Origin of the sequence: Pseudomonas sp. CF161, from assembly GCF_000416215.1 — a bacterium.
Classification (GTDB): Bacteria; Pseudomonadota; Gammaproteobacteria; order Pseudomonadales; family Pseudomonadaceae; genus Aquipseudomonas.
In genome coordinates this window covers 57,672-112,584 of sequence record NZ_ATLP01000074.1, presented here as the reverse complement: position 1 = coordinate 112,584, position 54,913 = coordinate 57,672, and the positions used below count along the sequence as shown (strand labels likewise).

The window sequence follows — 54,913 nt, the reverse complement described above, 5'->3', positions numbered from 1 at the left end:
CAATTGAGGGTCATGGCCAGGCGCACCAGGCGGCGTGGCAACTCGGTCGTCGGCGCCCGGCTGGAGAACAGCACCAGCGCCGCCGGTTGGATTTTTTCACAGACCAGGGTCAACTCGTCGAAGGGCACGCCCAAGCCCAACACGCTGACGCCAATCTCGTCGTTGCCCAGTATCAGCGCCGCCACCAGCAACTCCAGCTCGTGGCAGTGCTCGCCGAGGGCCGTCAACAGCACCTGGCGCGTCTGGCTGCCGCGTTGCAGCAGCAGGCGCTGGGTCATGCGCGAACGCAGAAACCCGTCCAGAAACAGCCACTCGCTGGTGTGGCCGAAGGGCTCCTGATGCTGCAACAGCTGCTTCCAGAACGGCATCAGGATGTCCTGGAACACCACCGGCAGCGCGTAACTGGAAAAAATCTGCCCATAGAGCCGCTCCAGCTGGGCCTCGTCAAAAGCGCTGACCGCCACTTTCAGCTGGCTGCACCACTGCTTGTACTCGCCGGTCAGGCTGGTATCCGCCACCACGCTGGGCAGGGCCTGGGCCGCCTGGGTCTTGGCGAGGATCTTGCCGACCTTGCTCACCGCGACCCCGCGTTCGATCCAGCTGAGGATTTCACGCACTGTCTCGACATCGGCCGTGGAATACAGGCGGTGCCCACTTTCGGTGCGTGTCGGCTGGATCAGGCCATAACGCCGCTCCCATGCCCGCAGGGTGACCGGGTTGATACCGGTACGCCGCGAGACTTCACGAATCGGAAACAGGTCCTCCTGCGCGACTGCGCTGGCGGGCTGTGGAGCACGGGCAAGTTCAGTAGTAACGGGCATCTGGGCAGAAACACCGATCAACAAAGTGGCGGCCATTCTACCCCCCCTGAGTGCTTGCGCCTCAACAAACAGAAAATCGACCGCTGACGCTGGCGTATTTGACGCAATCAGGAATAATCCTTGCTTGTTTTTGTGAAGAGCCAGGCGCGCCCACCACCCCGGGCCGTATCTGGTGTTTGCCTTATCCAGGCAACGCATTGGTTTTACGGAGATACATAATGTCTACCTCACCCGTCACCCTCATGGTTGCGCGTCGCGTCGCCAATGGTCGTTATCAGGACCTGATCGCCTGGCTGCGCGAAGGCGAACAACTGGCCACCGACTTCCCCGGCTACCTGGGCTCCGGCGTGCTCGCCCCGCCGCCCGACGATGACGAATTCCAGATCATCTTCCGTTTCGCTGACGAACAGACCCTGCATGCCTGGGAGCACTCCGCTTCGCGTACGGCCTGGCTGGGCCGTGGCGGCGACCTGTTCGCCCACCCGTCGGAACATCGGGTCAGCGGCATCGATGGCTGGTTCGGCGCTGTCGGCCAGCGTCCGCCACGCTGGAAACAGGCCGTGGCCATCTGGCTGGCGTTCTTTCCGGTGTCGCTGCTGTTCAACTTCGTCCTCGGCCCGCTGCTTGCCGACCTGGGACTGTTGAGCCGAGTGTTCGTCAGCACCCTGGCCCTGACGCCACTGATGGTTTATCTGTTTATTCCGCTGTCGACCCACTTGCTGTCCGGCTGGCTCAACAGCAGCGCGCCGCGTCCGCTGCCTGCCGCAGCTTCGACCCAGAACCCATGAGCCCCGGCGGCCGCCGAGCGGTCGCCTGCATTGCCCGGCCGTCGCTGGTATAGTTTTGCTCCACCCGCGACGCGAGCCGTTCATGAATGCTTCCCCTGCCCCGATCCTGATCACTGGCGCCAGCCAGCGTGTCGGCTTGCATTGCGCACGGCGGCTGCTGGAAGACGGCCACCCGGTGATCGTCACCTACCGCACCGAACGCCCGGGGGTCGAGGTCCTGCGCAACCAGGGCGCGACCGTGCTGTTTGCCGACCTGTCCGACGAAGCCGGCATCCTCGCCTTCATCAACCTGCTGAAAACCCACACCGACAGCCTGCGCGCCATCGTGCACAACGCCTCCGAGTGGCTGGCAGAGAGCGCCGGCGACGAGGCCGAGGCCTTCACCCGGATGTTCGGCGTGCACATGCTGGCGCCCTACCTGATCAACCTGAATTGCGCCGAGCTGCTGCAGCGCTCGAAGGTTGCAGACATCGTGCACATCAGTGATGACGTCACGCGCAAGGGCAGCAGCAAGCACATTGCCTACTGCGCCAGCAAAGCCGGGCTGGAAAGCCTGACCCTGTCGTTCGCGGCCAAGTACGCGCCGCAGATCAAGGTCAACGGCATCGCCCCGGCCCTGTTATTGTTCAACCCCGACGACGACGCGGCGTACCGCGCCAAAGCCCTGGCCAAGTCCGCGCTGGGCATCGAGCCCGGCAGTGAAGTGATCTACCAGAGCCTGCGCTACCTGCTGGACAACCCTTACGTCACCGGCACGACCCTGACCGTCAACGGCGGACGGCATGTCAAATAAGCCTTCCTTCGAGGATGTTGTATGACTTTATCCCTGCCCCAGCACTACCGCGAAATACTCAAGGGCATCGGCGAAGACCCGGACCGCGAGGGCTTGCTGGACACCCCCAAGCGCGCGGCCAAGGCCATGCAGTATCTGTGTCATGGCTATGCCCAGTCGGTGGACGAGATCGTCAACGGCGCCCTGTTTGCCTCCGACAGCGATGAAATGGTGATCGTCGCCGACATCGAGCTGTATTCCCTGTGTGAGCATCACCTGCTGCCCTTCATCGGCAAGGCCCATGTCGCTTACATTCCGACCGGCAAGGTGCTGGGGCTGTCGAAGATCGCCCGGATCGTCGACATGTTTGCCCGACGCCTGCAGATCCAGGAAAATCTCACCCGGGAAATCGCCGACGCCGTGCAGCAGGTGACCCAGGCCGCCGGCGTCGCGGTGGTGATCGAAGCCAAGCACATGTGCATGATGATGCGCGGCGTCGAGAAACAGAATTCGACCATGCACACCTCGGTGATGCTCGGCGCGTTTCGCGAATCGAGCACCACGCGCCAGGAATTCCTGCAATTGATTGGACGGAGCAAGTAGCAATGCCACAACTTCAGCCAGGAATGGCACGCATCCGGGTCAAGGACCTGTGCCTGCGGACCTTTATCGGCATCAATGAGGAAGAGATCCTCAACAAGCAGGATGTGTTGATCAACCTGACCATCCTCTATGCCGCCCAGGACGCCGTGCGCGATAACGATATCGACCACGCCCTGAACTACCGCACCATCACCAAGGCGATCATCGCCCACGTGGAGGGCAACCGTTTCGCGCTGCTTGAGCGCCTGACCCAGGAATTGCTGGATCTGGTCATGGCCAACGAATCGGTGCTCTACGCCGAGGTCGAAGTCGACAAGCCCCACGCCCTGCGCTTTGCCGAATCGGTATCCATCACCTTGGCGGCAAGCCGCTAGCCGCAAGTTGCAAGCGGATCTTGAAGCTTGCCGCTTTCCTCCACTTCTTCAGCCAGTGAATCCCATGACTTCCCAAGAACGCCTGGAACTTGAAGCCGCCGCCTTCCGCCGCCTGGTTGCGCACCTGGACAGCCGCAAGGACGTGCAGAACATCGACCTGATGAACCTCGCCGGCTTCTGCCGCAATTGCCTGTCCAAGTGGTACAAGGCCGAGGCTGATGAACGTCAGATCGAGCTCAGCCTCGATGACGCCCGTGAAGTGGTGTATGGCATGCCCTACGCCGAGTACAAAGCCAAATACCAGAAAGAAGCCAGCGCCGAACAGCAAGCGGCGTTTGCCAAAGGAAAACAGCATGACTGACCTGAACACCCTGCGCACCAGCCTCAACAGCGGCGAACACGCCTTCGCCGACACCCTGGGCTTTATCGCCGCGCATTACGACTATCAGCCCCAGGCCTTCGACAACGGTGGCCTGGAAAGCAGCGCCGGGCAGAACGAAGGTTCGTGCAAGACCCTGGGCCTGGCGTTGCTTGAAGGCTTGAGCGATAAAGAGGCCCTGCTGGCCTTCGGTGAGCATTACCGGGCGGTGCTGGCCACCCCTGAAGGCAGCGATCACGGCAATATCCGCGCGCTGATCGCCCACGGCCTGGCCGGGGTCAAGTTCTCCGGCGCGCCGCTGGCGCGCAAAGCCTGACCCGCAACGACGACCGTTGAGTCGCCCATAAAAAAACCGGCTTGCGCCGGTTTTTTTATTGCAACTGCCTTAGAACGAAGCGTTCTGCAGGTCGTCCAGGTAACGCTCGGTATCCAGGGCCGCCATGCAGCCGGCGCCGGCCGAGGTGATCGCCTGACGGTACACGTGGTCAGCCACGTCGCCGGCCGCGAAGATGCCTTCAACGCTGGTGGCAGTGGCGTTGCCGTCACGGCCGCCCTGCACCACCAGGTAGCCATCCTTGAGTGTCAGCTGGCCTTCGAACAGCGAGGTGTTCGGGGTGTGGCCGATGGCGATGAACACACCGTCGACTTTCAGTTCGTCGAAGCTGCCGTCGTTGTTCTTCAGACGCGCACCGGTCACGCCCATGTTGTCGCCCAGCACCTCGTCGAGGTTGGCGTTGAGCTTGAGGATGATCTTGCCCTCGGCAACCCGTGCGTTGAGCTTGTCGATCAGGATCTTCTCGGCGCGGAAGGTTTCGCGACGGTGGATCAGGGTCACGGTGCTGGCGATGTTGGCCAGGTACAGGGCCTCTTCAACCGCGGTGTTGCCGCCGCCGACCACAGCCACCGGCTTGTTGCGATAGAAGAAACCGTCGCAGGTGGCGCAAGCGGAAACACCCTTGCCCATGAACGCTTCTTCCGACGGCAGGCCCAGGTAACGGGCGCTGGCGCCGGTGGCGATGATCAGCGCGTCGCAGGTGTAGGTGGCGCTGTCGCCGGTCAGGCTGTACGGCTTGGAAGCGAAGTCGACGGCATTGATGTGGTCGAAAACGATTTCAGTCTCGAAACGTTCGGCGTGCTCTTTCATCCGCTCCATCAGCGCCGGGCCGGTCAGGCCGTGGACGTCGCCCGGCCAGTTGTCGACTTCGGTGGTGGTGGTCAGCTGGCCGCCGGCCTGCATGCCGGTGATCAGCAGCGGCTTCAGGTTGGCACGGGCCGCGTAGACCGCAGCGCTGTAACCGGCAGGGCCGGAACCCAGAATAATCACACGCGAATGACGTACATCAGACATGACTCACTCCTATCAACCGGGCCGGATAACCGGGCGCGGAACGCCGGATGACCGGCTGGAATAAAAAAGGACCGCGAAAGCACTTGGGGAAGGCTTGGGCTCGCAAGTCCGAAAAATAATGGGTGAAGCGTATAGAGGGGGCGAAGATTAAGGAAATACGGATTAACAATCCAGCTCATAGGCGGTCTCTATCCGGTACCGGCGTATTTGACGGCGCCTTTGTTACAGCTGATGTCGACCTGATCGCCCCGCTTTCGCCCGCCTGGCAAAGCCGGTAAGGTCGGCGCGTTTCCACACTGCTCGGAGCTCCTTATGCCCGCCCCCGTTATGTCCGGCCCGCAATACCTGCGCGAAGGCCTGAAGCTGGTCCTAAGCCCCGGCCTGCGTTTGTTCGTCCTGCTGCCCCTGATGATCAATCTGGTGCTGCTCGTCGGATTGATCTACCTGGCCGGCCATTACTTCAGCATCTGGGTCGATGGCCTGATGCCGTCGCTGCCGGACTGGCTGAGTTTTCTCAGTTATGTCATCTGGCCGTTGTTTGTGGTGCTGGTGGCGCTGATGGTGTTTTTCAGCTTCACCATGCTCGCCAATATCATTGCCGCACCGTTCAACGGCTTTCTGGCCGAGAAGGTCGAAGTGGTGGTGCGGGGCACCGATGACTTCCCGCCTTTCAGCTGGGGCGAGCTGATCGCCATGGTGCCGCGCACCCTGTCCCGGGAAATGCGCAAACTGGGTTATTTCCTGCCGCGGGCCCTGGGCCTGTTCATCCTTTCGTTCATCCCCGTGGTCAACCTGATCGCCGCCCCGCTGTGGCTGATCTTCGGCATCTGGATGATGGCCATCCAGTACATCGACTACCCGGCGGATAACCACAAGCTGGGCTGGAACGAAATGCTCGCCTGGCTGCGGCAGAAGCGCTGGCAGAGCATGAGCTTCGGCGGCATCGTCTACCTCGCGCTGCTGATCCCGTTCGTCAATATCCTGATGATGCCGGCGGCAGTGGCCGGGGCCACGTTGTTCTGGGTTCGCGAGCGCGGCGCCGAGAACCTGGTGACCCAGAAAGGCTGAGCGGGTCACAAATCCATCATCGCAACGTCACAATGAAGACATGGCCTCAGCCGACACTGAGGTCATGACGACAGCTCTGCATATCACCCTGATCACCGAAACCTTCCCTCCGGAAATCAACGGCGTGGCCAACACCCTGGGCCGCCTGTGCGATGGTTTACGCGCGCGCGGGCATCAGGTCGATCTGATCCGCCCGCGCCAGGGCTGCGACCAGAGCCGCCTCAGCGACGATGGCCTGCTGCTCTGCCGCGGCTGGCCGCTGCCGGGTTACCCAGGGCTGCAATGGGGCCAGTCGTCGATGCACAAGCTGTTGCGGCGCTGGAAACGCCAGCGCCCGGACGTACTGTATATCGCCACCGAAGGTCCCCTGGGCTTATCGGCCTTGCGCGCCGCACGGCGCCTGGGGATCAGCGTGGTCAGCGGCTTCCACACCAACTTTCAGCAATACTCCAGCCAATACGGCCTGAGCTTGCTGACACGGCTGTTGACCCATTACCTGCGCTGGTTTCACAACCGCTCCAAGTTGACCCTGGTGCCCAGCGCCAGCCAGCGCCTGGAACTGGAGCGGCGTCATTTCGAACGCCTGGAGTTGCTGTCCCGAGGCGTCGACAGCCAACTGTTCCACCCGAGCAAGCGCCTCAACGGCCTGCGTGAAAGCTGGGGCCTGGGCCATGACGAACTCGCGGTGATTCATGTCGGGCGCCTGGCCCCGGAGAAAAACCTCGGCCTGCTCAGGCGCTGCTTCGACAGTTTGCAGACGACTTATCCACAACGGCGGATGAAATTGATCGTGGTCGGCGATGGCCCGCAACGGGCGGCCCTGGAAAAAGAGTTGCCCGAGGCCATCTTCTGCGGCGCCCAGCGCGGTGAAGCCCTGGCCAGTCACTATGCGTCCGGCGACCTGTTTCTATTCCCCAGCCTCACTGAAACCTTCGGCAACGTGGTGCTGGAGGCCCTGGCCTCGGGGCTGGGCGTGGTGGCCTACGACCAGGCGGCAGCGGCGGCCCATATCCGCCACGGCTATAACGGGGTGCTGGCGATGCCGGGCGATGAAGGGGCGTTTTGCGATGCGGCCAATTGGCTGCTGGAGGAGGCCGAGAGCCTGCGCCGGGTGCGGCTCAACGCCCGCCAGCACGCCAGCCGCCAGGGATGGCCGGCAATTATCGAGCAGTTTGAAAACCAGCTGCGTGGCGCCTGCCTTGAGGAACCGGTGGTGGTAAAGGGTTCGACCCTGACCTGAAGCTTCACCGGCCGGCCTTGCGCCGACCGGTGATCCGCGCGTCGCCTAGACCAGGGTGGTCAGGGCCTCGCGGCTGAACGGCAGGATGTCCTGCTCACGCCCTTCGCGGACTTTTTGCGCCCAATCCGGGTCGACCAGCAAAGCGCGGCCCACGGCGACCAGGTCGAATTCGTCGTTGTTCAGGCGCTCCAGCAGCTTCTCCAGGCTGGCCGGCTGCGCGACCTTGTCGGTGTTGACCATGAATTGCAGGAACTCGCCATCCAGGCCCACGCTGCCCACGGTGATGGTCGGCTTGCCGGTGAGCTTGCGAGTCCATCCGGCCAGGTTCAGTGGCGAGCCGTCGAACTCCGGCTCCCAGAAGCGCCGCGTCGAGCAGTGAAAGATATCCACACCCGCGTCCGCCAGCGGCTGCAGGAATTCACCCAGGGCCTCCGGGGTTTGCACCAGGCGAGCGCTGTAGTCCTGCTGCTTCCATTGCGAAAAGCGCAGGATGATCGGGAAGCCCGGTCCCACTGCCGCCCGCACGGCTTGAATCAATTCAATGGCAAACCGCGAGCGCTTGGCCAGGCTGCCACCGTATTCATCGGTACGCTGGTTGCTGCCCTCCCAGAAAAACTGGTCCACCAGGTAACCGTGGGCGCCGTGGATCTCCACGCCGTCCATGCCGATGCTCTGGGCATCCTTGGCGGCCTGGGCGAAGGCTGCGATCACCGCCTGGATATCCTGGTGGGTCATGCCGTGGACCACGACCTGGCCGTCCTTGAGTTTTTCCGTCGGACCATACCCCGGCACGCTGGCATCCGGCTCGGTGCCGATGCGCCGTACGCTGCCCACATGCCACAGCTGCGGGACGATTTTTCCGCCTTCGGCGTGCACCGCGTCCACGACTTTCTTCCAGCCAGCCAGCGCCGCCTCACCGTAGAAATGCGGCACATTGGGGTAACCGTTGGCGGCCTTGTGGTCGACCGTGGTGCCTTCGGTGATGATCAGGCCCACACCGGCCGCCGCGCGGCGCCGGTAGTATTCGATGACTTTCGAGTTCGGCACGCCGCCCGGGGAGAACGAACGGGTCATGGGAGCCATCACCACGCGGGTCGGCAGCTCCAGGGCGCCGAGCTGAAACGGTTTGAACAGGGCTTGAGCAGACATGCGGCACTCCATGGATAAGCGGATTCAATTCGGCGGGCAACCGTTGGCCAGAGCCAGGCAGCGGCGAGCTTATGATGGGGATAATATTCGTCGCTCAAAGCGCCGCACAGCACTATTGATCAGGGTGATTAAGGTGCAAAAGTGCGAGAGGGGATCGACGCACGACGCGTCGTTACAAGGCAGGAAACCAGCCGGGCAGCGAGGCCCGGCAGTGTCTCTCAGCTCAAGGCTTTTTCAATCGCCTGGATCACGGTGGGATCATCCGGTGCGGTGCGCGGCGAGAAACGCGCCAGGACGCGGCCGTCCTTGCCCAGCAGGAACTTCTCGAAATTCCAGGTGATATCTCCCGGAAACTCGGCCCCCTCACCCGCCAGCAGACGGTACAGTTGATGACGTTCAGGACCGTTCACCTCCAGCTTGCTGCTCAGTGGAAAGGTCACGCCATAGTTGAGGCTGCAGAACTCCTGGATTTCCTGCTCGGTGCCCGGTTCCTGGCCGGCAAACTGATTGCACGGCAGGCCCAGCACGCTGAAACCCTGGTCTTTGTATTGCTGGTAGAGGTTCTCCAGCGCCGCATACTGTGGTGTCAGACCACACTTGGAGGCGACGTTGACCACCAGCACGACGTGCCCCTTGAAGGGCGCGAGCGCTAGCTCCTGACCATCCAGGGCTTTCAATTTAAGGTCGTGAAAAGCACTCATGACGAACTCCAGATTCCCGTGTTCTTGCAGAAAAACAGCACCCGACAGTCACACTCACTCGCCGGCAACAACCGTCGCGGACTAAAAAGGCGCCCTCGGGCGCCTCTCCAGTCAACTTGAGCTTAGCGCAGAAAATCAGTGGTGATGACCACCTTCGCCATGGACGTGACCATGGGCGATTTCTTCCTGGCTGGCGTCACGGATGTCGACGATTTTGACTTGGAAGTTCAAACGCTGGCCGGCCAACGGGTGGTTGCCGTCAACGGTCACATCGTCGCCGTCCAGATCACGGATGGTCACGATCTGCATCTGGCCGTCCGGAGCGGAAGCGTGGAACTGCATGCCCACTTCCAGCTCGTCGACGCCTTCGAACATGCTGCGGCTCAGGGTGCTGACCAGTTCGGCAGCGTATTCGCCGTAGGCATCTTCAGGTTCTACGGCAACAGTCAGTTCATCACCGACTTTCTTGCCTTCCAGGGCTTTTTCCAGGCCTGGAATGATGTTGCCTGCACCTTGCAGGTAGACCAGCGGCGCGCCGCCGGCTGAGCTGTCGATGACCTCACCAGCGTCGTTGGTCAGGGTATAGTCGATGGAGACAGCCTTGTTGGCGGCGATCAGCATGGGGGCGAGACCTTTTGCATAAGAATGAAGAACGGACAAGTCTAAACAAGGATTTGCCCGAAAGCGAACAGAACCCGGACGGACGGGCTCGAACGAAGCCGCCGACGGTCACTGGTTTTCATCAGGACGAAGAGCAGCACTGGGTCGCCGAGCTTTCCTGCGGCCACACCCAGCATCTGCGCCACCAGCCACCCTGGCAATCACGGGCCTGGGTCACCGACGCCGCGCAACGGCAGAAAAAAATAGGCCAAGCCTTTGCCTGCGGCTGGTGTGCTCAGGGCCTGGATAACGATAACCTTAGCGTCTGACTATCAGGTAGGCGGCCAGACATAGACCGCCACCTTTGCCATGCACCCTTCGAGAACCCGCATGCAAACTTTTTTTATCGCACCCACCGATTTTGGTGTGGGTCTGACCTCCATCAGCCTCGGGCTGGTGCGTACGCTGGAACGGGCCGGGCTCAAAGTCGGCTTTTTCAAACCCATTGCCCAGCCCCATCCGGGCGACACCGGCCCCGAGCGCTCCACCGAACTGGTGGCCCGCACCCACGGCCTCAAGCCCCCGCAACCCCTGGGCCTGGCCCATGTCGAGCGCATGCTGGGCGACGGCCAGCTGGATGAGCTGCTCGAAGAAATCATCACCCTGTACCAGGAAGCGGCCGTCGGCAAAGACGTGCTGATCGTCGAAGGCATGGTGCCGACCCGCAGCGCCAGCTATGCGGCCCGGGTCAACCTGCACCTGGCGAAAAGCCTGGACGCCGAGGTGATCCTGGTCTCCGCCCCGGAAAACGAAGTGCTCACCGAGCTTTCCGGGCGTGTCGAGTTGCAGGCCCAACTGTTTGGCGGCCCACGCGACCCGAAAGTGCTGGGGGTGATCCTCAATAAGGTGTGTACCGACGAAAGCATGGAGGCTTTTGCCGCGCGCCTGAAGGAACACTCGCCACTCCTGCGCAGCGGTGATTTCCGCCTGCTGGGCTGCATTCCGTTTCAACCGGAGCTGAACGCCCCGCGCACCCGTGACGTGGCCGACCTGATGGGGGCCCAGGTACTCAACGCCGGCGACTATGAAACCCGGCGCATGACCAAAATCATCATTTGCGCGCGCACCATGCGCAACACCGTGGAGCTGCTCAAACCCGGCGTGCTGGTGGTCACTCCCGGCGATCGCGACGACATCATCCTCGCGGTGAGCCTTGCCGCCATCAACGGCGTGCCCCTGGCCGGCCTGCTGCTGACCAGCGATACCCTGCCCGACCCACGGATCATGGAGCTGTGCCGCGGCGCCCTCAACGCCGGCCTGCCGGTGCTGTCGGTGAGCTCCGGCTCCTACGACACCGCCAACCAGCTCAACGGGCTGAACAAGGAAATCCCCATCGACGACCGCGAGCGCGCGGAAATCATCACTGACTTCGTCGCCAGCCACCTCGATGCCCGCTGGCTGCACCAACGCTGCGGCACCCCACGGGAAATGCGCCTGTCCCCGGCGGTGTTCCGCTACCAGTTGATCCAGCGCGCCCAGGAAGCCAACAAGCGCATCGTCCTGCCCGAAGGCAGCGAACCCCTGACCGTGCAGGCCGCAGCCATCTGCCAGGCCCGTGGCATTGCGCGCTGTGTGTTGCTGGCCAAGCCGGAAGATGTCCAGGCCGTGGCCCGTGCCCACGGTATCGAACTGCCCGAAGGCCTGGAGATTCTCGACCCGGACCTGATTCGCGAACGCTACGTCGAGCCGATGGTGGCCCTGCGCAAGAGCAAAAGCCTCAACGCACCGATGGCCGAACAGCAACTGGAAGACCCAGTGGTGATCGGCACCATGATGCTGGCCCTGGATGAAGTCGATGGCCTGGTGTCCGGAGTCATTCACTCCACCGCCAACACCATTCGCCCGGCGCTGCAACTGATCAAGACCGCCCCGGGCTGCACCCTGGTGTCCTCGGTGTTCTTCATGCTGTTCCCCGAGCAGGTGCTGGTCTACGGCGACTGCGTGATGAATCCGCACCCAAGCGCCAGCGAACTGGCCGAAATCGCCCTGCAAAGCGCCGACTCGGCGGCGGCCTTCGGGATCACCCCACGGGTGGCGATGATCAGCTACTCCAGCGGCGACTCGGCCAGCGGTGAAGAAGTGGAAAAAGTCCGCGAAGCCACCCTGCTCGCCCACGAAGCCCAAAGCACTCTGCTGATCGACGGGCCGCTGCAGTACGATGCCGCGGCCAACGAAGCGGTTGCCCATCAATTGGCGCCCAACAGCCAGGTGGCGGGCAAGGCCACGGTGTTTGTGTTCCCCGACCTGAACACCGGCAACACCACCCACAAGGCGGTGCAACGCAGTGCCGACTGCGTCAGCCTGGGGCCGATGCTGCAAGGCCTGCGCAAACCGGTAAACGACCTGCCCCGTGGGGCGCAGGTGGACGACATCGTTTACACCATCGCCCTGACCGCGATTCAAGCCGCCAACCGACCTGTGGATATCTAAATGCTGGAATTCCTGCCTGCCGCCGTGCGCGGGGTGATCGCGTCGCTGTTACTGGCGTTGAACACTATCCTGCTGTGCTCGTTCCTGTTCTGCGTGGCGATCTTCAAGCTGCTGCCGTTCGCCCTCACCCAGCGCTTCACCGATTGGCTGATGAGCCATACCCACGAAGCCTGGATCAGCAACAACAATGCCTGGATGAAACTCATCTGCCGCACCCGCTGGCACCTCAGCGGGCTCGAGGGCCTGGACTACCAGCACTCCTACCTGGTCACCAGCAACCACCAGAGCTGGGTCGACATCATGGTCCTGCAATACGTGCTCAACCGGCGCATCCGCCCGCTGAAGTTCTTTCTCAAGCAGGAACTGATCTGGGTCCCGGTCATTGGCCTGGCCTGGTGGGCCCTGGGTTTCCCGTTCATGAAGCGCTACACCAAGGCCTACCTGGAAAAGCACCCGGAGAAAAAAGGCCAGGACCTGGAAACCACGCGCAAGACCTGTGCGAAGTTTCGCAACAACCCGGTGGGAATGTTCAATTTCGCCGAGGGCACGCGCTTTACCGAGGGCAAGCACGCACAGCAGCAATCGCCCTTCCGCTACCTGCTCAAGCCCAAGGCCGGCGGCATCGCCTTTGTGCTGGATGCCATGGGTGAACAACTGAAATCGATCGTCAACGTCACCATCCACTACCCCGCCGGTCGCCCGGGTTACTGGGACCTGCTGTGCGGCAGGGTGAAAGAGGTGGTCGTGCATTTCGAAGAGCTGCCGATCCCGCCCCAGTTCATTGGCAAAAACTACGAACAGGACGCCGAGTACCGCCAGCAATTCCAGAGCTGGATCAACCAGCTGTGGCTGGACAAGGACGCGCTGCTGGAAAAAATGCACCGCGACTATCCGCCCCGCCCCTAATCCCCGAGCCACAAAAAAGCCCGCAGCCGATCACTCGACTGCGGGCTTTTTCTTGCCGCTTCAAGCTTGAAGCTTGAAGCGGCTATCACGTCAAATCGCGCCGCGCTGGCGCAACAGATCCAGCACCTGCTTGACGCTTTCTTCCAGCGACAGCGCCTGGGTGTCGATCACCAGGTCGGCATTCAATGGCACATCGTACGGGAAGGACTCACCCGGGATGTTGTCGCCACCGGCAGCGTACAGACCTTGTGGATCACGCTCGGCACACACCGCTGGCGAAGCCTGCACGTAGATGGTCAGCAAACGCTCCTTGCCGATCAGCGCCTTGGCCTGCTCACGCCCTTCGGCGTCTGGAGCGACAAAGGCGGCCAGGGTCAGCAGGCCGGCTTCGTTGAACTGACGGGCAACGTGCGCCGCACGACGCCAGTTCTCGGTACGCCCGGCACGGTCCTGCGGCAAGCCCTTGTTCAGGTCATGACGCAGGTTCTGGCCATCCAGGACAAACACCGCACGGCCCATGTCGAACAGCTTGCGTTCAACCGCGTAGGCCAGGGTGCTCTTGCCGGCGCCCGACAGGCCGCTGAACAGCACGGTGGCCGGCTGCTGGCCAAAGCGCTGGGCACGTTCTTCGGTCGCTACATGGGCCAGCTTGCCATGGTGCGTGGCGCTGCCATGGGCCAGCGGCTGGGCGACAATCATGCCGGCGCCCACAGTGCCGTTGGTCAAGCGGTCGATGATGATAAAAGCGCCGGTGGTGCGGTTGCTTTCGTAGCCGTCGAGGGCGATCGGCGCGTCGAGGCTGATCTTGACCTTGCCGATCTCGTTCAGCTGCAAGGCACTGGCCGGGCCTTCTTCCAGGGTGTTGACGTCGACCTTGTTGACGATGCTGGCAATCGAGCCCGGCACGTAACTGGTGGCGCGCTTGATGTCGTACTTCTTGCCCGGCAGCATTGGTTCTTCAGCCATCCACACCAGCATGGCTTCAAAGCTGTCGGTCACCGGCGGCACGTTGTCGGCGTGTACCAGCAGGTCGCCACGGGAGATATCGATTTCGTCTTCCATGGTCAGCGTCACCGCCTGACCCGGACCTGCATGCTCCAACTCACCTTCGAAGGTGACGATGGACTTGACCCGGCTGCTCTTGCCCGACGGCAGCACGACGATCTCGTCGCCCTTGTGCACGATGCCGCTGGCCAGGGTGCCGGCAAAACCACGGAAGTTCAGGTTCGGACGATTCACGTACTGCACCGGGAAGCGCAGGTCGGTGAAGTTGCGATCGCCGGCCACTTCCACGGTTTCGAGGATTTCCATCAGCGACTGGCCGGTGTACCACGGCGAACGCTCGGACTTGTTCACCACGTTGTCGCCCTTGAGGGCCGACATCGGCACGAAATGCATGCTGGTGGGCTGCATCTTCAGGCCTTCGGCGAACTTCAGGTAGTCGGCCTTGATCGACTCAAATACACCCTGGTCGAAGCCCTTGAGGTCCATCTTGTTGATGGCCACAACGATGTGCTTGATGCCCAGCAACGAGGCGATGAAGCTGTGGCGACGGGTCTGGGTCTGCACGCCGTAACGGGCATCCACCAGGATGATCGCCAGGTCGCAGGTGGACGCGCCGGTCGCCATGTTGCGGGTGTACTGCTCATGCCCGGGGGTGTCGGCGATGATGAATTTGCGCTTGGCGGTGGAGAAGTAACGGTAAGCGACATCAATGGTGATGCCCTGCTCACGCTCGGCCTGCAGGCCGTCGACCAGCAACGCCAGGTCGATGTCGTCACCGGTGGTGCCGACTTTCTTCGAGTCGCGGGTAATGGCTTCCAGGTGATCTTCGTAGATCATCTTGGAGTCGTGCAGCAAGCGCCCGATCAGCGTGCTCTTGCCGTCGTCGACGTTACCGCAGGTCAAAAAGCGCAGCAGCTCTTTACGTTCGTGCTGGCCCAGGTAAGCGAGGATGTCCTCGCTGATCAAATCAGATTGATGGCTCATTGGGTTCAAGCTCCAAGCTGTAAGCTTCAAGCGGCAAGCTTGTCGGCGTACAGCTAGTCAGAAATTTTGTTGATCAGGCCGCTGAGCATTTTTGAAAGCTCGCGAGTTTCTGTAATCCAATTTTCAGCCAACGGCTTTGCGATGTTGGCAATCTCACTGCCGATGATGATCTGCGTGCACAACTCCCCGTTGGAAGCCTTTGCAATCCAGAGAAACAGCACTTCTCTCTGGCGCTGCGTCGCTCCATACCTTCAGCGATATTGGAGGGCACCGAGAGTGCCGAGCGAGTGATTTGACTCTTGAAAGCAAAGTCCTCGCATCGCGCAAACTCTCTATAGATATCTACCGCCAGAGACTTGCTTCTCTGCCAAACAACCAGCTTCTCGAAATCCATGACGAGTTACCCGCTGCCGGCTCACAGCAACCCGCTGCACGCATCAAACTGCAAATTACGCATCCCGCGCTTAACTTGCAGCTTGCCGCTTGTAACTCAACGCTTAAAAGTATCCTTGACGTTTTTTGTCTTCCATCGAGCCTGCGCCATCGTGGTCGATGACCCGGCCCTGGCGCTCGGAAGTTCGCGTCAGGAGCATTTCCTGGATGATGTCCGTCAGGCTTTCGGCCTCGGACTCCACCGCGCCCGTCAACGGGTAGCAACCAAGGGTACGGAAACGCACTTTCTTTTTGACGATACGGGCTTTGTCTTCATCGGACAGGTGTTCGAGGATCCGCTCGTCGTCAATCATGATCAGGGTGCCGTTCTTCTCGATCACTTCGCGTTCAGCGGCGAAGTACAGCGGCACGATCGGGATGCCTTCGAGGTAGATGTACTGCCAGATATCCAGCTCGGTCCAGTTCGACAACGGGAACACGCGGATCGATTCGCCCTTGTTGACCTTGCCGTTGTAGACGTTCCACAACTCGGGGCGCTGGTTCTTCGGGTCCCAGCGGTGCTTGCTGTCGCGGAACGAGTACACGCGCTCTTTGGCACGGGACTTCTCTTCATCGCGACGGGCACCACCGAAGGCGGCATCGAAGCCGTACTTGTCGAGGGCCTGTTTCAGGCCTTCGGTCTTCATGATGTCGGTGTGCTTGGCACTGCCGTGGGTGAAAGGGTTGATGCCCTGCGCCACACCGTCCGGGTTGACGTGGGTGATCAGGTCCAGGCCCAGTTCCTCGACCATCTTGTCGCGGAACCTGTACATCTCCTGGAATTTCCACTGGGTGTCGACGTGCATCACCGGGAACGGCAGTTTGCCGGGGAAGAACGCCTTGCGGGCCAGATGCAACATCACGGCGGAGTCTTTACCGATGGAGTACAGCATCACCGGATTATCGAACTCGGCGGCCACCTCGCGGATGATGTGGATGCTTTCCGCCTCCAGCTGTTTCAGATGCGTCAGTTTGTCGACCATGGCTACTCACGAAAGCTTTCTTATGGACGGCCATCGGGCCGTGTTCGAGCGGGGCATGCTAGCACAGCGTCATCTTCTAATCAGGCCGCCAGATAGAACGAAACGATATATGAATATATCGCCTCGTTAGGGCTCGACCGAGCCTTTCACCGCCGAGGATCAGATCGGATTCGGGCAGTCGATAAACAGATGCTCCAGGGCAAAACGCCGCGCCAAGTAGTCGCCCAGTGCCTGCACCCCGTAGCGTTCAGTGGCATGGTGGCCGGCGGCGATAAAGCTGATGTCGTTTTCCCGGGCGCTGTGGAAGGTCTGCTCCGAGGCCTCACCGCTCAGGTACAGGTCGACCCCGGCCAGCACCGCCTGGTCGATGTAACCCTGGCCACCACCGGTGCACCAGCCCACACGGCGGATCATCTCGCTGCCTTCGATCAGCAAGGGCTCGCGGCCCATGGCTTCCTGTACCCGGCGGGCAAAGTCGCGGGCGGTCATCGGCTCGCTCAGGGAACCCACCAGGCCGACGATTTTCGGGTTTTCCGGGTCCAGCGGGCCTTCGACGGTGATGTCCAGCTGTCGCGCCAGTTGCACGTTGTTGCCGACCTCGGGGTGCAGGTCCAGCGGCAGGTGATAGGCCAGCAGGCTGATGTCGTGCTTGAGCAGGGTTTTCAACCTACGCTGCTTCATGCCGGTGATGCAGGGGTTCTCGCCTTTCCAGAAATAACCGTGGTGCACCAGCACCAGGTCAGCCTTGGCCTCGACCGCGGCGTCGAGCAGCGCCTGGCTTGCGGTGACCCCGCTGACAATGCGCATCACCTGCGGCCGGCCTTCGACCTGCAGGCCGTTGGGGCAATAATCGGCGATCCGCGAACTGCCCAGATATCGGTCCGCTTCTTCTACCAGGGTGCTCAGGGCAACGGCCATAAAAGACTCCTAAATATCCCGTTCAGAGGCGCGCGTGGCCTCGTATAATGCGCGACATTATGGGCCGTGTGCGGTCCTTCGTAACCACCCAGGACTTGCTCAATGCTCAAGGCTCTGCGTTTTTTTGGCTGGCCGCTGCTGGCCGGCGTGCTTATCGCGCTGCTGATTATCCAGCGTTACCCGCAATGGGTCGGGCTGCCCAGCCTGGACGTCAACCTGCAGCAGGCGCCGCAGACCACCAGCACCCAGCAAGGCCCGGTGTCCTATGCCGATGCAGTGGTCATCGCCGCACCGGCGGTGGTCAACCTGTACACCACCAAGGTGATCAACAAAACCGCCCATCCTCTGTTTGAAGACCCCCAGTTCCGGCGCTTCTTCGGCGACAACCTGCCCAAGCAGCAGCGCATGGAGTCGAGCCTGGGTTCGGGGGTGATCATGAGCCCGGAAGGCTACCTGCTGACCAACAACCATGTGACCACCGGTGCCGAGCAGATTGTGGTGGCCCTCAAGGATGGCCGTGAAACCCTGGCCCACGTCATCGGCAGCGATCCGGAAACCGACCTCGCGGTGCTCAAGATCGACCTGAAAAACCTGCCATCGATCACCATCGGCCGCTCGGAAAACATCCGCGTCGGCGACGTCGCGCTGGCCATCGGCAACCCGTTCGGGGTCGGCCAGACGGTGACCATGGGCATCATCAGCGCCACCGGGCGCAATCAATTGGGCCTGAACAACTACGAAGATTTCATCCAGACCGACGCCGCCATCAACCCGGGCAACTCCGGCGGCGCCCTGGTGGACGCCAACGGCAACCTGACCGGCATCAACACCGCAATCTTCTCCAAGTCCGGCGGCTCCCAGGGCATCGGCTTTGCCATCCCGATCAAACTGGCCATGGAGGTGATGAAGTCGATCATCGAGCACGGCCAGGTAATCCGTGGCTGGCTGGGGATCGAGGTGCAGCCATTGACGCAGGAACTGGCGGAATCCTTTGGCCTGTCCGGACGCCCGGGGATCGTGGTCGCGGGGATCTTCCGCGATGGCCCGGCGCAGAAGGCCGGCATGCAACTGGGTGACGTCATCCTGAGCATCGATGGCGAGCCGGCAGGCGACGGTCGACGCTCGATGAACCAGGTGGCGCGGATCAAGCCCAGCGACAAGGTCAGCATCCTGGTGATGCGCAATGGCAAGGAGCTCAAGCTCACCGCCGAGATCGGCCTGCGCCCACCGCCAGCACCGGTTAAAGAACAAGAGTAAGTGCCGACCGGGGGCGACCCCGGTTAAAAGCATATATTCTCATTGGTCATGTTATATTGTTTCAATATCGCTATTGGAACGATGCCATGACGTCCCGCAAAATCGTCTCCCTGGCAGGCCTGACCCTGGGCCTGCTGGGGGATCCCGTCTTCGCCGAAGAACCGCAAACCGTTGAACTGGACGCCATCAGCGTCACCTCTGAATTTCCCTCGGCCAGCGAACCGCACAAAGGTTATCGCGCCACCTATGCCAGTGGCGCGACCAAGACCGACACCGCGCTCCGCGACATCCCGCAATCCATCAGCGTCATCCCCGCCAGCGTGCTCACCGACCTGGGCAGCAACCAGGTCGAACGGGCCCTGGAATTCGCCGGCGGTGTTTCCAAGCAGAACAACTTCGGCGGCCTGACCCTCTACGAATACAGCGTGCGCGGCTTCACCGCCTCCGAGTTCTACAAGGACGGTTTCAGCGCCAACCGCGGTTATCCCAGCACCCCGGACGCGGCCAATATCGAGCGCATTGAAGTGCTCAAGGGCCCCGCCGCCAGCCTTTACGGACGTGGCGACCCAGGGGGCACGGTTAATATCGTGACCAAGAAACCCCAGCCCGAGGCCTTCGCCACCCTGCAGACCAGCGCCGGCAGTTGGGACCGCTATCGCACCGCCCTCGACCTCAATACCCCGCTCGACGAGCAAGGCAAACTGCTGTCGCGGGTCAATCTGGCGGTGGAGGACAACCACAGCTTTCGCGATCACGTCGACAGCAAGCGGGTTTTCGTCGCGCCCTCCTTCAGCTGGCAGCTGGACCCGGACACCCGCCTGAGCCTGGAAAGCGAGTTGGTCCGCCACAGCTCCACCTTCGATCGGGGCATCGTCGCCCCCAATAATCGCTGGAGCGGCGTGTCGCGCTCGACCTTTCTTGGCGAACCCAACGACGGCGACATCGACAACCACAACAACCTGCTGCAAGCGGCCCTCGAACATCAGCTCAATGACGCCTGGTCATTGCGCCTGGCCAGCCACTACAAGCAAGGCCAGCTATGGGGCTTTGCCTCGGAAAGCCGCCCGCTGAACCCCAACGGCCACAGCGTCAACCGCCGCTATCGCGAGCGCGACACCTCGTGGCACGACAGCATCAGCCAGCTGGAACTGCGCGGGCGCGTCGACCTTGGCCATTGGCAACATGAGCTGCTGCTCGGCAGCGAGTACGAGGACTACCGCAAGAACGAACGCGTCACCACCCGCGCCGGCGGCGGCTATGCCATCGATATCTACGACCCGGTCTACGGCCAGACGAAACCAGCGGGCCTGCCCTCGGGCACCGATTTCTTCGAGCATGTGCGCAGCCAGGCGCTGAACCTGCAGGACCAGATCATCTTCAGCGAGCGCCTGCGCGGCCTGATCGGCGTACGTTTCGAGCATTTCGAGCAGGCCATCGATAACCATGTCAGCGGCAACACCAGCCGCCAGACCCACGACGCCCTGACCCAACGGGTCGGCCTGCTCTATCAGTTGACCCCGCAACTGGGCCTGTTTGCCAACGCCTCGACCTCGTTCAAGCCGAACAATGGCCTGGATGCGGCCGGCAAGTCGTTCAAACCCGAAGAAGGTGTCGGCTATGAAGCCGGACTCAAGAGCGAGCTGTTCGACGAGCGCCTGAGCGCCACCCTCGCCGTGTTCCACATCGAAAAGGAAAACGTCCTGGCGCTGGACCCAGACACCGACTCCAGCCGCGCCGTGGGCCGGGCCCGCAGCCAAGGTATCGACCTGCAACTGAGCGGGCAACTGACGGACGCGGTACGGGTGATCGGCGCCCTGGCCTACATCGATGCCGAGGTCACCAAGGGCGACCAGGCGATCCCCGCCGGCAGCCGGGTCCTGGGCGTGGCCAAGCGCAGCGCCAGCCTGCTGGGGGTCTATGAATTCCAGGATGGCTGGCTGCGCGGCTCCGACGCAGGCGCGGCCCTCACCTACGTCGGTGACCGCTCGGGTGAAGCCGGAGGCAGCTTCGAGTTGCCGGCGTACCACACGGTCGATTTGCTGGCGCACTACAAGGCCAGCGACGAACTGACCCTGGGCCTGAACCTGAACAACCTGTTCGACGAAAAATATTACGAGCGCTCCTACAGCAACTACTGGGTCAATCCCGGCGAGCCGCGCAATTTCACCGTCAGCCTGACACTCAACCTGTAACAGGAATTCGCCATGCACCCACTCCCCTCACGCGCCCTCTGCGGGCTGCTCGGTTTGCTGCTCGCGGCCCAGGCCTCGGCCCACGGCCTGTGGACCGAACAACGACGCGGCAACATCGAGGTCGTCTACGGCCACGGCGCCGAAGACAACGCCTTCAAAGCGCAAAAAATCAGTGGTGCCTGGGCCTTTGATGGCAGCGGCAAAATGATCCCGGTGACGGTCCAGCGCCTGCCGGACCACGCACGCCTGCTGCCGTTGAAACCGCCGGCAATCATGGCCGTGGCGCTGGATAACGGCATGTGGTCGCAGACCGCAGACCAGAAGTGGATCAACCAGGGACGCAGCACAGTACCCGGCGCGGTGGCATCGACCCAGACCTTCAAGTACAGCCTGACGATTTACCAGCCGGGGGCGAAGTTGCCGCCGTTGCAGCAGATCAAGCTATTGATTCGCCCCGAAGTCGACCCGCTGACCGTCGGCCCGGGCAACGCCCTGCCGGTTCGGGTGCTGCTCGACGGCAAGCCCGTGGCCGGGGTCAAGCTGATCGGTGACTATCGCAACGCGCCCAGCACCTTGAGCAGCGAAACCGATGCCGAAGGCCGGGCCCAGGTGATTGTGCGCAATGAGGGTTTGAACGTGATTGCGGCGCAGCTGGAAGTGCCGGTGAAAGACAACCCGGATGTGGCGTCACGCGGGTTGTTCAGTTCCCTGACCTTCCTCGGCGAGCCCCATCACGAATAAGCCTGCAGCCCGCATCAGCCGCCATTGCGGCGGCTGATGCCTCAGGCCAGCAGCGCGCTACAGCTCGCCCAGGCCGTCGATCAGCGCCTGGTTCTGCTCCGGGGTGCCGATGGTGATACGCAGGAACTGCGCGATGCGTTCCTGTTTGAAGTGACGCACGATCACCCCCTGTTCGCGCAGCTTGGCCGCAAGGCCGGCGGCATCGTGCTGCGGGTGACGGGCAAAGATGAAGTTGGCCGCCGACGGCAGCACTTCAAACCCCTTGGCCTGCAACTGCGCCACCACGTGCTCGCGACTGTCGATCACCTGTTTGCAGGTCTGCTCGAAGTACTCGCGATCCTCGAATGCCGCAGCGGCGCCGACAATCGCCAGGCGATCCAGCGGGTAGGAGTTGAAGCTGTTCTTGATCCGCTCCAGGGCCTCGATCAGGTCCGGATGGCCCACCGCCAGACCGACCCGCAGGCCCGCCAGGGAACGGGACTTGGACAGGGTCTGGGTCACCAGCAGGTTCGGGTAACGGTCCACCAGGCTGATCGCGGTCTGGCCGCCAAAGTCGATATAGGCCTCATCCACCACCACCACGGAGTCCGGGCTGGCCTTGAGGATCTGCTCGATCGCCTCCAGCGCCAACAGGCAACCGGTGGGCGCGTTGGGGTTGGGGAAAATGATCCCGCCATTGGCCCGGGCGTAGTCTGCCGTGCGGATCTGGAACTGCTCATCCAGCGCCACCGCTTCGAACGGGATGCCATACAAGCCGCAATACACCGGGTAGAAGCTGTAGCTGATATCGGGAAACAGCAGCGGCTGCTCGTGCTGGAACAGGCCGTGGAAGATATGCGCCAGCACCTCGTCGGAACCATTGCCAAGGAACACCTGGCTGGCCTGCACCCCGTAATACTCGGCGACGGCGTGCTTGAGCAGGTCGCTGTTGGGGTCCGGATACAGGCGCAGGTTGTCGTTCAACTCGCCGCGCATCGCCGCCAGCGCCTTGGGCGACGGGCCGTAGGGGTTTTCGTTGGTGTTGAGTTTGACCAGCTTGGCCAGTTTCGGCTGTTCGCCCGGCACATAAGGCACCAGATCCTTGACGAACGGACTCCAGAATTTGCTCATGCTCATTGCCCCTGCTCTTGATCGTCGACGATGCGGTACTCGGCGCTGCGGGCGTGGGCGGTCAGCGACTCGCCACGGGCCAGCACGGAAGCGGTCTTGCCCAGTTCGGAAGCACCCTGCTCGGAGCAGAAGATGATCGACGAACGTTTCTGGAAGTCATAAACCCCCAGCGGCGACGAGAAACGCGCGGTGCCGGAGGTCGGCAGCACGTGGTTCGGGCCCGCGCAATAGTCGCCCAGGGCCTCCGAGGTGTGGCGTCCCATGAAGATCGCGCCAGCGTGGCGAATCTGCGGCAGCCAGGCTTGCGGGTCAGCCACCGACAGCTCCAGGTGTTCCGGGGCAATGCGGTTGGCGACGTCGATCGCCTGCTGCATGTCGCGCACCTTGATCAGGGCGCCACGGCCGTTGATCGAAGTGTTGATGATTTCCGCGCGCTCCATGGTCGGCAGCAGCTTGGCGATGCTCGCCGCCACCCGGTCGAGGAACTCGGCATCCGGGCTGACCAGGATCGCCTGGGCGTCCTCGTCGTGCTCGGCCTGGGAGAACAGGTCCATGGCGATCCAGTCCGGATCGGTCTGGCCATCGCACACCACCAGAATCTCCGACGGCCCGGCGATCATGTCGATCCCCACCTGGCCAAAGACGTGGCGCTTGGCGGTGGCGACATAGATGTTGCCCGGCCCCACCACCTTGTCCACCCGAGGCACGCTTTCAGTGCCGTAGGCCAGGGCGGCTACCGCCTGGGCGCCACCGATGGTGAAGACCCGGTCGACCCCGGCGATGCAGGCCGCAGCCAGCACCAGCTCATTGAGCTCGCCACGCGGGGTGGGCACAACCATCACCACTTCGGCGACGCCGGCGACCTTGGCCGGAATCGCGTTCATCAGCACCGAAGACGGATAGGACGCCTTGCCGCCCGGCACATAGAGCCCGGCACGGTCCAGCGGGGTGACTTTCTGCCCCAGCACCGTGCCGTCGGCCTCGGTGTAGGTCCAGGAATCCTGTTTCTGTTTTTCGTGGTAGCTGCGCACCCGAGCGGCAGCCTTTTCCAGGGCTTCGCGCTGGGCCACGGTGATGCGGGTCAAGGCCAGTTCCAGGCGCTCGCGCGGCAGGATCAGGTCGGCCATGGACGCCACTTGCAGGCCATCGAACTTCTCGGTGAACTCCACCAGCGCCGCATCGCCACGCTCGCGCACGGCCTTGATGATGTCCAGCACCCGCTGATTGACCGAGTCGTCAGACACACTTTCCCAGCTCAGCAGATGATCCAGATGATGCGCGAAATCCGGGTCAGCAGCGTTGAGTCGGCGAATTGCAGTCGGTGCGGTCATAGCGAGAGCCTCATAGGATTGGCAAAAACTCAGGCGCCCGAAGCTACCATTCGATCCGCTTGGGCACCTGAGAATTCTGGCTATGAGGCGGATAGACGGGCGCAACTCAAGGTTGCGCGGGTAAATCAGCCGCGGTGTCGCGACTCCACTGCTTTGCGCAGGGTGTCGATCAACGCCTGGATACGGGCGTGTTGCATTTTCATCGAAGCCTTGTTGACGATCAGCCGGGAGCTGATGTCGGCAATGAAATCCTGGGGTTCCAGGCCATTGGCGCGCAAGGTGTTGCCGGTGTCGACCACGTCGATGATCTTGTCGGCCAGGCCAATCAGCGGCGCCAGCTCCATGGAGCCGTAGAGCTTGATGATGTCGACCTGGCGGCCCTGCTCGGCGTAGTAACGCTTGGCAACGTTGACGAACTTGGTCGCCACCCGCAGCCGGCCCTTGGGCTCGACATCGCCGACCCGGCCAGCGGTCATCAGCTTGCACAGGGCGATACGCAGGTCCAGGGGCTCATACAGGCCCTGGCCGCCGTATTCCATCAACACATCTTTACCGGCCACGCCCAGGTCTGCGGCACCATGCTCGACGTAAGTCGGCACGTCGGTGGCACGCACGATCAGCAGGCGTACATCGGCCTGGGTCGTGGGGATGATCAGCTTGCGGCTCTTGTCCGGATTCTCGGTCGGCACGATACCCGCTTCAGCCAGAAGCGGCAGGGTGTCGTCCAGAATGCGGCCCTTGGACAGTGCGATGGTCAACATGGGAAACGTCAGTCCTTATCAGGCTACTGATGGCCGGTCGCAAACGGCGCCGGACACGCATCGAGGGCATTACAGCCTCGATGAAGCAAATCAGTTAACAGCAAACTGTGGCGAGGGCGCTTGCTCCCTCACCACAATTGCAGCAGAAACTAGCCCGGTACGCGGCGGATCTTGGCGCCGAGCATCTGCAGTTTCTCTTCGATGCACTCGTAACCACGATCGATGTGGTAGATGCGGTCGATCAGGGTGTCACCTTCGGCGATCAGCGCCGAAATCACCAGGCTGGCCGAAGCGCGCAGGTCGGTGGCCATGACGGGCGCGCCCTTGAGCTTCTCGGTGCCGGTGACGATGGCCGTGTTGCCTTCAACCTGGATCTTGGCGCCCATGCGGTGCAGTTCGTAAACGTGCATGAAGCGGTTTTCGAAGATGGTCTCGATCACCGCGCCAGTGCCTTCGGCAATCGCGTTGAGGGAGATGAACTGCGCCTGCATGTCGGTCGGGAACGCCGGGTACGGAGCGGTACGCACGTTCACGGCTTTGGGCCGCTTGCCGTGCATGTTCAGTTCGATCCAGTCTTCGCCGCAGGTGATTTCAGCACCGGCTTCGCGCAGTTTTTCCAGCACGGCTTCGAGGATGGTCGGATCGGTGTCCTTGACCTTGACGCGGCCGCCGGTAACGGCTGCAGCCACCAGGTAGGTGCCGGTCTCGATACGGTCCGGCATCACCTTGTAGGTGGCCGGGTGCAGACGCTCGACGCCATCGATGGTGATGGTGTCGGTGCCGGCGCCACTGATCTTGGCGCCCATGGCGATCAGGAAGTTCGCCAGGTCGATGACTTCAGGTTCGCGAGCGGCGTTTTGCAGCACACTGCGGCCTTTGGCCAGAGCGGCCGCCATCATGATGTTCTCGGTACCGGTCACACTGACGGTGTCGAAGAAGAAGTGCGCACCGCGCAGGCCACCCTCAGGGGCCTTGGCCTTGATGTAGCCGCCTTCGACGTCAATCACCGCACCCATGGCTTCCAGGCCACGGATATGCAGGTCGACCGGACGCGAACCGATGGCGCAACCGCCAGGCAGGGCCACTTCGGCTTCGCCGAAACGGGCAACCATCGGGCCCAGTACCAGGATCGAGGCACGCATGGTTTTCACCAGTTCGTACGGTGCGATCAGGGTCTTGATGGTGCGCGGGTCGATTTCGACGCTGAGCTTCTCGTCGATCACCGGCTCGATGCCCATGCGACCGAACAGCTCGATCATGGTGGTGATGTCGTGCAAGTGCGGCAGGTTGGCCACAGTCACCGGGCCATCGCACAGCAGGGTAGCGGCCAGAATCGGCAGGGCGGAGTTCTTCGCCCCGGAGATGCGGATTTCGCCATCAAGACGAACACCGCCGGTAATAATCAATTTATCCATAAGAATCTCGACGCCCTTGGGCTCAGGTGCGCTCGGCCCAGGCCGCGCTGCTGAAAAATTTCATAGTGACCGCGTGGATGCTGCCATCGGCGATCCATGGGTTCAAATGGGCATAGATGCTCTGCTGACGCTTGACCGGGCTCAAAGCCACCAGTTCGTCACTAATCACGTTCAGCTGAAAGTTGCAGCCTTCGCCCTCAACTTCTACCTGTACTGATAAAAGAGTCTCGGACAGCTTTCCCTCAAGAAAGCTCTTCACTTCGGTGGCCTGCATGCTCAACCTCAATCGGCGCCCTGTGCGCGCGGGTCGCACATCATACAAAAAAGCCCCGCGCCTGCGAACCCCGCATAGCAGGACTCTGACGGGGGGCTTCTATAAAGGTGGGTTATTACGGATGGGTCAGGATTTCGGTGAGGCCGGAGACCTGGGCAATTTCACGCATGTCTTCGGGCAATCCGCGAACGCTGACGGCCTTGCCAGCCGCCAGCCCATCACGCATGAACGCCAGCAGCAGCGCCAGACCGACGCTGCTGGACTTGGTCACCGCCGAGCAATCGAGCACCAATGTCGCGTCCTTGCTGGCTTTGATCAACGACTGGCCCTGCTTGCGCAGGTCCGGGCCGCTGCGGTAATCCAGCACTCCGCTAAGCAGCAATTCGCCAGCATTCCCCTGGCGGACGGCCGACTCGCTCATTGCGCGGCCTTCTGCGCGGCGTCTTCGGTCACTTCCTTGGCCTTGGCCACTTCACCGGCCCAACCGTTGATGGTTTTGTCCAGGTCGTTGCCATTGCGCTGCATCGCATCAGCGAACTGATCACGGAACAGCTTGCCGATATTGATGCCGTTGATGATCACGTTGCGCACTTTCCACTCACCGTTGATTTTCTCAAGGGTGTAGGACACAGGGTAGATCGAGCCGTTGTTGCCCTTGACCTGCATGTCAACGCTGGTGCGGGTACCGCTTTCATCCTTGGCCGGAGAAACGGTGATGCCCTGGTTGTTGTACTCAAGCAACGCATTGCCATAGAACTGCATCAGGCTGCGTTTGAAGTTTTCCTGGAAGCGCGCCATCTGCTCCGGGGTGGCCTTGCGCGAGTACTTCACGGTCATGATGCTGCGCGAAATACCGTCGGCGTCCACCACCGGGCCAACGATGCCGTTGAGCGCCTGGTAGAACTCGCTTGGGCTCTGCTTGTACTTCTCTTTGTTGGCCGCCAGATCGGCGAGCAACCGGGTAGTGGTGTCCTGAACCAGTTCGTGCGCGGAAGGCGCAGCCACGGCGTTAGCCATCAACGGCAGCGCCGCGAGTAATACCAACAGGCCACGTCGCAAGGTAGAGATCATGGAAAAACTCCTCATTTGGCGTCTTTGCTAACGGTATTGAGCAGGAATTTACCGATCAGGTCCTCAAGTACCAGCGACGACTGGGTGTCATGGATGGTCCCGCCATCCTTGAGCAAGGCTTCTTCCCCACCGACGCTGATACCGATGTATTTCTCACCCAACAGGCCAGCCGTGAGAATAGATGCAGTGGAGTCAGTCGGCAGGTTATCTACGCGCTTTTCCACTTGCAGCGTCACTCGACCGGTGAAACTGTCGCGATCCAGATCGATAGCCGTGACCTTGCCGATGGTCACACCGGCCATGGTCACTTTGGCTCTGACAGTCAAACCGGCGATATTGTCGAAATAGGCATAAAGTTTATAAGTATCGGTGGCTGCGCTCGGGGACAGGCCGCTGACCCGCAGCGCCAGCAACAGCAAAGCCAGGATGCCAGCCAGCAAGAAAAGGCCGACACCGATTTCCAGGGTGCGGTTTTGCATCAGAAATCTCCAAACATCAAGGCGGTCAGAATAAAGTCCAGGCCGAGTACAGCCAATGAGGCATACACCACGGTCTTGGTAGTGGCACGACTGATCCCTTCTGAAGTGGGCTCACAGTCATAGCCTTGGAATACGGCGATCCATGTCACGACGAACGCAAAGACAATGCTTTTAATAACACCATTGAGCACGTCACCGCTGAACGTCACGCTATTTTGCATGTTCGACCAGTAGGAACCCTCATAGACTCCCAACCAATCGACGGCCACCCACGAACCACCCCAGATCCCGACCACGCTGAAAATGATCGCCAGCAACGGCAGGGAAATAAAGCCGGCCCACAGACGCGGGGCGACGATGTATTTGAGCGGGTCCACGCCAATCATTTCCAGGCTGGACAGCTGCTCGGTGGATTTCATGTTGCCGATTTCCGCCGTCAGCGCCGAACCGGCGCGCCCGGCGAACAGCAGTGCAGTCACCACCGGCCCCAGCTCGCGCAACAGCGTCAGGGCGACCATCTGCCCTACCGCCTGCTCCGAGCCGTAGCTGGACAGGATATTGAAGCCTTGCAGCGCCAACACCATGCCGATGAACACCCCGGAAACCACAATGATCACCAGCGACATCACGCCCACGGCATGCAGTTGCTTGATCAACAGGCCAAAACTGCCGCCGATGCCGCCGCGCCCCAGCAGGGCGTGAAACAGAAACAGCGTGGAACGCCCAAGCACCGAAACTACATCGATGCCAGAACGACCGAAGAGGCGAACCCTCTCCACTAAAGATATCTTGCGCATCAGCGCTTCCCCAGAAGATCTGCGCGGTAGTCCGGCGCTGGAAAGTGAAAGGGTACCGGGCCGTCTGGGTCGCCTTTCATGAACTGGCGGATGCGCGGATTATCGGACCCCATCAGCTCATCGGGCGTGCCCTGCCCCAATACCTGGCCATCGCCGACCACGTAGATGTAATCGGCAATGCTCGCGGTTTCTGCAAGATCGTGTGACACAACGATACTGGTAATGCCCAGCGCGTCGTTGAGCAGGCGAATCAGGCGCACCAGAACCCCCATGGCAATCGGGTCCTGGCCCACGAAGGGCTCGTCATACATGAGGATCTGCGGGTCCAGGGCGATCGCCCGGGCCAATGCCACACGACGCTTCATACCGCCGGACAGCTCATCCGGCATCAATTCGATGGCGCCACGCAGCCCGACCGCCTGCAGCTTGAGCAGGACAATGTCGCGGATCATTTCATCCGGCAGCTGGGTATGGACCCGCAGCGGGAATGCGACGTTCTCGAACACGTCCAGATCGGTAAACAGCGCGCCACTCTGGAACAGCACGCCCATTTGCTTGCGTGCGTCGAACAGGTCGCTGCGTGAGAGCTCCGGCAGATTCTGACCGTTGACCCACACTTCACCGGCGCTGGGGCGTAATTGCGCGCCCATCAGGCGCAACAGGGTGGTCTTTCCGCAACCGGAAGGCCCCATGATCCCGGTGACCTTGCCCCGCGGAATACGAATATCCACGTTATTGAAGATGCTGCGCGTACCGCGCTTGAAGGACAGCCCCTTCAGCTCGACCGCGTAGGCGTTATCGGCACTCATCTAAACTCCTTGCGATGCAGCCTATCACTAGGGCGCTAGGCTCCCTGCCGGGAGTTGATTCACCCGGGGCAGGCCGAACTGGCGGCGAACTATATCATTGCTGATACGGAGCCCCCAAGGCCGAAGCCTCGGCTATTCAGCCACACGACAGGCAAAAAACCAGGCCTTTCCTTAGTTACCCCCAAGAAAGGCTGACGAACTTGCGTGAGGGAATTGATCATTGCCGCTATAATCGCCGCCTTTTCATCAGGCTATACGATTTCTGACATGAGCCAATCCAGCGACCTGATTCAATCGGCACAACGCACCATCCGCCTCGAAGTTGAAGCAGTAGAAGCCCTGCTGCCCCTTATCGACGCTGATTTCGTACGCGCTTGCGAGATGATTCTGGCCAGCAAAGGCCGCGTAGTCGTGGTCGGCATGGGCAAATCCGGGCATATCGGCAACAAGATCGCCGCGACCCTGGCCAGCACCGGCACCACGGCGTTTTTTGTCCACCCGGCCGAAGCCAGCCACGGCGACATGGGCATGATTACCCGGGACGACGTGATCCTGGCCCTGTCCAACTCGGGCTCGACCAATGAAATCGTGACCCTGTTGCCGCTGATCAAGCGCCTGGGCATCCAGCTCATCAGCCTCACCGGCAACCCGGACTCACCGCTGGCCAAGGCCGCCGAGGTCAATCTCAACGTCCACGTCGAGCACGAAGCCTGCCCGCTGAACCTGGCGCCGACCTCGTCGACCACTGCCGCCCTGGTCATGGGCGACGCCCTGGCCGTGGCACTGCTGGAAGCACGCGGTTTTACCGCCGAAGACTTCGCGTTTTCCCATCCGGGCGGCGCCCTGGGGCGTCGCCTGCTGCTGAAAGTCGAGAACGTGATGCACGCCGGCAGCGAACTGCCCCTGGTGCAACGCGGCACCCTGCTCAAGGACGCGCTCATGGAAATGACCCGCAAGGGCCTGGGCATGACCGCGATCATCGAGGCCGACGGGCGCCTGGCCGGGATCTTCACGGACGGCGACCTGCGCCGCACCCTGGATCGCACCATCGATATCCACCACGCGACCATCGATGAAGTCATGACCCTTCATGGCAAGACCGCTCGTGCCGATATGCTGGCAGCCGAAGCGCTGAAAATCATGGAAGACCACCGAATCAACGCACTGGTAGTGGTGGACAAGGAGGACCGACCTATCGGCGCCTTCAACCTGTCCGACCTGCTGCGTGCCGGAGTAATGTGATGAGTGCCGACCTGCTGCAACGTGGCAAAAACATCAAGCTGGCGATTTTTGACGTCGACGGCGTACTGACCGACGGTCGCCTGTACTTCCTCGAAGACGGCAGCGAGTTCAAGACCTTCAATACCCTCGACGGCCAGGGCATCAAGATGCTGATGGCCGCCGGCGTGCAGACCGCAATCATCAGCGGGCGCAAGACCCCGGTGGTCGAGCGCCGGGCCAAGAACCTGGGAATTCCCCATCTGTACCAAGGCCGCGAAGACAAGCTGGTGGTACTCGACGAGCTACTTGGCCAACTCGGCCTAAGCTATGACCAGGTCGCCTACCTGGGTGACGATCTGCCGGACTTGCCGGTAATCCGTCGCGTCGGCCTGGGCATGGCCGTGGCCAATGCTGCAAGTTTCGTCCGCGAACACGCCCACGGCATCACCCAGGCCCGTGGCGGCGAAGGTGCCGCGCGCGAATTCTGCGAGCTGATCCTGCGCGCCCAAGGCAGCCTTGAAGCGGCCAACGCCGCCTACTTATAGAGCCTTTTATGCTGAGCAAAAAGATTCGCAACATTCTGCTGTTCGGGGTCCTTGCCGCGTTGTTCGCGGCAGTCGGCTACTGGAATATCAGCCCGGAACGCTTCCTCGACAAGCCAGTGGCACAGGTCGACGAGAGCGCCATCGACTATTACGCGGTCAACGCACGCAGCGTGCAGTACCTGCCCGACGGCAAAATGCAGTACGAAATGACGTCCGACAAGGTCGAGCACTTGAAGGCCACCGAAGTCACCCTGCTGACCAAGCCAGACCTGCAGATGTACCGCGGCACCACCTTTCCCTGGCATGTCCAGAGCGAACGCGGCGAGGTCAACCCGGACGGCACTGAAGTCGAGCTGATCGATTCGGTACGGGTCGCACGCACCGATGAGAAAAATCGCACGGTGCTGATTACCACTTCCCGCATGACAGTATTCCCGCAGAAGCAATATGCGCAGACCGAGCAAGCCGTTAGAATCGACGGCGCCGGCGGCGTGACTACGGCCAAGGGAATGAAAGCGTATTTGAAAGACGGCAGGATGAACCTGCTATCGAACGTAAGAGGACAGTATGAGGCTCGTTAAAACCCTCCCTATTTTGCTCAGTCTGGGCGCAGCACTGGGAAGCGTGAGCGCCTGGGCTCTGCCGAACGATAGCCAACAACCTATCCGCATTCAGGCCGATGACGCACAACTCGATGACCGCCAGGGCATCGCCACCTACAAGGGCGATGTGATCATCACCCAGGGCTCGATGAAGATCACTGGCAATACCGTGACCATCACCCGCACCGCGTCCGGTGAAATCGACGTGGTGACCTCGGTGGGCAACCTGGCGTATTTCGAGCAACTGCAGAAAGCCACCGATCCCAAGCCGGTACAGGCCTACGCCGTGACCATTCAGTACCACGCAGCGCAAAACCGCATCGTACTGATCGACAAGGCCAAGGTGATCAACGACGGCAACACCACCGAAGGCGAGAAAATCGTCTACGACACCGTCAAGCAGGTCGCCAACGCCGGTCGCGCCAATGGCAGCTCGGTCACCGCGCCACGTCCGCGGATCGACATGGTCATCCAGCCGAAAAAGAAAACTGACGAGCAAAAGGCCCAGTAATGGCAACTCTGAAAGCTCAGCATCTGGCCAAGAGCTACAAGAGCCGTCAGGTCGTGCGTGACGTCAGTCTGTCCATCGACAGCGGTCAGATCGTCGGCCTGCTCGGCCCCAACGGCGCCGGCAAGACCACCTGCTTCTACATGATCGTCGGCCTGGTCCAGGCCGATCAGGGGCGCGTGCTGATCGACGACCTCGACGTCAGCCACCAGCCCATGCACGGCCGCGCCCGTGCCGGCATCGGCTACCTGCCCCAGGAAGCGTCGATCTTTCGCAAGCTGTCGGTCGCTGACAACATCATGGCCATCCTCGAGACCCGCAAGGAGCTCGACAAGGCCGGTCGCCGCAAGGAACTGGAAAGCCTGCTCCAGGAATTCCACATCCACCACATTCGCGACAACCTCGGCATGAGCCTGTCCGGTGGTGAACGCCGCCGAGTGGAAATCGCCCGCGCCCTGGCCACATCGCCGAAATTCATCCTGCTCGACGAACCTTTCGCCGGCGTGGACCCGATCTCGGTCGGCGACATCAAGCAGATCATTCATCACCTCAAGGCCAAGGGCATTGGTGTACTGATCACCGACCACAATGTCCGGGAAACCCTCGATATCTGCGAAACAGCCTACATCGTCAACGACGGTCAACTGATCGCCGAGGGCACGCCCGAAACCATCCTGGCCAACGAATTGGTCAAGGAAGTGTATCTGGGCCATGAGTTCCGCCTGTAAGCACTGAGGTGTTTGGCTAGTCGCCAGAGCGCCACCTTCAATAAATCCCTACAAATTTTATTGTTACCGCGCTCTAGGCAAACACTTCAGTTTCAGGCATATAATTTGCTTATGTTTGGCGCTCACGCGCCCTGTAGTGGATGGCGCATGTGCGCCGGCGAATAAGGTGTTAAGCCCCTGCCATGAAACCATCGCTAGTCCTGAGAATGGGCCAGCAGCTGACGATGACACCGCAGCTGCAACAGGCCATCCGCCTGCTCCAATTGTCGACCCTGGACCTGCAACAGGAAATCCAGGAGGCCTTGGAGTCCAATCCGATGCTCGAACGCCAGGAAGAAGGCGACGACTTCGACAACACCGACCCTCTGGCCGACAACGCCGAGCAAAAACCCAACACCGACATCCAGGAACCCTCCTACCAGGAAACCGCCCCCACGGTGGACAACCTCGAGGACGGCGAATGGAACGAGCGCATTCCCAACGAATTGCCGGTGGATACCGCCTGGGAAGACGTCTACCAGACCAGCGCCAGCAGCCTGCCCAGCAACGATGACGACGAGTGGGACTTCACCACCCGCACCTCCGCCGGCGAAAGCCTGCAGAGCCACCTGCTGTGGCAACTGAACCTGGCGCCGATGTCCGACACCGACCGCCTGATTGCCGTGACCCTGATCGACTGCATCAACAATCAGGGCTACCTGGACGAAACCCTCGAGGAAATCCTCGAAGCCTTCGATCCGGAGCTGGACATCGAACTGGACGAGATCGAAGCCGTCCTGCACCGCATCCAGCAATTCGAGCCGGCCGGCATCGGTGCACGCACCCTGGGTGAGTGCCTGTTGCTGCAACTGCGCCAGCTGCCAGCCAAGACCCCTTGGCTGAGCGAGGCGCAGCGCCTGGTCAGCGACTACATCGACCTGCTGGGCAGCCGCGACTACAGCCAGCTGATGCGCCGCATGAAGCTCAAGGAAGACGAGCTGCGCCAGGTCATCGAACTGGTACAGAGCCTGAACCCGCGCCCCGGCTCGCAGATCGAGTCTGCCGAGGCCGAGTACGTGGTCCCTGACGTGATCGTGCGCAAGGACAACGAGCGCTGGCTGGTCGAGCTGAATCAGGAATCGGTGCCGCGCCTGCGGGTCAACCCGCAGTACGCAGGCTTCGTGCGCCGTGCCGACAGCAGCGCCGACAACACCTTCATGCGCAATCAGCTGCAAGAGGCCCGCTGGTTCATCAAGAGCCTGCAAAGCCGCAACGAAACCCTGATGAAAGTCGCGACCCAGATCGTCGAGCATCAGCGCGGCTTCCTCGAGTACGGCGACGAAGCGATGAAGCCGTTGGTCCTGCACGACATCGCCGAAGCGGTGGGCATGCACGAATCGACGATTTCCCGGGTGACCACGCAAAAATTCATGCATACCCCACGGGGTATTTATGAACTGAAATACTTTTTCTCCAGCCACGTAAGTACCTCCGAAGGCGGTGAATGCTCGTCCACGGCGATTCGCGCGATCATCAAAAAACTGGTGGCCGCGGAAAATCAGAAAAAGCCGTTGAGTGACAGCAAGATCGCTGGTTTACTGGAGGCACAAGGCATTCAGGTAGCCCGTCGTACCGTCGCCAAGTACCGCGAATCCCTCGGGATCGCGCCTTCCAGCGAACGGAAGCGGTTGATGTAACCGCCGGGCTCGCCACAGCGTTCCAGTGGCAGGCAACCCAGCCTGCCGCTTTATGCACTGGCAACGAAGGAGAAGCTGTATGCAAGTCAACATCAGTGGACACCAACTGGAAGTGACCGAGCCCCTGCGCGCTTACATCGGCGAAAAACTCGACCGACTGGAGCGGCACTTTGACAAGATTACCAATGTGCAGGTAACGATGGCTGTCGAGAAACTGAAGCAGAAAATCGAAGCCACCCTGCACATCCACGGTGGGGAGGTTGTCGCCAATGCAGAACATGACGATATGTATGCCGCGATCGACCTGCTCACGGATAAGCTGGACCGCCAACTGAAAAAGCATAAGGAAAAGCAACTCCACCTTCTCCAAGGCACGGGTCGCTAACACTCCCCTCCCATGATCCGACTTGAAAGTATCCTGACCCCCGGCCGTTCCCTCGTGAACGTGCCGGGCGGCAGTAAAAAACGCGCTCTCGAACAAATTGCCAACCTGATCAGCCGCGAAGTGCCGGATCTGGAGATGCAGGATGTCTTCGAGAGCCTGATTGCCCGTGAAAAACTCGGTTCCACCGGTTTTGGCAACGGCATCGCCATTCCACATTGCCGCCTCAAAGGCTGCGAGTCGCCCATCAGTGCGTTAATGCACCTGGACGCCCCCATAGATTTCGACGCCATCGACGGCGCGCCGGTCGACCTGCTGTTCGTACTGCTGGTCCCCGAAGCTGCTACCGATGCGCACCTGGAACTGCTGCGGCAGATCGCCAGCATGCTTGATCGCAAGGAAGTGCGTGACAGGCTGCGCAGCGCCGACAGCAACCAAGCCCTGTATCAGGTAGTCCTGGACGAGCAGAACGGTCAGTAACCATGCGCTTGATCATTGTCAGCGGCCGCTCCGGCTCCGGTAAAAGTACCGCCCTCGCTGTCCTGGAGGATAACGGTTACTACTGCATCGACAACTTGCCGGCAGGCTTGCTGCCGGAGTTGGCCGAGCGTGCATTGATCCACACCGAACTGGCGCAACCGCTGGTGGCGGTCTCGATCGATGCGCGCAACCTGCCAAGCCATCTGTCACGCTTCCCCGAGCTGTTGGAAGAAGTGCGCAGCCGGCACATCCAGTGCGATGTGCTGTACCTGGACGCCGACGAGGAGACCCTGCTCAAACGGTTCTCGGAAACCCGTCGCCGCCACCCGCTGAGCAGCGCCAATCGCTCACTGGCCGAGGCCATCCAGGACGAAACCCAGCTCCTGGGCCCGATCGTCGACCTGGCCGACCTGACCATCAACACCACCAATCTGAACCTGTATCAGCTGCGCGACACCATCAAGTTGCGCCTGCTGAACCAGCCGGAGCCGGGCACCGCGTTTCTGGTGGAGTCCTTTGGCTTCAAGCGGGGCATGCCGGTGGATGCCGACCTGGTGTTCGACGTGCGCTGCCTGCCCAACCCCTACTGGAAGCCCGAACTGCGAGACCAGTCAGGGCTGGACCAGCCTGTAGCCGATTACCTGGCCGCACAGCCCGATGTCGAAGACATGTTCCAGGACATCTCCAGCTACCTGCTCAAATGGTTGCCGCGCTTTGCCGCCAGCAACCGCGCTTACGTCACTATTGCCATTGGCTGCACGGGCGGGCATCACCGCTCGGTCTACCTGACCGAACGCCTGGGCCAGGTCCTGCAACAATCCCTAAAGAACGTCCAGGTTCGCCACCGCGACCTTAGCTGAAAGGACCACCACCGCGATGCCTGCTCTGGAAATTGAAATCATCAACAAACTGGGCTTGCATGCCCGGGCTTCTGCAAAATTTGTCGGTGTGGCCGGCCAGTTTCAGTGCCAGATCAGAGCGGGCAGGACTCCCGAGTCCATGGTCGACGGTAAAAGCATCATGGCGATGATGATGTTGGCTGCAGGCAAAGGCACCCGCATTCATCTGAAAACCGAAGGCGAGCAAGAGCAGGAAGCGCTGGATGCGCTGGTGGCATTGATCAACAATTATTTCGACGAAGGCGAGTAAGCAACGCCCTCGGCGCGTCGACTGTCCAGCCGACGCGCACCAGGCCAGGCCGCTATTTGGCTCGCTAGGCCAGCGCCGTATCCATCACCATCATCAGACAGAAACCGATGCACAGCCCAAGGCTCGCGAGCTTCTCGTGACCGTTGCGCCGCGACTCGGGAATCACCTCGTGGGTCACCACCAGCAACATGGCGCCTGCGGCCAGCGCCAGGCCCAGGGGCAACAGAATCTCGGCCAGGCTCACCAGCCAGGCGCAGAGCAAGGCAAACACCGGTTCGACCAGGCCCGAGGCGGCGCCAATCAGGAATGCCTTGACCCGCGACATTCCGGCCCCCGCCAGCACCAGCGCGATGACCAGGCCTTCCGGCACGTCCTGCAGGGCGATGCCCATGGCCAGGCTGTCGGCGTCGGGCATGCCGCCACCGGCAGACACCCCCACCGCCATGCCTTCCGGGATGTTATGGGCGATGATCGCGAACACAAACAGCCAGATACGCGGAGGAATCACCGGATGCCCCGGTGTGCCAACCAGCATTTCCGGGCTGGCCCCCGACACCTTGCGGTCCACCAGAAACAGGCCGAAGGCACCGAGCATGATGCCCAGGCTAATCAGCCCGCTGGCGCCCCAGGGCGACAAGCCGAGGCTCGTGGCGGCGGCAATTCCCGGCACAATCAGGGAAAACGCCGTCGCCGCAAGCATCACCCCGGCACCGAAACCCAGCAGCGTGTCATTGAGGGCCTGGGGCATCTTGCGGATGACCAGCACCGGGACCGCCCCCAGTGCCGTACCCAGGGCGCAGAGCGCCCCGCCTTCCAGAGCCCGCAACAGTTTCGGTTCCAGATCCAGCCAGCTCAGGCCCTTGGCCACCAGCAATGCGGTACCCGCCAACAGCAACAACGAACCAAACGCATAACGAAACATTCGCACGCTGCTGATCGCCAGTGTTTCAGTGCCCATAGTCGGCCTTAGGTCTTTTTATAGTGAGGGTTCAAACCAGCGCGGCCTGGTAGCGCTGGGCGACTTCCGGCCAATGGACGACGTTGTAGAACGCGTTGATGTATTCCGGACGACGGTTCTGATAGCGCAGGTAGTAGGCGTGCTCCCACACGTCCAGGCCGAGGATCGGCGTGTTGCCGTTCATCAGCGGGCTGTCCTGGTTACCGCTGCTCTCTACCACCAGGGTCTTTTGCGGCGTCACGCTGAGCCAGGCCCAACCGCTGCCGAAGCGGGTCAGTGCGGCTTTGGTGAAGGCTTCCTTGAAACTCTCGAAGCCACCCAACTGCTCGTCGATTGCACGCCCCAGGTCGCCCTCCGGCTTGCCACCGCCATTGGGCGCCATGACCGCCCAGAACAACGAGTGGTTGGCATGCCCGCCGCCCTGGTTGATCACCGCGGCGCGCAGTTTTTCCGGCAACTGCTGAACGCTGGCCACCAGCTTTTCTACCGACCAGTCGGCCCACTCGGTGCCTTCGACAGCCGCGTTGAGGTTGTTGATGTAGGTCTGGTGGTGCTTGGTGTAGTGGATTTCCATGGTCTGCGCATCGATATGCGGTTCCAGGGCGTCATAGGCGTAGGGCAAGGCAGGCAAGGTAAAAGACATATCAATGTACTCCGTAATAAGGGCCGTTCGAGGTCGCGGGGCCAGAAGCCAATTGCGCGACGTTGCTCTCCAGCAAGCGGTGGGTGCGCGGGTATTCGCCGTGCTCGCTGATGAAATTGAGCAGCTCGACATAGGTCTTGCTGCTCTGGCGCAATGCCGCCTCGCGCAAGGCCGGGGCCAGGCGAGCATCCTGCATGGTCTGCAACAGCCGCTGATGAATGGCGCACAGGTACTCCGCGCTCTCCTCCGGCTGGTTCAGGCGCAGGTGCAGATCCGCCAGGTTGTGATGGGAAATGACGCAGGCCGCCACCGCTTCGTCGGCATTCGACCAACGCTCGAACAACACCTGGGCCAGGGCCAGCGCCTGCAGGTAATACTCGCGAGCGTCCACCAGATCGCCTTGGGTGAAGAAGCGATTGGCCCTTTCGATCGTGCGTTTCCAGTGCTCCATGGTGAGCCTCCAAAGCAGTGACGGGGGGAGTTAAACGCCGCCCGCGGTGAGCTTTTCCGGATCCAGCAGAACTTCCAGTTGGCTGCGCGACAGGTCGGTGTGTTCAAGCGCCACGTCGATGACCGGGCGCCCTTGCTTGTAAGCGGTCTTGGCGATCTCGGCGGCCTTCTGGTAACCGATGATCGGGTTCAGCGCAGTGACCAGGATCGGGTTGCGCGCCAACGCCTCTTTGATTTTGGCCTCGTTGACCTTGAAGCTGGCGATGGCCTTGTCCGCCAGCAAGCGGCTGGCATTGGCCATCAACTCGATGCTGCTCAGCAGGTTTTGCGCAATGATCGGCAGCATCACGTTCAACTCGAAGTTGCCCGACTGGCCGGCGACGGTAATCACCGAGTCGTTGCCGATTACTTGCGCCGCCACCATGGCCGTGGCTTCAGGAATCACCGGATTGACCTTGCCCGGCATGATCGAACTGCCCGGCTGCAAGGCTTCCAGCTCGATCTCACCGAGGCCGGCCAGGGGGCCCGAGTTCATCCAACGCAGGTCGTTGGCAATTTTCATCAGGGACACGGCAACCGCCTTGAGCTGACCGGAAACCGCAACGGCGGTGTCCTGGGAGCCGATCAGGGCGAACAGGTTCTTACCCGGAGTGAATTGCACCTGGGTCAGCTTGCTCAGTTGCTGGCTGAAGCGCGCGGCAAATTGCGGATGGGCGTTGATCCCGGTGCCGACGGCAGTGCCGCCCTGGGCCAGGGCTTGCAGGCTTGGCAGCAAGTCCTGCAGGTGGCCGATATTGGCCTTGAGTTGCTGCGCCCACCCTTCCAGGACCTGGCTCATGCGCACCGGCATGGCGTCCATCAGGTGGGTGCGGCCAGTCTTGATGAACGGGTGCACCTCCACGGCCTTACGCTCGATGACCTGCACCAGGTGCAGCAGCGCCGGCAGCAGTTGCTCATGCAGGGTCAGTGCCGCGCTGACATGGATGGTGGTGGGGATGATGTCGTTGCTGCTCTGCCCGCAGTTCACGTGGTCATTGGGGTTGACCGGCTCACCCAGCAGGCGGCTGGCCAGCGTCGCGATCACTTCGTTGGCGTTCATGTTGGAACTGGTGCCGGAGCCGGTCTGGAAGATATCCACCGGGAAATGCTGCATGTAATCGCCTTCCAGCAAGCCTTGGGCGGCGTCGACGATGGCCTTGCCCTGGGCTGGGCTGATTTGCTCGAGCTCGACGTTGGCCTGGGCCGCTGCGGCCTTGGCCAGGATCAGGGCGCGAATGAACTGCGCCGGCATGCGTTGGTGGCTGATCGGAAAGTTATCCACCGCGCGCTGGGTCTGGGCGCCATACAGCGCCTGCTCCGGGACCTGCAACTCGCCCATGCTGTCGCGTTCGATACGGGTATTACTCATCGGGAAATCCTTGCACCAGTTCATTCAGAGGGATGGAAGGCTGCAGCGAGCAGGTCGCCAACTGCCAGGCATAGCTTTGCCAGCGCTTGAGCCGGCATTTGCACAGGGACAGGCGCTCCAGGTCGCGCAACGGCCGCCAGGCCTGGTCCATACACTGGCTGCGCCAGTGCCAGGGCAAGGCCGTATCGGCGGCGGTGTCGAGCAGGAGCCGCAAAGAAGTTTCGGCCACGGTCCAGGGCGAGGTAGCCGTGCAACAGGCCAGATAGCGCCCTTCGGCCAGGTAATGCTCGATCAGACGCGGCTCGTCCGGATCGAGGGCGCAACGGATCTGGCGGCTCATCCAGCGCCAGCTTTCGAGGTAAGGCTGCTCATGCAAGGCAGAACTCATGACCTGGGCTCATTCAGAAATGAGATTTATTATTAAATGATATTGAGAATCAAAACAAGCGCGGTCGCTTCGGCCATTGCAGAATCCGCCGCGATGGGTGGCAGCCACATGCCGCAATTCACAGCGCAGGTCACCGGCAAATCCCGAGCAAAAAAAACGCGCCATCCCGTAAAGGAAGGCGCGTTTCGGTTACAGCAGGAGCGTTTAGCTGCCGGCGACGGTCATGCGTTCGATCAATACCGAGCCGGTGCGGATGTTGCTGCGCAGCTCCAGATCGTTACCTACGGCGACGATCTGCTTGAACATGTCACGCATGTTGCCGGCAATGGTCACTTCCTGGACCGCGAACTGGATCTCGCCGTTCTCGACCCAGAACCCGGCCGCGCCACGGGAGTAGTCGCCGGTGACCATGTTCAGGCCGTGCCCCATCAGTTCGGTCACCAACAACCCACGCCCCATGCGCCGCAGCAGCGCCGCCTGGTCTTCATCGCCATGGGTGATGAAGAGGTTGTGCACGCCGCCGGCGTTGGCGGTGCTGGGCAGGCCGAGCTTGCGACCGGAATAGGTGCCGAGGATGTAGGACACCAGTTCGCCGTCCTGAACGAACGGCTTGGCATAGGTGGCCAGGCCATCGCCGTCGAACGCCGAGCTGCCCATGGCGCGCATCAGGTGCGGCCGCTCATCGATGGTCAGCCACTGCGGGAACAGCTGCTGGCCCAGGGCACCTTCGAGGAACGACGACTTGCGGTACAGATTGCCCCCGGAAATCGCCCCCAGGAAACTGCCGAACAGGCCGCCGGCCAGCTCCGCGGAGAACAGCACCGGCACTTCACAGGTCGGGACCGGGCGCGCACCCAGGCGGCTCGCGGCCCGTTGCGCTGCGCGCTGGCCGATGCTGACTGGGTCAGCCAGCAATTCGCCCTGGCGGCTCACGTCGTACCAGTAGTCGCGCTGCATCTGGCCATCGGCTTCAGCGATCATCACGCAGCTCAAGCTGTGACGGGTCGAGGCGTAACCGCCGACAAACCCATGGCTGTTGCCATACACGCGGCAGCCTTGATGGGTACTCAAGGTGGTGCCATCGGCATTCTTGATCCGGCTGTCGGCAGCAAAGGCCGCCGCTTCACAGGCCAGGGCCTGTTCAATGGCTTGTTCGGGCGTGATGTCCCAGGCGTGGAACAGGTCGAAATCCTGCAAGTTGGTGGCCATCAAGGACGCATCGGCCAGGCCTGAGGCCTCGTCTTCCGAGGTGTGCTTGGCGATGGCCAGCGCGGCGGCAACGGTCTCGCGGATCGCATCCGGGCCACTGGCCGAGGTGCTGGCCGAGCCCTTTCGCTGCCCCACGTAGAGGGTGATGCCAAAACCCTGGTCGCGGTTGAACTCCACGGTCTCCACTTCGCGCTGGCGCACCGAGGTCGACAGGCCCTGCTCCAGGGACACCGCCACTTCACAGGCACTGGCGCCCTGGCGCTTGGCCTCGGCAATGATCTGCTCGACTTGTTCCTGCAGTGCCGGCAAAGCTTGTGGGCCGACGCTTTCTGCTGCACTCATGGTGTTCTCCACTCAAATTCTGCTTTCGGTTAAGGCCTTCGAGCGACCGGGCCGGACAAGCGGCCCCCGACTGGTTATCATGGCGGCGTTTCTTTGCGGACTGCCACCATGGTTGATTCTTACGACGACTCCCTCGATGGGGAGAAAAGCAAATCCCAGGTCAAACGCGAGCTGCATGCTCTGGTTGACCTCGGCGAGCGCCTTACAACACTCAAGCCTGACTTGCTGGCAAAACTGCCTTTGACCGACGCCATGCGCCGGGCCTTGGCCGATGCGCCCAAGCACACCGCGAATATCGCGCGTAAACGGCACCTCATGTTCATCGGCAAGCTGATGCGCGATCAGGACACTGCCGCCATTCTGGTCTTGCTCGATCAACTCGATGCCTCCACCCGGCAGTACAACGAACGCTTCCATGGCCTGGAACGCTGGCGCGATCGCTTGATCGCAGGCGATGACGGCGTGCTGGAAAAGTTTGTCATCGACTACCCCGAGGCTGATCGCCAGCAATTGCGCTCCCTGATCCGTCAGGCCCAGCACGAACTGGCGCATAACAAGCCACCGGCGTCGAGCCGTAAAATCTTCAAGTACATCCGCGAGCTGGACGAGACTCAACGCGGTCTGCGCTGAAGCCTTGGCCAGGTGGGTTGCCTTGCAGCCCACCCGCAGCTCGCAGGTTTTCAAGCGTCGCGATCAGGACCCCGTGCCACCCACGGTGATTGCGTCGATTTTCAAGGTGGGCTGGCCGACACCTACCGGTACCGACTGCCCATCCTTGCCACAGGTCCCTACCCCGCTGTCCAGTGACAGGTCATTACCGACCATCGACACCTTGCTCATGGCTTCCGGGCCATTGCCGATCAGGGTCGCGCCTTTGACCGGTGCGGTGATCTTGCCGTCTTCGATCAGGTACGCCTCGCTGGTGGAGAACACAAACTTGCCGCTGGTGATATCCACCTGGCCGCCGCCCAAGTTGGCGCAGTAGATACCGCGCTTGACCGAGGCGATGATTTCCTCGGGGTCGCTTTCGCCCGCCAGCATGTAGGTGTTGGTCATGCGTGGCATCGGCAGGTGCGCGTAAGACTCGCGGCGACCGTTGCCGGTGCGGGCCACACCCATCAACCGGGCATTGAGTTTGTCTTGCATGTAGCCCTTGAGGACGCCGTTTTCGATCAGGGTCGTGCACTCGGTCGGCGTGCCTTCGTCATCCACGGTCAGCGAACCGCGACGCCCGGCCAGGGTGCCGTCGTCGACGATGGTGCAAAGCTTGGAAGCAACCATTTCGCCCATGCGCCCGCTGTAGGCCGAACTGCCCTTGCGGTTGAAGTCGCCTTCCAGGCCATGGCCGACCGCTTCGTGCAGCAGCACGCCCGACCAGCCTGAACCCAGGACCACCGGCAAGGTGCCGGCCGGAGCCGGGATGGCTTCCAGGTTGACCAGGGCCTGGCGCAGTGCTTCACGGGCGTAGCCCATGGCACGGTCTTCGGCGAGGAAATAACGGTAGTCGGTACGCCCGCCACCGCCGTGGCCACCGCGCTCGCGACGGCCGTTCTGTTCGACGATCACGCTGACGTTGAAGCGCACCAGCGGGCGCACATCCGCCGCCAGGCTGCCGTCGGTGGACGCAACAAGAATGCGTTCCCAGACCCCGGCCATGCTCACGCTGACCTGCTGGATCCGTGGGTCCAGGGCCCGGGTCGCCACATCGATGCGCTTGAGCAGCTCGACCTTCTCGGCGCGGCTGATGACTTCCAGGGGGTTATCCGGCGCGTACAACTGGGCCACGTCCTGGGTGCTGAACGCCTGCACGCTGCCGTTTTGTCCGGCACGGGAAATCGAACGCGCGGCGCGGGCGGCCAGGCCCAGGGCTTCCAGGGTGATGGCATTGCTGTAGGCAAAGCCGGTTTTTTCACCGGACTGGGCCCGCACACCAACGCCCTGATCGAGATTGAAACTGCCTTCCTTGACGATGCCGTCTTCCAGGGACCAGGACTCGGAGATCTGACCCTGGAAATACAGGTCTGCCGCATCGATGCCCGGGCCGGCCAGATCGCCAAGCACGCCTTGCAGGCTTTCGATGGTCACGCCGCCGGGGGCTAAAAGGTGTTCACTGACTGAGGACAACAACCCGCTCATATGCTTTGGCCTTAAATTCGTCGTTCTTATGCAAGTCGCTGCGCGCCTTGCGAGAAAAAGCGCCGGTGACTGGCCACCGGCATCCGCGCCCGTATGGACGCCTGTTCGCTGCTATCGCGTTCGGCCAGCAGCACGGCCTCGCCTTGATCCTGCTGTGCCAGCACTCGTCCCCAAGGGTCGACAATGGCGGCATGACCATGGGTCTCCCGAGGCCCAGGATGAGTACCACCCTGGGCGGCCGCCAGCAGGTAGCACTGGGTTTCAATGGCCCGGGCCCGTATCAGCACCTCCCAATGCGCGGCCCCGGTGACCGCGGTAAAGGCCGACGGCGCGGTAATCAGCTCGGCCCCGGCCGCACGCAGTTCGCTGTACAGCTCGGGGAAACGCAGGTCGTAACACACCGACAGGCCTACACGACCGACCGGGGTATCGGCCACCACCACTCGCTCTCCATGAGCATAGTCATCCGATTCTCGGTAACGCCCACGATTGTCGGCCACGTCGACATCGAACAGGTGCAGCTTGTCGTAGCGCGCCACCGTCTCACCGTGCTCATCCACCAGCAGCGAGCAGGCATTGGCCTTGCCCAGCGGCTGATCCACCGGCGGCAGGGGCAAGGTGCCGGCGACTATCCATAACTTGAGGTCGCAAGCGGTCTGTTTCAACCAGGGCAGGATCGGGCCTTCGCCCAAGGCTTCGGCGCGCCCGATGGCCGCGGCGTCGCGGCGGCCCATGGCGGCGAAGTTTTCCGGCAGCACTGCCAGCTTTGCGCCACCGGCGGCGGCTTGTTCGAGCAGGCGGCGAGCCGTCTGCAGATTGGCCAGCACATCGCTCTGGCTGACCATTTGAATCACCGCAAGAGACATGGCGCACTCCGAATGGGGGATGCGGCCATGCTACTCCATGGGCCTGGGCCGTGGTTTCTCAAAAGGGCTTGTCGAAGGTGATTTTCGGCTCTTTCCATGGCCCCTTGACGTTGTATTTGACGCTGGCGAAGCGCGCCACACGGTCACCGATCAGCTTGTCGATCAGAAACAGCGCACCACCGATCGCCGGCGCGCCGACGATCAGCGCCGCAATCGGCAGGTTGTTGGTCACCGGCAAGGTCACCAGCAGCTTGGCATCCACCTGGTCAGCCACCATGTCCAGGGTGCCATTGAGCTCCAGGTTGCTCGAAGGCCCGGCCAGGGTGATGGGTTCGCGGGTCACATAGACACCATTGCTCGCCACCAGCAGCCCCTTCACCCGGTCGTAGCTCAAGCCCTTGCCGAACAGGTCGGAGAAGTCCAGGCGCAAGCGCCGGCCGATGGAGTTGAAGTTGAGCAGGCCAAATACCCGCAGCGCCTGCGCGCCCCCTTCGACTTCCACGAACTGGCCCTTGCGCAAGGTCGCGTCGAGGGTGCCGGAGAAGCGCTTGAGGCCGACCCAGGCCGGCGAACCCGGCCAGCGACCGTCGACATCCAGATGGAAATCCTCACTGGTCACCGTCGGTGCAAAGCCCCAGCCCTTGAGCACGTCCGCCAGGTTCTTGCCCCCCAGGCGCCCTTTGATCCAGCTGTTGCTGGCGCCGGCCTGGCCTTCCCAGCCGCCGTCGCCCTGCAACACCATGCCCTTGAGGCCCAGGTCCAGGCTGTTGAAGGCCATGCCCTTGGGCGTTGGCCGCACCTTAAGCGCCCAGGCGCCGATCAGGTCGGGGCCCTGGAACAGCTGAGCGATGGCAATATCCAGCGCCGGGACTTGCTTGGGATCGACCGAGGCCAGCGGGTCCGGGGCGTTTTCGTCGGCCTGCGCCGTCGGGTCCGCCGCCGGCAGCCGCACATACTGCATGTTGATCGCCATCGGCGCGGACTTGGCATCGGGAATCCCGACATTGCCCTTGGCCTGCTGGCTGTCGATCTGCAAGGCCCAGGCCGCCGGCTTGCGCTGCAACTGCAGGCTGACCTGATCCAGGGTGGTACCGAAAGCGCTAAGTTTGCCGACCTTGAACTCGGCTCCGCTCAGCAGCTGCTTGGCGCTGCCGCCGGGGTCCTGTCCGGCGTAACGATCGACCAGGGCCTTCCACGGTTCCACGTCCAGCTCGGACAACACCCCGCGAATCCGCAGACCTTTGGCGACCGGCAGGATCGCCTCGCCACTGCCCAGGAACAGCTCGCCACGACCGGCGGCGAAATTGCTGCCAGGCGCGGCAAAGGTAAAGTCGGCCAGCTCGCCGTATTTGAACCAGTAACGCCGTTCAGCCCCCTGCAAGGTCATGCGGAACACACTGTCGCGGCCCATGCTGGCAGGCATGCCGAAGGGTGCCGGCAGATCCACCGCCAGCCCTTTGAGACTGGAACTGACCATCATCTGGCTGTCGGCGCCATCCAGGGTCAATTGCAGTTGATAGGGCACGTCACCGGACACCGGCAGCGGCTGGCCGACCTTCAGCCAGTCAGTGAGTTTTTTGACCGCGACCTGGCCTTTGGCGACCACCCGTGTACTGAGTTTGCCGCCCTTGCCGTCCGCGAAAATCTGCGCCGTCACCGGGCGCTCGAACGCCTGGGCACTGATGTCCTGGCCGCTCAGGCCCTTGCTGCTATCAAAGCGAAAATCGCCCTTGAGCTGGGTCAGTTCCAGCTCCGGCTCACTGAGTTTCAAGCGGGATTTATCGGTCTTGAAGTCCACCAGGATCTTCGGCTCGTCACCCTTGGCCAGGGGAATATCCAGCTTCAGCTTGCCCTTGAGCTCGCCCTCGCCTTGCCAGCCGGCAAAGGTCGAGCCGGTGCCGATCGGTGCGTCCTGGAGAATTTTCAGGCCGTCGCCCAGCCCACCGGCAAACTCGCCATCGAGGTACATATGGCTGATCTGGCCGCTGGGCACGTGGGGGATGTTGACGTAGACATCACGCACCTGGGTGTCGAGCAACTGCCCCTTGCTGGCCAGGATCCGCACACCGCTGTCTTCGATAAACACATCGCCACTGACTTTGCCGACATGGGGCCAGCCCGGCTGGAACGCCAGTTCGGCGTCATGCACCTTGAAGAACAGGCTGATGCTGCGGGCGGTATCCAGGGCGCCGTGATTCAGCGAGCCCTGGTACTGGAAGAAGCCTTCGTCGACCGCGCCCTTGAGGATCGCGGTGCGCAACCACTCGTCCAGCGCCGGGCTCAACACCTGCGGCAGGTACTTGGCGGTGTAGCGCCCATCACCCTCCAGCAGGCCGACCCGCAGGTCCATGTAGTCTTCCTGGGTGTGGTCGAAATGCAGGCGGATCAGGAAGTCGCCAGCGATCTTGCCCTCCTCGCCCAGCACCTTGAGGTACGGCGCAACCAGGGTGAAACCTTGTTTGTCGAGTTTCCAGGTCAGCCGGGCATTGGCCTGAATGTACTGCCAGGGCTTGGCGAAGATGGGATAGAGGTGCAGGGAAAAATCCTTGCTGTCCATGCGCAGCTCACCCTGGCCCAGGTCGCCGCTGATGCTGCCGCTGACGTTACGCGCTGCCGGTGCACCGTAGTAGGCATCGAACCCCACCCGCTCCAGGTTGGCGGCAAAGCTCAGGCGCTGATCGCCGGTTTCTTGCGGACGGTAGTCGAGCAGCACATTGCGCATCACACCCGTGACCTTCAGCGCATCGACCGCCTTGGCCACCCCTTCCGGCAATGGCGCCAGGGCATCGATGAGCGGGGTCAGCGGGGTCAGGTCCAGGCGATCGGCCTGCAGGTGCCAAAGCTCCTGCACCTGCTCCGCCGCATGGCTCTGTTGCAACTGGATACGCGACTGCCAGCGCGTCTCGCCCAGGTTCAGGGCCAGGGAATCGAGCACTACGCTGAAACCTTTATCACTGCGCTGGAAGTAGGCATTGAGCGCCAGGTTTTTCAGGGTGACCGGCTTGCGCTCGGCGTAGGCGCCGCTGACCTGAGGAGCATTGAGGCGCACCACCGCACTTTGCACGGTGCCCTCGCCCCAGCTCAGCCAGAACTCGCCGCCAGCCTTGAGCTCGGACAGCTTCCACTGTTGCGCCAAGCGGGCCGGCAACCAGCGCGCCCAGTCACTTTGCGGCAGGCTCAAGTAGGCATCGGCCTGCCCTTCGCGCCACTGGCTGGCCTTGATCCGGGTTTGCAGGTTGAGCGCCACCGGCTGGCCGTCAGGCAGGGTCAGGCGCGCCTCCAGGCGTTGACGGCTGGCGCCGGTCTTCAGCTCAAGGCCGACATAGGTCAGGCTGATCGGCCCATGATCGAGCGGCTGCAGGGTCACCTGGCTGTCGAGCACCGACAGCCGGGCGACCATTTGCATACGATTGAGCAACTGTTCGGGGTCCAGCGGCTGGTCCTGCTGCGTTGGCAAGCCTTCCAGCTGCCAATGGCCGTCGGGGTTTTCCTTGAGGCTCAGGTTCAGACCGTTGAGCTCGAGGCGGCCAATGCGCACCTCCCACGCCAGCAGGCTGGCCAGCACGTCCGGCGCGACCCGCACCTGGTCCAGGCGCAAGGCATTGGCACTTTCGCCAACCATCACGTCACGGGCCACCAGCACCGGTGACAAACCGTTCCAGCTGCCTTCCAGGGCACCGATGTGCACGGGCAGGCCCAGCGCCTGCTGCGCCTTGTCCTCGACTTCGGCACGGTATTCGGCGACCAGCGGGGTCAGCTCGCGGCCGAGACTGACGTACAGCGCAGTCAGCACCAGCAGCACCGCGCAAAGCCCAAGCCCCCAGCGAATCAGTGCGGTGAACAGGCGGATCAACCGCTCCATGTCAGTGGGCTCCCAAGGCAATAGTCATGCAAAAAGCTGAAGCCAGCCGTTGCCAATAAGTTGAAACACGCGGACTCAGAGCAGCACCACGTCGTATTGTTCCTGGGAATACATGGTTTCGACCTGAAAACGAATGGTCCGACCGATAAACCCCTCGAGCTCGGCCACGTTGCCCGACTCCTCGTCGAGCAAGCGATCCACCACTTTCTGGTTGGCCAGTACTCGATAACCTTCAGCCTGATAGGCCCGCGCTTCACGCAGGATCTCGCGGAAAATCTCGTAACAGACGGTTTCCGGAGTCTTCAACTTGCCCCGGCCCTGGCAACTGCTGCAGGGCTCGCACAGGACCTGCTCCAGGCTTTCACGGGTGCGCTTGCGCGTCATCTGCACCAGGCCCAGCTCGGTGATGCCGATGATGTTGGTCTTGGCGTGGTCGCGCTCCAGCTGTTTCTCCAGGGTCCGCAATACCTGGCGCTGGTGTTCTTCATCTTCCATGTCGATGAAGTCGATGATGATGATCCCGCCCAGGTTGCGCAGGCGCAGTTGACGCGCAATGGCGGTCGCGGCTTCAAGGTTAGTCTTGAAGATGGTTTCTTCAAGGTTGCGATGGCCGACGAAGGCCCCGGTGTTGACGTCGATGGTGGTCATCGCCTCGGCCGGATCGACCACCAGGTAGCCGCCGGACTTGAGCGGCACCTTGCGCTCCAGGGCTTTCTGGATCTCGTCTTCGACCCCGTACAGATCGAAAATCGGCCGTTCCCCCGGGTAGTGCTCCAGGCGGTCGGCGATTTCCGGCATCAGTTCGGCCACGAACTGCGTGGTCTTCTGGAAGGTTTCCCGGGAGTCGATGCGGATCTTCTCGATCTTCGGGCTGACCAGGTCGCGCAAGGTACGCAACGCCAGGCCCAGGTCTTCATAGATCACGCTCGGCGCGCCGATGGTCTTGATCTGGGTTGCGATCTGATCCCACAACCGGCGCAGGTAGCGGATGTCCATCATGATTTCGTCGGCACCCGCGCCTTCGGCAGCGGTGCGCAGGATAAACCCGCCGGCTTCCTTGATGCCTTCCTGGGCCACACAGTCGCTGACCACCTTTTTCAGGCGCTCGCGCTCGGCTTCGTCTTCGATCTTCAGGGAAATACCGACATGGGCCGTGCGCGGCATGTACACCAGGTAGCGCGACGGGATCGACAGCTGGGTGGTCAGGCGTGCGCCCTTGGAACCGATGGGGTCCTTGGTGACTTGCACCACCAGGCTCTGCCCTTCATGCACCAGGGCGCTGATGCTTTCGACCGTCGAGCCTTCGCGCAGGGAGATTTCCGAGGCGTGGATAAACGCCGCGCGGTCCAGGCCGATGTCGACAAAGGCGGCCTGCATGCCCGGCAATACCCGGACCACCTTGCCTTTATAGATGTTGCCGACGATGCCGCGGCGCTGGGTGCGCTCGACATGCACTTCTTGCAGAACACCGTTTTCGACCACCGCCACGCGCGACTCCATCGGCGTGATGTTGATCAGAATCTCTTCGCTCATGGCAGGGTCTCGTTCAGGCATGTTCACTATAGATGGCCGCATCAGTCAGGTACGGCGCTTAGCGCACTGTAAGGTTTTGCCAACAGGGTATGCCGAAATGGCCCAGCAGTTCTGCGGTTTCGCAAACAGGCAGGCCCACCACGGCGGAATAACTGCCATTGAGCCCGGCGACAAACACCGCCGCAAGCCCCTGGATCGCATAGCCGCCGGCTTTGTCCTGGGGCTCGCCACTGTGCCAGTAGGCCGTGGCTTCATCGCCGCCAATCTCCCGAAAGCACACCAGGCTGCGCACTACCCGCGACTCGCAGCGCTGGCCATCGAGCACGGCAATGGCGGTCAGCACTTCATGTTCACGCCCCGACAGGGCCAGGAGCATGGATTGCGCATCGGCCTGATCCACGGGCTTGCCAAGAATCCGCCCATCGAGCACCACCGCCGTATCGGCCCCCAGCACGCAGGCCGGCGCCTGGGATTCGCTGCTGGTGATCAGGCCGCGCCCGGCCTCGGCCTTGCCCCGCGCCAGGCGCTCGACATAGGCCGCAGGGGCTTCATTGGGCAGAGGGGTTTCGTCGATATCCGCGCTGATGGCGGTAAAGGGCACGCCGATCTGCGTGAGCAATTCACGGCGACGCGGCGAGCCAGAGGCGAGGTAAAGCGGATTCATCAAGACATCTCCCTGTCGAGGTGCGGGTCAATGCCTGACCGAATTAATTGATTTTGAAGCGTCGGCGCAACCCGCGAAGACCGAAGCTGACCCACGGCCAGAGCAACGCGCTGATCAGGGCCGGCAGCAACACGGCAAGGGTTTCGCGATTGCCGGTCAGGGCGCTGAGCCACAGCTGGAGCAACTGCGCGAGCCCGAAGATCACCAGCACCACCAGGCTTTGCTGCCACATCGGGAACATCCGCACCCGCTGCTGCAACGACAGCACCAGGAAGGTGATCAGAGTCAGGATCAGCGCGTTGTGCCCGAGGAAGGTTCCGTCGAGCACGTCCTGGGCAATCCCCAGGCACCAGGCAGTGACCATCCCCACCCGCTGCGGCAGCTCCAAGGCCCAGAAGGCCAGCAGCAACGCCATAAACAACGGGCGCAGGATTTCAAAATGCGGAAACGGCACGATGCCAAGCAGCAACGCGATAAAGAAGGTCAGCCAGATGATCCAGCCATTCTGGGATTGCGCACTGGCCATTATTCTCGCGCCCGGGTGGTGGTTGCAGGTGGTTTGGCGGCAGCCGGCCTGGCCGGCGCTGCATGGGCAGGCGGTTTGGCAGGTGTCGCGGCAGCCGGGGTTGCGGCGGCAGGCGCAACCGCTGGGGCTGCCGCCGGTGCCGGCGTTACGGCAGGTTTGACCGGGGCGTCAGCAACGCCGCCAGGCTGATGCAGGGCCTCTTCGGCCTTGGCCGCGTCATTGGCACGCTCTTCAGGGGTACGGCTGTCACTGAACACCAGCAGCAGGTAGCGACTGCGGTTGAGGGCAGCGGTCGGGACCGCACGGACAATGGCAAACGGCTGGCCGGAGTCATGAATGACTTCCTTGACCGTGGCCACCGGGTAGCCCGCCGGGAAACGCTGGCCCAGGCCGGAGCTGACCAGCAGGTCGCCTTCCTTGATGTCGGCGGTATCGGCCACGTGGCGCAGTTCCAGGCGCTCCGGGTTGCCGGTGCCGCTGGCGATGGCACGCAGGCCGTTACGGTTGACCTGCACCGGAATACTGTGGGTGGTGTCGGTCAGCAACAGCACGCGAGAGGTGTAGGGCATCAACTCGACCACCTGGCCCATCAGGCCACGGGCATCGAGCACCGGCTGGCCGAGGACCACACCGTCGCGCTCACCTTTATTGATGATGATGCGATGGGTGAACGGGTTGGGATCGATGCCGATCAATTCGGCCACTTCGACCTTCTCATTGACCAGCGCCGAGGAGTTGAGCAACTCGCGCAGCCGAACGTTCTGCTCGGTCAGGGCGGCAAGCTTCTGCATGCGCCCCTGCAACAGCAGGTTTTCGGTCTTGAGTTTTTCGTTGTCGGCGGCGAGTTCGGTACGGCTGCCCAGCTGGCTGGACACGAACTGCCAGAACCGATCAGGCAGATCGGTGACCGTATACGCTTCCATCAGCACATACATCTGGCTGCGCACAGGCTTGAGCAGGGTAAAGCGGGCATCGACCACCATCAGCGCGACCGATAACACGACCAGCACCAACAAGCGTACGCCCAGTGAGGGGCCCTTGGCGAAAAGCGGTTTAATAAGCCGCTCCTCCCAGGCAAATGTTCTCTTTATTCATACGGCATCAAACCGGCCTGGATGCAGATTGACAGAAGATAAACGCCAACAGGCAGCACTGCAAAGTGCTACCTGCGAGCGGAACAGCATAGATGCATCCGGCGAAGTTATTCGCTGGAGAGCAGGTCCATGGTGTGTTTGTCCATCATTTCCAATGCACGGCCACCGCCGCGAGCAACACAGGTCAGCGGGTCTTCGGCAACGATCACCGGCAGGCCGGTTTCCTGTGCCAGCAGCTTGTCGAGGTCACGCAACAGGGCGCCACCACCGGTCAGCACCAGGCCACGCTCGGCGATATCCGAAGCCAGTTCCGGAGGCGATTGCTCCAGGGCGCTTTTCACTGCCTGAACGATGGTGGCCAGGGACTCTTGCAGAGCTTCCAGCACTTCATTGGAGTTCAGGGTGAAGGCACGTGGTACGCCTTCGGCCAGGTTGCGGCCGCGAACGTCGACTTCACGGACTTCGCCGCCCGGGTAGGCGGTACCGATTTCCTGCTTGATGCGCTCGGCGGTGGATTCGCCGATCAGGCTGCCGTAGTTGCGACGCACGTAAGTGATGATGGCTTCGTCGAAACGGTCGCCGCCCACACGTACGGATTCGGCGTAGACCACACCGTTCAGGGAGATCAGCGCGATTTCAGTGGTACCGCCACCGATATCCACGACCATCGAACCGCGAGCTTCTTCAACCGGCAGGCCGGCACCGATCGCAGCGGCCATTGGCTCTTCGATCAGGAACACTTCACGGGCACCGGCACCAAGGGCCGATTCACGGATGGCACGACGCTCAACCTGGGTGGACTTGCATGGAACGCAGATCAGCACACGAGGGCTAGGCTGCAGAAAGCTGTTTTCGTGAACCTTGTTGATAAAATATTGCAGCATCTTTTCGCAGACACTGAAGTCGGCGATAACGCCGTCTTTCATCGGACGAATGGCAGCAATGTTGCCCGGTGTACGGCCCAGCATGCGCTTGGCCTCGGTGCCGACGGCAACGACACTTTTCTGATTACCGTGGGTCCGAATGGCCACAACCGATGGTTCATTCAGGACGATACCGCGCTCGCGCACGTAAATAAGGGTGTTGGCAGTGCCCAGGTCAATGGAAAGATCGCTGGAAAACATGCCACGCAGTTTCTTGAACATGGGAAAGGGACCCTAGGCAACGCGTGGGTAAAAAAGTGCGGCAAACTCTAACAACGACAGGGATTTTGGGCAAGGCGCCAATATGTTAAATTGGCCGCTTTTCTGTGCACCAACCCCCACAATCGCGGCCTTATGACCGTAGAAATGCGGTAGTGTTCCGACAATCTAACACACGGACGACCTCCGTTCTGTTTTCCACTGGAGAATCCCATGGCGCTTGAACGCTCCGACGTGGAAAAAATCGCTCATCTGGCCTGTCTGGGCCTCAATGAAGCCGATCTTCCACACATCACCTCCGCCCTGAACAGCATTCTCGGGCTGGTGGATGAAATGCAGGCAGTCGATACCGACGGTATCGAACCCCTGGCCCACCCACTGGAAGCCAGCCAGCGCCTGCGCGCAGACGTTGTGACCGAGTCCAATCACCGCGAGGCTTATCAGTCCATCGCGCCAGCGGTCGAAAACGGCCTGTATCTGGTTCCGAAAGTCATCGACTAAAGGGAAAGAGCCTGCAATGCATCACATGACTCTGGCCGAGATCGCCCGCGGACTCGCCGATAAAAAGTTTTCTTCCGTAGAGCTGACCACGACCCTGCTGGC

General features: G+C 61.8%; 59 protein-coding genes and 1 pseudogene (2 of these 60 only partly in view). 27 read left to right on the top strand and 33 right to left on the bottom strand.

Annotated elements, in window-relative coordinates; all coding sequences use genetic code 11:
• Window positions 1-821, bottom strand: partial view of a MerR family transcriptional regulator gene (locus tag CF161_RS13675; protein WP_043229384.1) — the 5' portion only. 139 nt of this gene lie to the left of the window's left edge; 821 of the gene's 960 nt are visible here — the first part of the coding sequence; the start codon lies at window positions 819-821; its stop codon lies off the left edge, out of view.
• A 218-nt stretch (window positions 822-1,039) separates the two neighbouring features.
• On the opposite strand from CF161_RS13675, the gene CF161_RS13670 reads away from it, so the two are divergent.
• The 6 genes from CF161_RS13670 to CF161_RS13645 all read left to right on the top strand — a co-directional run bounded on the left by CF161_RS13670 (window position 1,040) and on the right by CF161_RS13645 (window position 4,053).
• On the top strand, window positions 1,040-1,609 hold the full coding sequence (locus CF161_RS13670; RefSeq protein ID WP_020297177.1) for an antibiotic biosynthesis monooxygenase: 570 nt from the start codon (window positions 1,040-1,042) through the stop codon (window positions 1,607-1,609).
• A gap of 82 nt (window positions 1,610-1,691) precedes the next feature.
• Window positions 1,692-2,402: a dihydromonapterin reductase gene (folM, locus tag CF161_RS13665; protein WP_020297176.1), complete on the top strand. Its 711-nt coding sequence runs from the start codon at window positions 1,692-1,694 to the stop codon at window positions 2,400-2,402.
• 21 nt (window positions 2,403-2,423) lie between these two features.
• Window positions 2,424-2,984: a GTP cyclohydrolase I FolE gene (gene folE, locus CF161_RS13660; RefSeq protein ID WP_020297175.1), complete on the top strand. Its 561-nt coding sequence runs from the start codon at window positions 2,424-2,426 to the stop codon at window positions 2,982-2,984.
• A 2-nt stretch (window positions 2,985-2,986) separates the two neighbouring features.
• Entirely contained in the window at window positions 2,987-3,358 is a 372-nt protein-coding gene (gene folX / locus CF161_RS13655; RefSeq protein ID WP_020297174.1) for a dihydroneopterin triphosphate 2'-epimerase, read from the top strand.
• 64 nt (window positions 3,359-3,422) lie between these two features.
• Window positions 3,423-3,719, top strand: a complete 297-nt coding sequence (locus CF161_RS13650; RefSeq protein WP_020297173.1) for a DUF1244 domain-containing protein — start codon at window positions 3,423-3,425, stop codon at window positions 3,717-3,719.
• The gene (locus CF161_RS13645) at window positions 3,712-4,053 is read left to right on the top strand and encodes a HopJ type III effector protein (RefSeq protein WP_020297172.1); all 342 of its coding nucleotides are present in this window, start codon (window positions 3,712-3,714) and stop codon (window positions 4,051-4,053) included. The genes CF161_RS13650 and CF161_RS13645 overlap by 8 nt, the downstream gene beginning before the upstream one ends.
• A 69-nt stretch (window positions 4,054-4,122) precedes the next feature.
• Here CF161_RS13645 and trxB read toward each other — a convergent pair whose 3' ends face one another.
• Window positions 4,123-5,085, bottom strand: coding sequence for a thioredoxin-disulfide reductase (trxB, locus tag CF161_RS13640; RefSeq protein ID WP_020297171.1), 963 nt, complete (start codon window positions 5,083-5,085; stop codon window positions 4,123-4,125).
• 312 nt (window positions 5,086-5,397) lie between these two features.
• Between trxB and cysZ the strand changes: the two genes are divergently transcribed.
• Both cysZ and CF161_RS13630 read left to right on the top strand, forming a co-directional pair.
• On the top strand, window positions 5,398-6,153 hold the full coding sequence (gene cysZ, locus CF161_RS13635; protein ID WP_043229381.1) for a sulfate transporter CysZ: 756 nt from the start codon (window positions 5,398-5,400) through the stop codon (window positions 6,151-6,153).
• Window positions 6,154-6,193: 40 nt separating this feature from the next.
• Entirely contained in the window at window positions 6,194-7,393 is a 1,200-nt protein-coding gene (locus CF161_RS13630) for a glycosyltransferase family 1 protein (RefSeq protein WP_020297169.1), read from the top strand.
• 45 nt (window positions 7,394-7,438) lie between these two features.
• Here the strand turns inward: CF161_RS13630 and CF161_RS13625 are convergent, their stop codons facing one another.
• From CF161_RS13625 to CF161_RS13615, 3 genes are all read right to left on the bottom strand, one after another.
• The gene (locus CF161_RS13625; RefSeq protein WP_020297168.1) at window positions 7,439-8,542 is read right to left on the bottom strand and encodes an NADH:flavin oxidoreductase; all 1,104 of its coding nucleotides are present in this window, start codon (window positions 8,540-8,542) and stop codon (window positions 7,439-7,441) included.
• A 218-nt stretch (window positions 8,543-8,760) separates the two neighbouring features.
• A complete protein-coding gene (locus tag CF161_RS13620; protein ID WP_020297167.1) occupies window positions 8,761-9,243 on the bottom strand; it encodes a glutathione peroxidase in 483 nt (160 codons plus the stop codon).
• A 135-nt stretch (window positions 9,244-9,378) separates the two neighbouring features.
• The gene (locus CF161_RS13615; protein ID WP_020297166.1) at window positions 9,379-9,864 is read right to left on the bottom strand and encodes a peptidylprolyl isomerase; all 486 of its coding nucleotides are present in this window, start codon (window positions 9,862-9,864) and stop codon (window positions 9,379-9,381) included.
• A gap of 14 nt (window positions 9,865-9,878) precedes the next feature.
• On the opposite strand from CF161_RS13615, the gene CF161_RS32235 reads away from it, so the two are divergent.
• The 3 genes from CF161_RS32235 (at window position 9,879) to CF161_RS13605 (ending at window position 13,239) form a co-directional block, all read left to right on the top strand.
• Window positions 9,879-10,172 carry a DUF3565 domain-containing protein gene (locus CF161_RS32235; RefSeq protein WP_156882684.1) on the top strand — a complete coding sequence of 98 codons (294 nt, stop codon included), beginning with the start codon at window positions 9,879-9,881 and terminating at the stop codon, window positions 10,170-10,172.
• Window positions 10,173-10,233: 61 nt separating this feature from the next.
• On the top strand, window positions 10,234-12,333 hold the full coding sequence (gene pta / locus CF161_RS13610; protein WP_020297164.1) for a phosphate acetyltransferase: 2,100 nt from the start codon (window positions 10,234-10,236) through the stop codon (window positions 12,331-12,333).
• On the top strand, window positions 12,334-13,239 hold the full coding sequence (locus tag CF161_RS13605; RefSeq protein ID WP_020297163.1) for an acyltransferase: 906 nt from the start codon (window positions 12,334-12,336) through the stop codon (window positions 13,237-13,239).
• A 90-nt stretch (window positions 13,240-13,329) separates the two neighbouring features.
• Here CF161_RS13605 and cysN read toward each other — a convergent pair whose 3' ends face one another.
• From cysN to CF161_RS13585, 4 genes and pseudogenes are all read right to left on the bottom strand, one after another.
• Window positions 13,330-15,228: a sulfate adenylyltransferase subunit CysN gene (gene cysN / locus CF161_RS13600; RefSeq protein ID WP_020297162.1), complete on the bottom strand. Its 1,899-nt coding sequence runs from the start codon at window positions 15,226-15,228 to the stop codon at window positions 13,330-13,332.
• A gap of 53 nt (window positions 15,229-15,281) precedes the next feature.
• Window positions 15,282-15,622 (bottom strand): annotated as a pseudogene (locus CF161_RS13595) (four helix bundle protein).
• Window positions 15,623-15,725: 103 nt separating this feature from the next.
• Window positions 15,726-16,643, bottom strand: coding sequence for a sulfate adenylyltransferase subunit CysD (gene cysD / locus CF161_RS13590; protein ID WP_020297160.1), 918 nt, complete (start codon window positions 16,641-16,643; stop codon window positions 15,726-15,728).
• Between the two features lie 159 nt (window positions 16,644-16,802).
• A complete protein-coding gene (locus CF161_RS13585) occupies window positions 16,803-17,561 on the bottom strand; it encodes a Nif3-like dinuclear metal center hexameric protein (RefSeq protein ID WP_020297159.1) in 759 nt (252 codons plus the stop codon).
• Between the two features lie 102 nt (window positions 17,562-17,663).
• Here CF161_RS13585 and algW point away from each other — a divergent pair, with 102 nt between their 5' ends.
• From algW to CF161_RS13570, 3 genes are all read left to right on the top strand, one after another.
• Window positions 17,664-18,818, top strand: coding sequence for a Do family serine endopeptidase AlgW (gene algW, locus CF161_RS13580; RefSeq protein WP_020297158.1), 1,155 nt, complete (start codon window positions 17,664-17,666; stop codon window positions 18,816-18,818).
• Window positions 18,819-18,904: 86 nt separating this feature from the next.
• Entirely contained in the window at window positions 18,905-21,010 is a 2,106-nt protein-coding gene (locus CF161_RS13575) for a TonB-dependent siderophore receptor (RefSeq protein WP_020297157.1), read from the top strand.
• Between the two features lie 12 nt (window positions 21,011-21,022).
• Window positions 21,023-21,751 carry a DUF4198 domain-containing protein gene (locus CF161_RS13570; protein ID WP_020297156.1) on the top strand — a complete coding sequence of 243 codons (729 nt, stop codon included), beginning with the start codon at window positions 21,023-21,025 and terminating at the stop codon, window positions 21,749-21,751.
• 57 nt (window positions 21,752-21,808) lie between these two features.
• Here the strand turns inward: CF161_RS13570 and hisC are convergent, their stop codons facing one another.
• The 10 genes from hisC to CF161_RS13520 all read right to left on the bottom strand — a co-directional run bounded on the left by hisC (window position 21,809) and on the right by CF161_RS13520 (window position 29,798).
• Window positions 21,809-22,861, bottom strand: a complete 1,053-nt coding sequence (gene hisC, locus CF161_RS13565; protein ID WP_020297155.1) for a histidinol-phosphate transaminase — start codon at window positions 22,859-22,861, stop codon at window positions 21,809-21,811.
• 2 nt (window positions 22,862-22,863) lie between these two features.
• Window positions 22,864-24,192, bottom strand: coding sequence for a histidinol dehydrogenase (hisD, locus tag CF161_RS13560; protein ID WP_020297154.1), 1,329 nt, complete (start codon window positions 24,190-24,192; stop codon window positions 22,864-22,866).
• Between the two features lie 125 nt (window positions 24,193-24,317).
• On the bottom strand, window positions 24,318-24,953 hold the full coding sequence (gene hisG / locus CF161_RS13555; protein ID WP_007901570.1) for an ATP phosphoribosyltransferase: 636 nt from the start codon (window positions 24,951-24,953) through the stop codon (window positions 24,318-24,320).
• Between the two features lie 149 nt (window positions 24,954-25,102).
• Window positions 25,103-26,368 (bottom strand): UDP-N-acetylglucosamine 1-carboxyvinyltransferase, encoded by a 1,266-nt coding sequence (gene murA, locus CF161_RS13550; RefSeq protein WP_020297153.1) that lies wholly within the window; start codon window positions 26,366-26,368, stop codon window positions 25,103-25,105.
• A gap of 22 nt (window positions 26,369-26,390) precedes the next feature.
• Window positions 26,391-26,642, bottom strand: a complete 252-nt coding sequence (locus CF161_RS13545) for a BolA family protein (protein WP_020297152.1) — start codon at window positions 26,640-26,642, stop codon at window positions 26,391-26,393.
• A 115-nt stretch (window positions 26,643-26,757) separates the two neighbouring features.
• Window positions 26,758-27,063, bottom strand: coding sequence for a lipid asymmetry maintenance protein MlaB (locus CF161_RS13540; protein ID WP_020297151.1), 306 nt, complete (start codon window positions 27,061-27,063; stop codon window positions 26,758-26,760).
• On the bottom strand, window positions 27,060-27,713 hold the full coding sequence (locus tag CF161_RS13535; RefSeq protein ID WP_020297150.1) for a phospholipid-binding protein MlaC: 654 nt from the start codon (window positions 27,711-27,713) through the stop codon (window positions 27,060-27,062). The genes CF161_RS13540 and CF161_RS13535 overlap by 4 nt, the downstream gene beginning before the upstream one ends.
• 11 nt (window positions 27,714-27,724) lie before the next feature.
• Entirely contained in the window at window positions 27,725-28,192 is a 468-nt protein-coding gene (gene mlaD / locus CF161_RS13530; RefSeq protein WP_020297149.1) for an outer membrane lipid asymmetry maintenance protein MlaD, read from the bottom strand.
• Window positions 28,192-28,989, bottom strand: a complete 798-nt coding sequence (gene mlaE, locus CF161_RS13525) for a lipid asymmetry maintenance ABC transporter permease subunit MlaE (RefSeq protein ID WP_020297148.1) — start codon at window positions 28,987-28,989, stop codon at window positions 28,192-28,194. Before mlaE ends, mlaD begins: the two co-directional genes overlap by 1 nt.
• A complete protein-coding gene (locus CF161_RS13520; protein WP_020297147.1) occupies window positions 28,989-29,798 on the bottom strand; it encodes an ATP-binding cassette domain-containing protein in 810 nt (269 codons plus the stop codon). The genes mlaE and CF161_RS13520 overlap by 1 nt, the downstream gene beginning before the upstream one ends.
• A gap of 267 nt (window positions 29,799-30,065) precedes the next feature.
• On the opposite strand from CF161_RS13520, the gene CF161_RS13515 reads away from it, so the two are divergent.
• The 10 genes from CF161_RS13515 to CF161_RS13470 all read left to right on the top strand — a co-directional run bounded on the left by CF161_RS13515 (window position 30,066) and on the right by CF161_RS13470 (window position 37,089).
• Complete coding sequence (locus CF161_RS13515; RefSeq protein WP_020297146.1) at window positions 30,066-31,040, top strand: KpsF/GutQ family sugar-phosphate isomerase; 975 nt, start codon at window positions 30,066-30,068, stop codon at window positions 31,038-31,040.
• The gene (locus tag CF161_RS13510; protein WP_020297145.1) at window positions 31,040-31,564 is read left to right on the top strand and encodes an HAD family hydrolase; all 525 of its coding nucleotides are present in this window, start codon (window positions 31,040-31,042) and stop codon (window positions 31,562-31,564) included. Before CF161_RS13515 ends, CF161_RS13510 begins: the two co-directional genes overlap by 1 nt.
• 8 nt (window positions 31,565-31,572) lie before the next feature.
• Window positions 31,573-32,145, top strand: coding sequence for an LPS export ABC transporter periplasmic protein LptC (lptC, locus tag CF161_RS13505; RefSeq protein ID WP_020297144.1), 573 nt, complete (start codon window positions 31,573-31,575; stop codon window positions 32,143-32,145).
• Window positions 32,132-32,677, top strand: a complete 546-nt coding sequence (gene lptA, locus CF161_RS13500; protein WP_043229373.1) for a lipopolysaccharide transport periplasmic protein LptA — start codon at window positions 32,132-32,134, stop codon at window positions 32,675-32,677. Before lptC ends, lptA begins: the two co-directional genes overlap by 14 nt.
• Window positions 32,677-33,402, top strand: coding sequence for an LPS export ABC transporter ATP-binding protein (gene lptB / locus CF161_RS13495; RefSeq protein ID WP_020297142.1), 726 nt, complete (start codon window positions 32,677-32,679; stop codon window positions 33,400-33,402). Before lptA ends, lptB begins: the two co-directional genes overlap by 1 nt.
• Window positions 33,403-33,584: 182 nt before the next feature.
• Window positions 33,585-35,078: an RNA polymerase factor sigma-54 gene (locus CF161_RS13490; protein ID WP_020297141.1), complete on the top strand. Its 1,494-nt coding sequence runs from the start codon at window positions 33,585-33,587 to the stop codon at window positions 35,076-35,078.
• A gap of 79 nt (window positions 35,079-35,157) precedes the next feature.
• Window positions 35,158-35,463: a ribosome hibernation-promoting factor, HPF/YfiA family gene (hpf, locus tag CF161_RS13485; RefSeq protein ID WP_016966642.1), complete on the top strand. Its 306-nt coding sequence runs from the start codon at window positions 35,158-35,160 to the stop codon at window positions 35,461-35,463.
• 12 nt (window positions 35,464-35,475) lie between these two features.
• The gene (gene ptsN / locus CF161_RS13480) at window positions 35,476-35,940 is read left to right on the top strand and encodes a PTS IIA-like nitrogen regulatory protein PtsN (protein WP_020297140.1); all 465 of its coding nucleotides are present in this window, start codon (window positions 35,476-35,478) and stop codon (window positions 35,938-35,940) included.
• 2 nt (window positions 35,941-35,942) lie between these two features.
• Window positions 35,943-36,800: an RNase adapter RapZ gene (gene rapZ / locus CF161_RS13475; protein WP_020297139.1), complete on the top strand. Its 858-nt coding sequence runs from the start codon at window positions 35,943-35,945 to the stop codon at window positions 36,798-36,800.
• 16 nt (window positions 36,801-36,816) lie between these two features.
• Window positions 36,817-37,089: an HPr family phosphocarrier protein gene (locus CF161_RS13470; protein ID WP_020297138.1), complete on the top strand. Its 273-nt coding sequence runs from the start codon at window positions 36,817-36,819 to the stop codon at window positions 37,087-37,089.
• A gap of 64 nt (window positions 37,090-37,153) precedes the next feature.
• Here CF161_RS13470 and CF161_RS13465 read toward each other — a convergent pair whose 3' ends face one another.
• The 6 genes from CF161_RS13465 to pmbA all read right to left on the bottom strand — a co-directional run bounded on the left by CF161_RS13465 (window position 37,154) and on the right by pmbA (window position 42,487).
• Entirely contained in the window at window positions 37,154-38,047 is an 894-nt protein-coding gene (locus CF161_RS13465) for a ZIP family metal transporter (protein ID WP_020297137.1), read from the bottom strand.
• Between the two features lie 31 nt (window positions 38,048-38,078).
• Window positions 38,079-38,690: a superoxide dismutase gene (locus CF161_RS13460; RefSeq protein WP_020297136.1), complete on the bottom strand. Its 612-nt coding sequence runs from the start codon at window positions 38,688-38,690 to the stop codon at window positions 38,079-38,081.
• Between the two features lies 1 nt (window position 38,691).
• Window positions 38,692-39,141, bottom strand: a complete 450-nt coding sequence (locus tag CF161_RS13455; RefSeq protein WP_020297135.1) for a hypothetical protein — start codon at window positions 39,139-39,141, stop codon at window positions 38,692-38,694.
• Between the two features lie 30 nt (window positions 39,142-39,171).
• Window positions 39,172-40,548 carry an aspartate ammonia-lyase gene (locus CF161_RS13450; RefSeq protein WP_020297134.1) on the bottom strand — a complete coding sequence of 459 codons (1,377 nt, stop codon included), beginning with the start codon at window positions 40,546-40,548 and terminating at the stop codon, window positions 39,172-39,174.
• Window positions 40,541-40,936: a hypothetical protein gene (locus CF161_RS13445; RefSeq protein WP_020297133.1), complete on the bottom strand. Its 396-nt coding sequence runs from the start codon at window positions 40,934-40,936 to the stop codon at window positions 40,541-40,543. Before CF161_RS13445 ends, CF161_RS13450 begins: the two co-directional genes overlap by 8 nt.
• A 204-nt stretch (window positions 40,937-41,140) precedes the next feature.
• A complete protein-coding gene (pmbA, locus tag CF161_RS13440; RefSeq protein ID WP_020297132.1) occupies window positions 41,141-42,487 on the bottom strand; it encodes a metalloprotease PmbA in 1,347 nt (448 codons plus the stop codon).
• Between the two features lie 108 nt (window positions 42,488-42,595).
• Here pmbA and yjgA point away from each other — a divergent pair, with 108 nt between their 5' ends.
• The gene (gene yjgA / locus CF161_RS13435; RefSeq protein WP_020297131.1) at window positions 42,596-43,117 is read left to right on the top strand and encodes a ribosome biogenesis factor YjgA; all 522 of its coding nucleotides are present in this window, start codon (window positions 42,596-42,598) and stop codon (window positions 43,115-43,117) included.
• A gap of 63 nt (window positions 43,118-43,180) precedes the next feature.
• Here the strand turns inward: yjgA and tldD are convergent, their stop codons facing one another.
• From tldD to mreB, 8 genes are all read right to left on the bottom strand, one after another.
• On the bottom strand, window positions 43,181-44,623 hold the full coding sequence (gene tldD, locus CF161_RS13430) for a metalloprotease TldD (protein WP_020297130.1): 1,443 nt from the start codon (window positions 44,621-44,623) through the stop codon (window positions 43,181-43,183).
• Window positions 44,624-44,649: 26 nt separating this feature from the next.
• On the bottom strand, window positions 44,650-45,489 hold the full coding sequence (locus CF161_RS13425) for a carbon-nitrogen hydrolase family protein (RefSeq protein WP_020297129.1): 840 nt from the start codon (window positions 45,487-45,489) through the stop codon (window positions 44,650-44,652).
• 58 nt (window positions 45,490-45,547) lie between these two features.
• Window positions 45,548-49,351, bottom strand: coding sequence for a YhdP family protein (locus CF161_RS13420; protein ID WP_020297128.1), 3,804 nt, complete (start codon window positions 49,349-49,351; stop codon window positions 45,548-45,550).
• A gap of 75 nt (window positions 49,352-49,426) precedes the next feature.
• Window positions 49,427-50,884 (bottom strand): ribonuclease G, encoded by a 1,458-nt coding sequence (rng, locus tag CF161_RS13415; RefSeq protein WP_020297127.1) that lies wholly within the window; start codon window positions 50,882-50,884, stop codon window positions 49,427-49,429.
• Between the two features lie 58 nt (window positions 50,885-50,942).
• Window positions 50,943-51,548 carry a nucleoside triphosphate pyrophosphatase gene (locus CF161_RS13410; RefSeq protein WP_020297126.1) on the bottom strand — a complete coding sequence of 202 codons (606 nt, stop codon included), beginning with the start codon at window positions 51,546-51,548 and terminating at the stop codon, window positions 50,943-50,945.
• Window positions 51,549-51,591: 43 nt separating this feature from the next.
• Window positions 51,592-52,074, bottom strand: a complete 483-nt coding sequence (mreD, locus tag CF161_RS13405) for a rod shape-determining protein MreD (protein ID WP_020297125.1) — start codon at window positions 52,072-52,074, stop codon at window positions 51,592-51,594.
• Window positions 52,074-53,132, bottom strand: a complete 1,059-nt coding sequence (gene mreC, locus CF161_RS13400) for a rod shape-determining protein MreC (protein ID WP_084471717.1) — start codon at window positions 53,130-53,132, stop codon at window positions 52,074-52,076. The genes mreD and mreC overlap by 1 nt, the downstream gene beginning before the upstream one ends.
• Window positions 53,133-53,275: 143 nt before the next feature.
• Window positions 53,276-54,313, bottom strand: coding sequence for a rod shape-determining protein MreB (gene mreB / locus CF161_RS13395; protein WP_002555108.1), 1,038 nt, complete (start codon window positions 54,311-54,313; stop codon window positions 53,276-53,278).
• Window positions 54,314-54,523: 210 nt separating this feature from the next.
• Between mreB and gatC the strand changes: the two genes are divergently transcribed.
• Both gatC and gatA read left to right on the top strand, forming a co-directional pair.
• A complete protein-coding gene (gatC, locus tag CF161_RS13390; RefSeq protein WP_020297123.1) occupies window positions 54,524-54,811 on the top strand; it encodes an Asp-tRNA(Asn)/Glu-tRNA(Gln) amidotransferase subunit GatC in 288 nt (95 codons plus the stop codon).
• A 16-nt stretch (window positions 54,812-54,827) separates the two neighbouring features.
• Window positions 54,828-54,913, top strand: partial view of an Asp-tRNA(Asn)/Glu-tRNA(Gln) amidotransferase subunit GatA gene (gatA, locus tag CF161_RS13385; protein WP_020297122.1) — the 5' portion only. Its footprint extends 1,366 nt past the window's final position; 86 of the gene's 1,452 nt are visible here — the first part of the coding sequence; its start codon is at window positions 54,828-54,830; its stop codon lies off the right edge, out of view.

Bases quoted from the DNA above. Each gene is read 5' to 3' on its own strand.
- CF161_RS13670 (WP_020297177.1), top strand. From the start codon at position 1,040: ATGTCTACCTCACCCGTCACCCTCATGGTTGCGCGTCGCGTCGCCAAT.
- folM (WP_020297176.1), top strand. From the start codon at position 1,692: ATGAATGCTTCCCCTGCCCCGATCCTGATCACTGGCGCCAGCCAGCGT.
- folE (WP_020297175.1), top strand. From the start codon at position 2,424: ATGACTTTATCCCTGCCCCAGCACTACCGCGAAATACTCAAGGGCATC.
- folX (WP_020297174.1), top strand. From the start codon at position 2,987: ATGCCACAACTTCAGCCAGGAATGGCACGCATCCGGGTCAAGGACCTG.
- CF161_RS13650 (WP_020297173.1), top strand. From the start codon at position 3,423: ATGACTTCCCAAGAACGCCTGGAACTTGAAGCCGCCGCCTTCCGCCGC.
- CF161_RS13645 (WP_020297172.1), top strand. From the start codon at position 3,712: ATGACTGACCTGAACACCCTGCGCACCAGCCTCAACAGCGGCGAACAC.
- trxB (WP_020297171.1), bottom strand. From the start codon at position 5,085: ATGTCTGATGTACGTCATTCGCGTGTGATTATTCTGGGTTCCGGCCCT.
- cysZ (WP_043229381.1), top strand. From the start codon at position 5,398: ATGCCCGCCCCCGTTATGTCCGGCCCGCAATACCTGCGCGAAGGCCTG.
- CF161_RS13630 (WP_020297169.1), top strand. From the start codon at position 6,194: ATGGCCTCAGCCGACACTGAGGTCATGACGACAGCTCTGCATATCACC.
- CF161_RS13625 (WP_020297168.1), bottom strand. From the start codon at position 8,542: ATGTCTGCTCAAGCCCTGTTCAAACCGTTTCAGCTCGGCGCCCTGGAG.
- CF161_RS13620 (WP_020297167.1), bottom strand. From the start codon at position 9,243: ATGAGTGCTTTTCACGACCTTAAATTGAAAGCCCTGGATGGTCAGGAG.
- CF161_RS13615 (WP_020297166.1), bottom strand. From the start codon at position 9,864: ATGCTGATCGCCGCCAACAAGGCTGTCTCCATCGACTATACCCTGACC.
- pta (WP_020297164.1), top strand. From the start codon at position 10,234: ATGCAAACTTTTTTTATCGCACCCACCGATTTTGGTGTGGGTCTGACC.
- CF161_RS13605 (WP_020297163.1), top strand. From the start codon at position 12,334: ATGCTGGAATTCCTGCCTGCCGCCGTGCGCGGGGTGATCGCGTCGCTG.
- cysN (WP_020297162.1), bottom strand. From the start codon at position 15,228: ATGAGCCATCAATCTGATTTGATCAGCGAGGACATCCTCGCTTACCTG.
- cysD (WP_020297160.1), bottom strand. From the start codon at position 16,643: ATGGTCGACAAACTGACGCATCTGAAACAGCTGGAGGCGGAAAGCATC.
- CF161_RS13585 (WP_020297159.1), bottom strand. From the start codon at position 17,561: ATGGCCGTTGCCCTGAGCACCCTGGTAGAAGAAGCGGACCGATATCTG.
- algW (WP_020297158.1), top strand. From the start codon at position 17,664: ATGCTCAAGGCTCTGCGTTTTTTTGGCTGGCCGCTGCTGGCCGGCGTG.
- CF161_RS13575 (WP_020297157.1), top strand. From the start codon at position 18,905: ATGACGTCCCGCAAAATCGTCTCCCTGGCAGGCCTGACCCTGGGCCTG.
- CF161_RS13570 (WP_020297156.1), top strand. From the start codon at position 21,023: ATGCACCCACTCCCCTCACGCGCCCTCTGCGGGCTGCTCGGTTTGCTG.
- hisC (WP_020297155.1), bottom strand. From the start codon at position 22,861: ATGAGCAAATTCTGGAGTCCGTTCGTCAAGGATCTGGTGCCTTATGTG.
- hisD (WP_020297154.1), bottom strand. From the start codon at position 24,192: ATGACCGCACCGACTGCAATTCGCCGACTCAACGCTGCTGACCCGGAT.
- hisG (WP_007901570.1), bottom strand. From the start codon at position 24,953: ATGTTGACCATCGCACTGTCCAAGGGCCGCATTCTGGACGACACCCTG.
- murA (WP_020297153.1), bottom strand. From the start codon at position 26,368: ATGGATAAATTGATTATTACCGGCGGTGTTCGTCTTGATGGCGAAATC.
- CF161_RS13545 (WP_020297152.1), bottom strand. From the start codon at position 26,642: ATGCAGGCCACCGAAGTGAAGAGCTTTCTTGAGGGAAAGCTGTCCGAG.
- CF161_RS13540 (WP_020297151.1), bottom strand. From the start codon at position 27,063: ATGAGCGAGTCGGCCGTCCGCCAGGGGAATGCTGGCGAATTGCTGCTT.
- CF161_RS13535 (WP_020297150.1), bottom strand. From the start codon at position 27,713: ATGATCTCTACCTTGCGACGTGGCCTGTTGGTATTACTCGCGGCGCTG.
- mlaD (WP_020297149.1), bottom strand. From the start codon at position 28,192: ATGCAAAACCGCACCCTGGAAATCGGTGTCGGCCTTTTCTTGCTGGCT.
- mlaE (WP_020297148.1), bottom strand. From the start codon at position 28,989: ATGCGCAAGATATCTTTAGTGGAGAGGGTTCGCCTCTTCGGTCGTTCT.
- CF161_RS13520 (WP_020297147.1), bottom strand. From the start codon at position 29,798: ATGAGTGCCGATAACGCCTACGCGGTCGAGCTGAAGGGGCTGTCCTTC.
- CF161_RS13515 (WP_020297146.1), top strand. From the start codon at position 30,066: ATGAGCCAATCCAGCGACCTGATTCAATCGGCACAACGCACCATCCGC.
- CF161_RS13510 (WP_020297145.1), top strand. From the start codon at position 31,040: ATGAGTGCCGACCTGCTGCAACGTGGCAAAAACATCAAGCTGGCGATT.
- lptC (WP_020297144.1), top strand. From the start codon at position 31,573: ATGCTGAGCAAAAAGATTCGCAACATTCTGCTGTTCGGGGTCCTTGCC.
- lptA (WP_043229373.1), top strand. From the start codon at position 32,132: ATGAGGCTCGTTAAAACCCTCCCTATTTTGCTCAGTCTGGGCGCAGCA.
- lptB (WP_020297142.1), top strand. From the start codon at position 32,677: ATGGCAACTCTGAAAGCTCAGCATCTGGCCAAGAGCTACAAGAGCCGT.
- CF161_RS13490 (WP_020297141.1), top strand. From the start codon at position 33,585: ATGAAACCATCGCTAGTCCTGAGAATGGGCCAGCAGCTGACGATGACA.
- hpf (WP_016966642.1), top strand. From the start codon at position 35,158: ATGCAAGTCAACATCAGTGGACACCAACTGGAAGTGACCGAGCCCCTG.
- ptsN (WP_020297140.1), top strand. From the start codon at position 35,476: ATGATCCGACTTGAAAGTATCCTGACCCCCGGCCGTTCCCTCGTGAAC.
- rapZ (WP_020297139.1), top strand. From the start codon at position 35,943: ATGCGCTTGATCATTGTCAGCGGCCGCTCCGGCTCCGGTAAAAGTACC.
- CF161_RS13470 (WP_020297138.1), top strand. From the start codon at position 36,817: ATGCCTGCTCTGGAAATTGAAATCATCAACAAACTGGGCTTGCATGCC.
- CF161_RS13465 (WP_020297137.1), bottom strand. From the start codon at position 38,047: ATGGGCACTGAAACACTGGCGATCAGCAGCGTGCGAATGTTTCGTTAT.
- CF161_RS13460 (WP_020297136.1), bottom strand. From the start codon at position 38,690: ATGTCTTTTACCTTGCCTGCCTTGCCCTACGCCTATGACGCCCTGGAA.
- CF161_RS13455 (WP_020297135.1), bottom strand. From the start codon at position 39,141: ATGGAGCACTGGAAACGCACGATCGAAAGGGCCAATCGCTTCTTCACC.
- CF161_RS13450 (WP_020297134.1), bottom strand. From the start codon at position 40,548: ATGAGTAATACCCGTATCGAACGCGACAGCATGGGCGAGTTGCAGGTC.
- CF161_RS13445 (WP_020297133.1), bottom strand. From the start codon at position 40,936: ATGAGTTCTGCCTTGCATGAGCAGCCTTACCTCGAAAGCTGGCGCTGG.
- pmbA (WP_020297132.1), bottom strand. From the start codon at position 42,487: ATGAGTGCAGCAGAAAGCGTCGGCCCACAAGCTTTGCCGGCACTGCAG.
- yjgA (WP_020297131.1), top strand. From the start codon at position 42,596: ATGGTTGATTCTTACGACGACTCCCTCGATGGGGAGAAAAGCAAATCC.
- tldD (WP_020297130.1), bottom strand. From the start codon at position 44,623: ATGAGCGGGTTGTTGTCCTCAGTCAGTGAACACCTTTTAGCCCCCGGC.
- CF161_RS13425 (WP_020297129.1), bottom strand. From the start codon at position 45,489: ATGTCTCTTGCGGTGATTCAAATGGTCAGCCAGAGCGATGTGCTGGCC.
- CF161_RS13420 (WP_020297128.1), bottom strand. From the start codon at position 49,351: ATGGAGCGGTTGATCCGCCTGTTCACCGCACTGATTCGCTGGGGGCTT.
- rng (WP_020297127.1), bottom strand. From the start codon at position 50,884: ATGAGCGAAGAGATTCTGATCAACATCACGCCGATGGAGTCGCGCGTG.
- CF161_RS13410 (WP_020297126.1), bottom strand. From the start codon at position 51,548: ATGAATCCGCTTTACCTCGCCTCTGGCTCGCCGCGTCGCCGTGAATTG.
- mreD (WP_020297125.1), bottom strand. From the start codon at position 52,074: ATGGCCAGTGCGCAATCCCAGAATGGCTGGATCATCTGGCTGACCTTC.
- mreB (WP_002555108.1), bottom strand. From the start codon at position 54,313: ATGTTCAAGAAACTGCGTGGCATGTTTTCCAGCGATCTTTCCATTGAC.
- gatC (WP_020297123.1), top strand. From the start codon at position 54,524: ATGGCGCTTGAACGCTCCGACGTGGAAAAAATCGCTCATCTGGCCTGT.